We start from the raw sequence: 57,671 nt of genomic DNA, 5'->3' as shown, positions 1-57,671 counted from the left end.
GATCCTCTTGAGCAAGGTGCTCGCAAAGCACTTAATTATGGACATACGGCCGGTCATGCCATTGAATCCTATTTGATGGAGCATGATACTAAAGATGCCGTTTTACACGGCGAAGCTGTGGCCGCTGGAATTTTAATAGAATCTTTTTTAAGTATTAAATATGCCCATTTATCTCAAACGGCATATGATGATATTAAAGAATGGTATCATGGATTGCAATTATCTTTCTCATTTGACGAGGATGAAGTAAAAGAGATGATTGAACTGATGAAATATGACAAAAAGAATAGTAACGGGCAGATAAAGTTTGTTCTACTGACTCAAATAGGAGATTTTATAACTGATCAAGTTGTTGACAAACAAGATATTATAAATGCTTTTCAAGAACTCAAAAAATAATATACCAACTTTCCTTTTGAATTTGTTTAATAGTATTTTTTATATAATTTAGTTTAACCTAAATGTTATTATGAAAAATGTAATTGTAGATTATAAAAAACTTACTCCAGACGTTCTTACTCTTCTGGTGGAACGCTATCCTGATGGTTATGGAGATGATGACATCATTTCTTTCCGCAATCATAAGAATGAACTTATAGAAGCCGTAGAAGTAAAAACTGAGGATACTAAATATCTCGTTAAGATTTCTAAACGTCTTTCTATGCAAATGGAAGCATTTGATGAAGACGACTATGATGAAAAAGACATGCACGATCCAGATGCTTTACCTGAGATGGATCCTAATCAACAAGCACCTGAAGATTCTAAGGAAGATTAAAAACTGATAGTTCTACGATATAAAAAATGCCTCTAATTTCTTAGAGGCATTTTTATTAATGACTAGTTCTAGTTACTTAATAAACTTAATGGTTTGAACCTGATCATCAATAATTACTTGTGCTAAGTACATTCCACTAGATAATTCAGATACGTTCACTTCATAATCATTTGAGTCTGCTATTAAAGTTTGAATTAACTGACCGTTCATATTCATTATCTCTATTTGAGCACTTTCTAACTGACTGTGTGATAGGAACAAATTCTTTACACTATTCTGATAATAATTCACCTGTTCCAGCGCTACATCTTCATTTGACAACAAAGAAACTGGTCTGATGCGCAGATTATTTAAGTAAGTTTCCATAGTTGAAAAAAATGTCAATCCAGCTACTAGACAAGATGATACATTAAGTGCATTTGCAGCGGTTCCAGAGTCTGGGATAAAAGTTCCTCCATTACCTGGCGGAATATTAGTTTGTCCCATGATCAAGTTATTATTATCGTCGGCAATTACAAATGTGTGTACGGAACTAGTTCCATTATTTAAATAGTCCACACTTATAAAATCAAAATTCTCTGAAGATCCAGCCTTTATAAGTGAAAAAGTCCAGTTCTGTTCTGGTCTTCCTCCACCGGTTGCTTGAAGAAATAAATCACCAGTTCCATTATCAAATAATGTTCCCGGACTGGTTGATCCATGCACCGCTGTTAAACGGTAACCTATTCCATTTAAGAATACGTCTTGTGTTACGGTATTCCCTGAAACTGTAGCATTATCAAAATCAAACTCGATAAATTGAGCCTGAGCTGTATATGAAAATAAAGATGCGATGAGCAATAAGTATAAGTGTTTCATAGTCGGTAGGTTAAATTCAAAGTTAATAAAGTAAAACTAAATAAGAAACACAAAAAAACCACCTTGAAAATTCAAAGTGGTTTTGATATAATTTAAGTTGAGTATTAACTCAAGTTTTATTTATTGAATTACAGCTTGTACTTTATCTGCAGCTTCTTGGAATTCTGTAGCACTTTGTACATCCATTCCAGAGTTGTCTATAAGTTCTTTTGCTATCTCAGCATTAGTTCCTTGTAGTCTTACGATAAGTGGAACATTCATAGCGTCACCCATGCTTTTCTTTGCGTCTATAATACCTTGTGCCACACGGTCACAACGTACGATTCCACCAAAGATGTTTACAAGAATAGCCTTCACACCTTTATCCTTAAGAATAATTTTGAATGCTTCTTCTACACGTTTAGCATCGGCAGTACCACCTACGTCTAGGAAGTTTGCAGGTTCTCCACCAGCTTGTTTAATAAGATCCATTGTTGCCATAGCAAGTCCAGCTCCATTTACCATACAACCTACGTTACCATCTAGATCTACGTAGTTCAATCCTACAGCTTTTGCTTCAACCTCAGTTGCGTTTTCTTCACGTGTATCTCTCATTGCTTCAAGATCTTTGTGACGGAATAATGCGTTTTCATCAAGTGTGATTTTACAATCTACTGCGATGATCGTGTTATTACTTGCTTTTAATACTGGATTGATTTCAAATAATGCCGAATCAGACCCTACGTATGCGTTATATAATGCGCTTACAAACTTAGTCATCTCTTTAAATGCTTTACCACTTAATCCTAAGTTAAAGGCGATGCGTCTTGCCTGGAATGCTTGTAATCCATGTGCAGGATCAACAGTTTCTGTAAAGATTAAATGCGGCGTCTCCTCTGCAACAGTCTCGATATCCATTCCACCTTCAGTAGAATACATGATCATGTTTCTTCCTTGTGCGCGATCTAGAAGTACAGACATGTAGAATTCCTCTACCTCTACTTCTCCTGGTTCATAAACGTCCTCAGCGATAAGAACTTGGTGTACACGTTTCCCTTCAGCACTAGTCTGTGGAGTTACGAGATCCATTCCTATGATTTGACCAGCGATTTCTTCAACTTGTTCAAGATTTTTGGCAAGTTTAACTCCACCACCTTTACCACGTCCACCAGCATGTACTTGCGCCTTTATAACGTGCCATCCAGTACCAGTTTCTTCAGTTAATTCTTTTGCAGCTTTTACAGCCTCGGCAGCAGTAGTTGCTACTTTACCACGTTGAATGGTTACACCATAACTAGCTAGTATTTCTTTTCCTTGATATTCGTGAAGATTCATAAATGTTCTTTAAGGTTCTATTTTTAAGTGTAGCAAAAATAAGAAAGTGAATCTTCAATTTGAAATAAATAAACTTTTTTTAAGAACAGGTTGTTAGTATTTCAATTTGGTAATTTGATAATGTGCTAATTAGTTAATTATCAATGGTTGAAAAAGGATTGGATTTTTAAATATAAGATTGAGTTTGAGAAAAGTTATCGTTTTTCAACCTTTCCGACCAATAGTCGCGTTGCTCTTATTGCCCACCTTTCCTTTTCTAAGGAAAGGAGCTTTTACATTTTAGAATTCCAGAAACCCAGCAACCCAGAAACCCAACAACCTAATCACCCAAAAACCCAGAAACCTAATCACCCAACAACTTAGAAACTCATAAATCTTCCGTGAATATCCATCCCATGAGCTCCGCTCCGTATTTTCAATTGAATTATCATTTAATTGTGATAGCCTTCAAAGGAAGGAGCTTTTACATTCTAGAATTCCAAAAACCCAGCAACCCAACAACCCAACAACCCAAAAACCTAATCACCCAACAACCTAGAAACTCATAAATCTTTCGTGAACATCCATCCCATGAGCTACGCTCGGTATCTTCAATTAAATTATCATTTAATTTCGATAGCCTTCAAAGGAAAGGAGCTTGTACATTCTAGAATTCCAAAAACCCAGCCACCCATAAACCCAACAACCCAAAAACCCAACAACCCAACAACCTAATCACCCAACAACCCAGAAACAAAAAAACTTTACCATTTCCTTCACAATTATTCCTATTAGTCTATTAATTTTGTAGGCTTAATTTTTTAAGCATGCAATCACAAGATTTAATGAACATTGCACAGGAACACGGTAGTCCTGTCTATGTGTATGACGCGCATCGTATCGTGTCGCAGTATGAACGTTTGACGTCCGCTTTCGCGCAAGCGAAATCACTACGTATTCACTACGCAGTAAAAGCACTGTCTAACTTATCTATCTTGAAGCTGTTTAAACAGTTAGGCGCTGGACTCGATACCGTGAGTCTACAGGAAGTACAGTTAGGACTAGCTGCTGGCGTGGAGCCGCACAAGATCATTTACACGCCTAATGGTGTGTCGCTGGAAGAGATTGAAAAGGTCGCCGCTATGGGCGTGCAAATCAATATAGACAACCTGTCTATTCTCGAGCAATTTGGTTCCAAGCATCCTACCATTCCTGTATGTGTACGTATTAATCCGCATGTGATGGCTGGTGGAAATGCAAATATTTCTGTAGGTCACATAGATTCTAAATTTGGTATTTCTATTCATCAAATACCGCACTTATTGCGCATAGTGGAGAACACTAACATGACCGTTAACGGTGTGCACATGCATACTGGTAGCGACATACTTGACATAGGCGTGTTTCTTTATGCGACTGAGATCCTTTTTGAAACGGCAGCAAAGTTTAAGGACCTGGAGTTCATCGATTTTGGGAGTGGTTTTAAAGTACCTTATAAAGAAGGCGACGTTTCTACAGACATAGAAGATCTAGGCGAGCAACTGAGCGAGCGATTCAATGAGTTCTGTAAGGAATATGGTCGTGATATCACGCTAGCATTTGAACCAGGGAAATTCCTAGTGAGCGAAGCTGGATATTTCCTTGCCAAAGTCAACGTGGTGAAACAAACCACGTCAACCGTTTTTGCAGGAATAGATAGCGGCTTCAATCACCTGATACGACCTATGTTATATGGTTCCTACCATGGGATTAAAAACATCTCAAATGAGACTGGCCGCAATCGTTTTTACAGCGTGGTAGGTTATATATGTGAGACTGACACCTTTGCCCAGAACCGTCAAATAAGCGAAATCACAGAAGGCGACATTCTCGCTTTCTCAAATGCTGGAGCATACTGCTTCTCTATGGCGAGTAATTATAACTCACGCTATCGCCCTGCCGAAGTGCTGTGGCATAACGGAACAGCACACCTTATAAGAGAACGCGAGACCATGAAAGATATCTTAAAACATCAGGTTCCTGTAGAACTGGAACTCGTGTAATTAGTTTCTTAACTGAATTTCCGCACTTGCTTGTGCTGAGTTTATCGAAGTGATGCGGAATCTGATATTATAATGACAAAGATTTTAAAAAGCTCAACCGTAGGTTGGGCTTTTTTTTTGCCCCATAGTCCTGCAGCCATTACTCCAACTGGGAAAATAACAGCGGCATGATTTTAAAAAACTTGTATTGCCGCACATGCTGCATAATCTCTTCTCCTTACCACTACTCCATTTTATACCGCTTACGCGAAAAGATAATTCTAAAACCTCATTGCGAGGAGCAATAGCTGCGTAGCAAACTGTTTTGTTACAAACGACAAGTACTTTGCCCTAATTTATTACCAACATTTATCGAATGGAGAAACTAACAGCGATGTGTTTCATGAATAGTTCTTCTCATCGCAAAGGATCAACCAGCTATAGCAATTATAAATTACAAGTCTCCCAACCTACTCAATTGGCTGGAACGGCAAAGGTGTAAAACCTCTTGATCTTTAGTCTTCTTGTACTTGTTCAAGTAACGCCAGCCGCTAGGAAACTTGCAAGAACATCGCATAAAGCGAATAAGACGTTTTAAAGGCTTAATGCGAGGCTGTGATTTATCCAAAATTTCATAACTTCACTACATCTATTTATAAACCAAAAGGACACAGCGTACCGGCTAAAACGCCTCACTCGCCTTATACCTTTGCCGTTAGGCAACATTAGATGAAACAGTATATCGACAAAATATCAGAATTAATTAAACCAAAAGGAATTCGATACGAAATTCATTCTTTTGATTCTGGTGCATTTATGGTTGATATTTGGATAAATAATGATTTTTACTGTATTCAACTTTTCGAAAACGAATTTGGAATTAGTCAAGTAACTGAAGAAATTGATTTTAGCACAATTCCTGACAAAACATATACTGAATGGGAAAGCTTCAAAACAGAATTAGAAAAAGTGATTAATGAATAAACCTGATTTCCTATTCTTACTACTTGGAGCAAGTTACGCTTCTTTCAAATTTGCTAAAGAATTTGTGAAAAATGACTTAAAATCTGAATTCAAATATGATTTAGAATTAAATATTTCTCACGACAATCCTGAATTAAAACAATTTGACATTTATCCAGAGGATAACGGTAAAAAATACTTTGACTTAACTGACAAAGAAGTAGTCGAAATTCTATGTAGAAATGATAAAGTTCCTGTTTGGATTGATATTGCAGTTTCTAAATCTGACAGAAAGAAAACAACATTTAAACTTTTATGTGCAGGTAGATATTCTAATGATAAAAATGAATTTTATTATGCAGATGGAGGCTCAGGACCTTTTGGAATTAAAAGTCCAAACCATCCTATTGGATATAAAGAAGGAACAAAATTTAAACTGAAAAAGAAATAACGATTGCCTAACAACGTATAAAATTAATTGCTAGTTCAAGCCTACTTACGAAAATCCTAGCGGATTTTCTATTCGGTTTGTATTTGCTAAATTCGTTGCTTAACCACGCAACTAATCTTATACAAAACCGTTGTACAACATTTGACCAAAAATGCCGATTAGACGAAATACAGACCAAAAAAGTAAGACTCTGACTGAATTTTACACCGAAGTAAAAAATGAATCTAATGTCGTTTCAAAAGGTATTGGAACATTAATGCTGAATTGGATTGAAAGAATTAACTCGGAATTTATAGAAACGGAAATTTGGGGATTAACTTCTCATTACCATCTGATTTTACAAACCGAAAATGATTACACGTCTAAAACTTATGTGATTCTGACAACTGGAATGGACGAATATCATATTGAATATCTGATTCCAAAAGAATCGGAACCTTGGGAAAACGCATATGTGAAAGGAGCAACTAAATCTTTAGAAACCGCAATGAAAATGTTAAAATCTGCAATGTTGAATTCTAAAGGTTGGAGTGAATCGTCTGAATTAAAAATTGATTAAAAACTGGTGGTAACAACGTGTATAATTAATGGCTAGTACTCGCCTACTTACGAAAATCCTCGCGGATTTTCTATTCGGTTTTTATTTGCTAAATTAGGTGCTTAAACACCCCACTAATCATACACAAGACCGTTGCCCACAATTATGAAAAAGAGCAGTTTAATAATTTTTACCGTAGTTTTTTACCTCATTAGTTGTGGAACAAAACCACTATCGGAAAAGTTTGTAGAAATTGAAAAAACTGACTTAATGTATGGCGGAATGATAAAATCCGCAAATCCATTCCAAATTGAAGGCGACAATGGGAAAAGATATATTCGAGAAAAAGGTGGTGTTGGCGGAATAAACCTAAAAACGCCTGAATTAGAAAAACTATATGGAGCGGAACAAATGGTAACCGACAGCACAAAAGCCAAACTGATAATCGATTTTCCTTTAGATAGAATAATAGGTTACGAAATTGAAAATGAAAATGGATTTAAAAGGAAAGACTTGGTGTTGGAATTGAGCAAAGCCTATTCTGCGATTTACGCTGATAAAGAAAAGTACGGAATTTGTTGTGACGAACTTGAAGATTTAGAATTAAAAATGGTAGTTGTTTACGAAGTAAATGGGAAAATTTATTTAGAATCAAAAGTAGAATCGAAAAAATAACTGTGGGCAACAATGTATATAAAAAATAGCGAAAGTCATTGCTAATACAAAGGTTCGGGCATTTTTTCGAGGTCGCCAAATTTTTAAATTTGACGATTCCCAATAAAAAAATAAATAGTAAAATTTAAAAATTCGGCTTGTGTTCAACCGAATGGTTCGTGCGTTTTTTTCGCCCTACTATTCTTATACAATTCCGTTGTAAGCAATTTGAGAAATGGGAATACTATCAAGCCTTTTTAGAAAAAAATCAAGCAAAGTGAGTTTAATACTTGATGAGAAAGGACTAAACTCAATAGGTGGAAAGGCAAAATCTGAAATTGAGATGCCTGAATTAGAAACAAGTCCAATAGTTTATTTTGGGTTTATTTCTAAAAATGAAAGTTACATGCCATCAATTGATTTCGATTTACATTTAATTTGCCCAATATTTATTGACCTTCAATCACCTGTCTTTTTTGACTACTCTGACCCCAAAAAACCAAAACTAATAAGAGAAAATGTTTCTTCAAACTTCAATCAAATATTTGAAGACATTCCTTATGATGCTTATATTGAATTTAAACAAATGAATTTCAGTTTTGATAACATTTCACCTGTCAAAATAAAGGTTGGAAATCAAGAAATTGAAATGGTTCCAGGAGAATTTGGTCATACTGGAATACCGAATTGGATTCACAAAGAAGAATGGCTGAATTGTCCAATTACTGGAAATAAAATGGAGTTTCTATTTCAATTAGGAGATATTGATGATTGCGAAACTGTAAAAGGAAAAGAAATTTTGGATAAAGAATCATTTGACCAATACTTACATTTTGGACACGGATACTTATATGTGTTTTATGAACCAAAATCTAAAGTTATTGGATATTTGAATCAGCTATAAAAACTACTCATAACAAAGAACCGTGGTTAAAAACAACGCTGCCTCTTCATTAATTTGAGACATTATTATTCTAGGCTCATAGATTTATTTGATTGATGCTGGAGCTTTTTTAAAATCATAAAAATCTACAAATAACCACTTACACCCTATTAAAATTAGGGTACAAACCTATTTATAAATACTTTTATGTAAAACTACCCTATAAATTATAGCCTTTACCCTTCAATAAGTCAATAAAAAATCACAACTTCGGTTTTTATTTAAAATATCGTAAAAATGATTGTAGGGATTCCAAAAGAAATTAAGAATAATGAAAGCAGAGTGAGCATGACACCTGCTGGGGTTTATGAAATGGTGAAGAACAACCATACCGTTTACGTGCAATCCATGGCTGGAGAAGGAAGTGGTTTCTTTGATAATGATTACGTGAGCGCTGGAGCTACCATTTTAAATACCATTGAAGAAGTTTATGCAACGAGCGAAATGATCGTTAAGGTAAAGGAACCCATTGCATCAGAATATGATCTAGTAAAAGAAGGACAAATACTTTTTACTTATTTCCATTTTGCTTCTAGCGAGCCACTAACTAAGGCTATGATTAAGGCTAAAGCTATATGTATTGCTTATGAAACCGTAGAAGATGCCGAAGGTACGTTGCCACTACTTACACCTATGTCTGAAGTTGCAGGAAGACTGGCCATACAGCAAGGTGCTAAATATTTAGAAAAACCTGTAAAAGGTAGAGGTGTTTTACTAGGTGGTGTTCCTGGCGTTGCTCCAGGAAAAGTATTGGTTTTAGGTGCTGGCGTAGTAGGAATTCAAGCAGCCAAAATGGCGGCAGGACTTGGTGCTCACGTCACCATTATGGATATTAACATGAAACGCCTGCGTTATGTAAATGACGTCATGCCACCACATGTAGTTACAGAATTCTCTAACGAGTTCAACATTAGAAAGCACATTAAAACACACGATCTCATCATAGGTGGCGTATTGCTTAAAGGTGCCAAAGCTCCAAATTTAATAACGCGCGATATGCTCAAAGAAATGCGTCCAGGAACAGTAATTGTAGATGTAGCCGTAGATCAAGGTGGTTGTGTAGAAACTACCCGACCTACTACTCATGAAGATCCTATCTATATCATTGATGACGTAGTGCATTATACAGTAGCAAATATGCCTGGTGCGGTTCCTTACACTTCTACAGTAGCACTAACTAATGTAACTTTGCCTTATGCGCTGCAACTAGCTAATCAAGGCTGGAAAAAAGCAACTGAAAATAATGCTAGCCTACATACAGGACTTAACATCATATCTGGTAAAGTAGTTTATGAGGAAATAAATGAAGCCTTTGGCTGGTAAAACAAGGTGTTAACTTATTAAAATGGTAGGTTTCATGTTTATATAAATTAAAAACCTTATAATTCCTGGCTCATAGATTCAATAGTTCGATTATTGAATCCATTAGAAAACATAAAACATATTGCAACTAGCTTCACATCATCCAAGAACCCAATGTTACAAATGCATGCGACCAGTAAGCACTTGTATTTGTGAGCACATCGCTCCTATCCAGACTAGGACTCATTTTGTTATCCTTATGCATCCTAAGGAGTATAAAAAACAAAAGAATGGTACGGGACACATGACGCAATTGCAACTTGAAAATTCAGAGATTATCGTAGGTGTAGATTTTACGCATAACGATCGAGTGAATGAAATCCTGAATCAAGAAAACAGTTCTTCTTTCTTATTGTATCCAGGAAAAGGAAGCTTCAACCTGTCGGTGCGTAGTAGCTCAGAGAAGAACTCATTTATGGGGAATGCCCCAAACCTATTTATACTAGACGGAACCTGGCCATGCGCTCGTAAAATGCTTAAGCTGAGTCTTAACTTGCAACAACTTCAACGGGTGAGCTTTGATAACACGATTAAGTCAAAGTTCATCATTAAGCAACAACCAGAAGCACTCTGCTTGAGTACCATTGAATCTGTCCATACGGTCCTAAATTTGCTTCAAGATGGTAATTTTGAGGACTGTGAGAATACAAAATTTCTTGTTCCTTTTGAAAAAATGATTGAATATCAACTGGAATATATGAGCAACCCAAATAGTGATAAGTTTTGTTCCTCTATAAATGACTCAATTACTCCTAAGGATAGATATAAAAAGAATTCACAGCGAAGTACTATTCTTGAGAAATAATAGATACAATACTGAATTGATATTTGAGCCATTTATAAAATAGAAGAACGGTTTTATAATAGACTACAGTTTATGGGATCGCAGGATGATGATTAATTACGCTTTCGCGAAAGCGATAAATGACTAACATACAGGTAATTGAACTATACAACTCTTATCTTAAACTTTAAAAATATAATATAGTTGTATCTTTTTTTCACAATTTAAAAATCTTGAATAATGAAAAGATATTTGCTCTCAATCCTACTTTTAGGATCTTTATTATTTACCTCTTGTGGTTCTGGAATTCCTATTGAATACCTAGAGATAGAACCAGCTCAAAACACCTATACCAAGACCATTCTAGAAAATGAAATTAACGGTGTAGAAGTGGAACACGTAGCACTTAATGGAGCACATGCACTTGAGAACAAGGCTGTAGATGGTTATAAATTTATTTATCTTTTTGTAAAGGGAAATGGAACGGTAAATGCCGCTGGTAAGGATTATGAGATCGTCCCAGAGACCATATTGTTACCTAACGCTATTCCTACTATTACAGTGAATACAACAGTAAATGATACCTTACATTACCTTAAAATATCGAGTAAATTAACTACTCAAGATCTTAAGGATCTAGAAACCTTTCCAGCAGAAAACACGCAGCAGGTTTATTATGCAAAGTTTACCGATTGTAAATCTTACACAGAACCTATTAAAAGTCCTAATACGGTAAGTCGCACGATATTGCCTAATCAATATATTCCTAGAATAGCAATGGGAACCGTACAAACCACAGGTCCTGATGCGGTAGGTGCTCATGAACACCCTATGCTAGAACAACTCTTTCTAGGCTTAACTAATAATAATTGCACTGTCTATGCAGACGATGCTCAGGTGGATTTCCCAGAGTACTCTGTACTTCATATTCCGCTAGGATCGAGTCATTCAGTGTCTGTAGAAAAAGATGAAGTGATGTATTATGTATGGATGGATTTTTTCAAGGATAAAAAGGGAGAAGAATGGTTAAAAACTCATAATCAAGATGAAGATCATGATGATGATGAAGATGAGGATCATAAAGAAGCAGAATAGAAAACTAAATCATTTTATAGAATTCTTTAAATGCTCCTATCATCTCAAAGAAGATTATAGGAGCATTTTTTTAATTGTAATTATAAGGCACAGATGAATTCCTTAAAACAGCTTAAAAGTCGGCAATTTTAAATAATTTCACGGCTCAATAAAAACGCAACGCAATGGATTTTAATGTAGGAGATCAAGTGGACTTAATTATAGTCAATGAAACACCTCTAGGTTACACAGTAATGATAGATGGAGTTCATGAAGGACTGCTTTATAGAAATGAAGTTTACGTAGAACTAGAAGATAATTCAAAGCACACTGGCTATATTAAAAACATAAGAGAAGATGGAAAAATAGATGTTTCTCTGAGACCTCAAGGTTTTCTCAATGTAATCGATAGTGACGTGGATAAAGTGATGTCTTTATTAAATGAGAGTCCTTATGGTTACTTGCTCTTAACAGATAAAAGTCCACCAGATCATATACGCTATCACCTCAACATGAGTAAAAAGGCTTATAAGAAAGCCCTAGGAAGTCTCTACAAGCAAAAACTCATTACCATTTCTGAAGATAAGGTGGAGCTTGTGGATAAAAAATAATTCAATTTATAGTTTGTTGAAAGCTTAGAACTACTGTAAATTTTCTTTCAATTCTACTTAAATGGGAATTCAGAAATTCTTTTATCAAATTACTACAAAGCCTAAAGATATGTTTCTGTTAGATGCGGCAGGAGCATTATTAACGGCTATTTTATTATCACTTGTTATTGCACCGTTAGAATCTACTTTTGGAATGCCAAAAAACGTTTTGTACATCTTGTCTGGTTTGGCATTTGCTCTATTCAGTTATTCAATAAGTTGTTACTTATTGAATAAACAGAACTACAAGTCTTTGTTACTTATATTGATAATAAGCAACTCAATGTATATTATTCTTTCAGCAGGAATGATAATTCTATATTCAACTCAACTTACGTTACTGGGGCTTTTCTATTTTATAACAGAAATTTTAGTAATTGCTGCAGTAATATTATTTGAGTTCAAAATATTTAAATTTTTAAGCAAGGATTTAAAATAGTGACAACTCTAGCCAAAAAGCCATTTTCAAAGTGGTTTTGAACACTACTTCTTAGCCACAGGACTTATAATCTGCACGTTTGAGAAGGCGATGGCTCCTTTAATGACTCCAGCGATGACTTCTTGCAATGCTTCAATAATTTGTAGTTTCAACTCACTGCGGTGATAAATTAAGCTCACCTCGCGCGCTGGTGATGGATCTTCAAAGAATCGTAAATTTTCTTTTTTACGGTCGCTTAAATCCATGGTGTTTAAATAAGGTAATAGCGTCATGCCCAAACCTTCATCGGCCAGTTTTATTAATGTTTCAAAACTACCGCTTTCAAGCATAAAGTGTTCATCTTTAGTATCGCGCGTACCACGACATAAATTAAGCACACTATCTTTAAAGCAATGTCCATCCTCGAGTAATAGTAACTCGTCTGAATTAATATCGGCTATTTTAATTTTGGATTTTTCTTTACCACCATTTCTAGGATCATAAGCTACAAATGGCTCATAATAAAGAATGCGTTCTTTAATGGTCTCATTATTTAAAGGCGTTGCGGCAATTGCGGCATCTATACTTCCATCCTGCAACGCATCTATAATATTATCAGTCGTGAGTTCTTCTATGCGCAATTTTACCTTAGGATATTTATTCACAAAGTTGCGCAGGAACATAGGTAATAACGTAGGCATAACTGTAGGGATCACTCCTATTTTAAACTCGCCACCTATAAATCCTTTTTCTTGATCTACTATATCTTGAATGCGCTCACTTTCGTTCACAATATTACGAGCTTGATTCACGATTTTCTTACCGGTTTCAGTGAGCTCGATCGGCTTTTTAGACCGATCAAAAATCTGAATATCTAACTCATCCTCAAGCTTTTGAATCTGCATACTTAACGTAGGTTGGGTTACAAAAACTTTGTCGGCTGCTTTGGTAAAATTTTGATATTGGGCAACCGCAAGAACATATTTAAGTTGAGTTATTGTCATGATAGATATTTTCTACAAAAATAACAAACTCTATGTGATTTCTCTATTGTAAAAACTTCCTTTTTTCTAGTCTATTTGTCACCTAGGTTGTAAATTTATTGTGGCATAAATTGATGAGTATACGCTTCCGCGAAAGCGTATAAATAACACTGAACTACCTTAATAATAGCGCTATGCTCGAACCACTTACTAAAGTCATTGCTTATACTTTCACATTCATGATTACCGCAGTCGCGATTTGTGTAGCACTTGTTCTGTATATAGGCAGCGTGCCTGGTCAAACGAGTACCGCTCAAGTTGCTATCATAGATGGCGGCGCGGCAAAACCTGAGTTTACAGACCTACAACAGCAAGGTGAAAAGTTATTTAAAGCAAACTGTGCTGCCTGCCACAAACTTTTTAAGCGCGCTATTGGACCTGGATTGTTAGGAGTTACGGAAAGATACGAAAGAGAATGGTTGTATTCTTGGATTAAAAATTCTCAAGCGCTCATCGCAAGTGGCGATGCAGACGCTGTAAAAATCTACAACGAGTACAATCAATCTAACATGAATTCCTTCCCACAATTGTCTAATGAAGATATAGATGCTATACTTGCATATACAGACGCTTATAAATAGATGAAACACGGAATTACCGCCTGCGAATGGTGCCTCACAGAATGTGTAAACGATCTACTGCAATGTAATAAATGTGGTGGACCGATTGCGGTTCTTGAACCATGGGTATTGCAATGTGGATGGTGTACGGCATCTAACCGTCGCGATCTTACTACAAATTGTAAAAGTTGTGGTGGCGAGTTGCCTCACATTCCTGGAACACCACGTTTGCCAGAACCACCAGTGGCGCCTCGATTTCTAGCGCCTGGTTATGAGAATAAAGTACGCTATTGGAAAAATGCCTCTTTTCTAGTAGGTGCTGGGTTTTGTATTTTTTTGATTCCTGGGATATGCCTTTGGCCTATGTTGCTTTTTCCGCTTATTGGGTTTTTTATTTTAAGATGGAGCCTCAAAAACTCAAAGCAAAAATTAAACGCACTCAAATCTGGAATTCCTACACGTGGAACTATTCTTAATGTATTTATAGATACCAGCCAGCATATCAATAATAGGAATCCGGTCCGTATCGATTATGAATTTGACACACCACAAGGAAAACATACCGATTTTGTAAACGTATGGGATGAGACTAACTTGCGCAGGCCTGAAGGTGAACATCTATGGATCGTCTTTAATCCTCAAAATCCCGATGAAAATAACATATGGCCGCCTTTGAGTTAGTATTCAGTTCCTAGTAGGCAGTCGGCACTAAATGTTTAAAAAAAAGAATCTTATAAAAACATTATCGGTTTGTTTATTCACATTTCTCTATGTGACTTAATTAATCGCCCACTAAAACTGATAACTGATAAATTAACATTTCCACAACTCATGATTAATGTAGGTACATCTATTTTTAACATTCCAAATAAAATTTATGAAAATCACCGCATTTGCAGGAAGCAATAGTTCTACATCCATTAATAAGCAACTGGTAAGTTATACGGCGAGTCTTTTTAATGAGCTCGATACTCAAGTGCTAGATCTTAATGATTTTGAATTACCTCTTTACAGTGTTGATATTGAAAATAAAAATGGCGTACCGCAAACTGCCGTAGACTTTTCAAATATTTTAAAAGAAAGTGATTTATTAATCATTTCACTTGCAGAGCATAATGGAGCTTATGCTGCTGTGTTCAAAAATCTCTTTGACTGGTTATCTCGAGTTGAAGGAACTAAAGGTTTTCATAACAAGCCTATCTTCCTTATGGCAACTTCACCAGGTGCCCGTGGTGGCTCAAGTGTACTAGAAATTGCAAACAACAGACTCCAATTTAACGATGGAAACATTCTAGACAGCTACAGTTTACCTAGCTTTTCAACTAATTTTAATAAAGAATCTGGAATAACTGATGTAGCTTTAAAAGCCGAATTAGCTTCCAAAATTCAAAACATAAAATCACAACTTAAATATTAATATTATGGCAACAATAACAATAGGCGGAAACGAAATCACGACTAATGGTTCACTTCCAGAAGTAGGATCTCAAGCTCCAGACTTTAAACTTAAAAAAGCAGACCTTTCTGAGGCTTCTTTAAATGATTATAAAGGGAAAAGAGTCATTCTTAACATCTTCCCTAGTATAGACACAGACGTTTGTGCAACATCAGTAAAGAATTTTAATAAAAGAGCGACTGAGCTTAATAATACTGCTGTACTTTGTATTTCTAGAGATACACCATTTGCTCAAAAACGTTTTGTAAGCGATGAAGGACTTGATAACGTTGAGAACTTAAGTGATGTGATTGACGGAACTTTTGGAAACGATTATGGATTAACCATGACTTCAGGACCATTAGCTGGTTTTCATTCAAGAGCAGTTGTCGTACTTAATGAAGAAGGAAAGGTAATTTATAATGAACAAGTTCCAGAGATTGCACAAGAACCTAACTATCTTGCAGCTCTTAAAACGCTACTATAATTGGCACTAGGAACATTTCTATATAAAAGATTAAAAGGTTGCGGCTATGCTTTTAAAGGCGCCGTGACCTTATTAAAGACTGAAGCTAGTATACAAGTACAAGCTTTTATAGCCGTAGTTATGACTATTGCTGGTTTTTACTTTGATATAACCGCTACAGAATGGATCATTCAAACCATTACTATAGGTCTCATTATGAGTCTAGAAGGAATGAATACCGCAGCTGAGGCTATTGCAGATTTTATTCATCCTGAGTTCCATGAGAAAATAGGACACATTAAAGATATTGCTGCTGGTGCAGTATTTATCACAGCCATAACCGCTGTTATCGTGGGATGCATTATTTACATTCCATATATCCAAGCGCTTTTCTAAGCTTAAACATTGAAAATCAAAAACTTAATCAATACATCTTCAAATATTGATTATTGTTAAATTCTTAGTTGACTATTAACTTAACACAATCTATTGTTAAGAGTACAATATTGTTATTTTTGTACGTTCACATTAGTGTATGGCCAAAAAGAAAACCACACCAAAATCACCTCGCAAGAAATTGACATTACCGACCGGTAAGCTCAGTCGCGTGCAGGAAGTCATTATAGGAAGCGTCCTCATGGGATTAGGAGCTATAATGATGTCTTCATTTATATCCTTTTTCTTTACATGGCGACAAGATCAGAGTATTCTTAACGATTTATCGCAACGTGATTTACCAGCTCAAAACTGGATCAGTAAAATAGGTGCTGGATTAGGAGATTTCTTTATCTATGATGGTTTCGGTATCGCCGCATTATCCATTCCTGTGTTGATAATTATCACGGGAATCTATTTATTTGCAGTAAAGAAGAATTTATTTACGCTTTCGCGAAAGCGTATCCTCAACCTATGGTTCTGGGGACTTTTACTCATGTTATGGATCTCCATGACTTTAGGGTTTTTCCATGAATCCAGTCCATTACTAGGTGGAAAAGTAGGAATGGAACTCAACGATTTCCTGCAAGATTATATAGGATTACTAGGAACAATAGTAGTAATGATAGTTCTAGCCATAGTGTACATGGTATTGCGTTTAAATATTACTCCAGAAAAAGTAAGCGCATACTTCTCTAAAAAAGCAACTGAGGTTAAAGATAGTTTTGAACCAGATCTCGTACCATCAGACGAGGAGAAAGATTGGGAAACGGCAACAATAGAAGGAAAAGCTGTGGTTGAAGAAATTCCAGTAACGCCCACTCCACTGCAAAAAGAAGAACTAGAAATCACTGTTCCAGAACCAGAGCCTATTCCAGAACCAGTTTTAAAGACCATTCCTAAAACTACCGAAGACGACGTAGATGTAGAAATAAACGCCGTCATAGATGAAGATGCCGATATTAATAGCAAGGCAGAAAAAATAGTTGAGGATTTTGGAGAGTTTGACCCTACACTGGAGTTAAGCAATTTTAAATTTCCGCCACTGGAGTTATTGAAGGATTACTCTGCTGGAAAAACGATTACGATTAACGAAGAAGAATTACAAGCTAACAAATTAAAGATTGTTGAAACGCTTAGTAATTATAAAATTGGAATTGCAAAGATTACAGCAACTATAGGACCTACAGTTACTTTATATGAAATCGTTCCTGAGGCTGGTGTGCGTATCTCCAAAATTAAAAACCTAGAAGATGATATCGCGCTTTCTCTTGCCGCACTAGGAATACGTATTATCGCTCCTATTCCAGGAAAAGGTACCATAGGAATTGAAGTGCCTAATCAGAATCCGTCTATAGTTTCTATGCGATCTGTGATTGCTTCTCCTAAGTTTCAAAAGGCCGAAATGGAATTGCCTATCGCATTTGGAAAAACGATTAGTAATGAAACGTTTGTAGTAGATCTTGCAAAAATGCCGCACCTTTTAATGGCTGGTGCCACTGGACAGGGAAAATCTGTAGGACTTAATGCGGTGCTTACTTCTCTACTCTATTCTAAGCATCCGGCTGAGGTGAAGTTTGTACTTGTGGATCCTAAGAAAGTAGAACTGACTTTATTCAATAAAATAGAACGTCATTACCTCGCAAAACTTCCTGATAGCGGCGAGGCAATTATTACTGATAATTCGTTAGTAATAAACACATTAAACAGTCTTTGTATAGAAATGGATCAGCGTTATGACATCCTTAAAGAAGCGATGTGTCGTAACATTAAAGAGTATAATGCAAAGTTTAAGGCACGTAAATTAAATCCAGCAAACGGTCATAAATTCCTGCCTTACATTGTTTTGGTCGTTGATGAATTTGCAGATTTAATCATGACGGCTGGTAAAGAAGTAGAAACTCCTATTGCAAGACTAGCACAACTTGCTCGTGCGATAGGAATTCATTTAATCATCGCTACGCAGCGTCCATCGGTAAATGTAATTACAGGTATGATTAAAGCAAATTTCCCAGCTCGTGTTTCTTTTAGAGTTCAACAAAAAGTTGATTCTCGTACTATTCTAGACAGCGGTGGAGCAGATCAGTTGATAGGTCGTGGAGATATGCTATACACCTCTGGAAATGAGATTATAAGAATTCAATGTGCCTTTGTAGACACTCCAGAAGTCGAGAAAATCACAGACTTTATTGGGTCACAAAAAGCTTATCCAGACGCTTATTTACTTCCTGAGTATGTAGGTGAAGAAGGTGGCACAAGTATTGATAATAACATAGACGAAAGAGATAGTAAGTTCAGAGAAGCTGCCGAAGTGCTCGTTATTGCACAACAAGGTAGTGCCTCATTATTGCAACGTAAACTGAAATTAGGTTACAATAGAGCTGGTCGTATCATTGATCAACTTGAAGCCGCTGGAATAGTAGGTGGTTTTGAAGGTAGCAAAGCACGACAAGTTTTAATTCCAGATCTTGCTTCTCTAGAGGTATTTTTAAACGAAGAAAAAAACAAAGGTTAAGACCATGAAGAATATTTTCCTAATAGTACTATTAAGCATCGCATCCATAGGTTATGCACAAGATGTTAAAGCAGATAAATTGCTTAAAGAAGTTGCTTCAAAATTTAAGAGCTACGATAATGTCATTTTTAATTATAAAGGAAACTTACAGAATGCTAAGTCTCAATTAAACATGGACGTACAAGGTGAAGCTACTTTAAGTGGTGAAAACTATAACGTAGAATTTATGGGAAGTACTTACATCTATAATGGTTCTAAACTCTATGTGGTGAATCGTGAAGATGAACAAGTTACCATTTCCACACAAACAGACTCTGATGAAGGACTTATTTCTCCTACTAACATTTTAACCTTTTATGAAAAAGGATATCGTGCAGAATGGGATATAGAGCAAAATGTACGTGGACGTAAAATCCAGTATATTAAGTTGACTCCTATCAAATCAAACTCAGAATACAAACAAGTTCTCTTAGGCATAGATATCAATACTAAGCATATCTATAATGCTATAGTCACTGAGAATAGTGGTACAAAAGCTACTTTCACTTTATTATCATTGAAGACAAATCAGCCTTTGGCAAAAAAGTGTTTCAACTTTGACCCTAAGGATTATGATGGTTGGGATATCGAGAACTTAGACTAGTTTGAAAATACTGGATAGATACATATTGACATCATTTATAAAGACGTTTTTAAGCGTCTTTATTGTTCTTATGTTTATACTTATCCTACAAGCCATCTGGCTTTACATTAAAGATCTTGCTGGAAAAGATTTAGATATGATTACCATAGCTAAATTTATGATGTACACCATTCCAGTAATTGTACCGCTTGCATTACCATTGAGTATTATTCTAGCATCTATTATGGTTTTCGGTAACATGGCCGAGAATTATGAATTTGCTGCTATGAAGTCTAACGGGATTTCCCTACAACGATCTATGCGTACTTTGATAGTAGTGGTTTGCGGTTTAGGTATTACATCTTTCTTTTTTGCAAATACTGTAATTCCTTGGGGACATTTTAAACAAGGTAATTTGCGGCGCAATATTGTAAATAGTAAACCTGCCATGGCGATAGGTGTAGGTACTTTTAACCAGATAGGTGATATCAATATTAAGGTAGGTCAAAAAACTGGTGATCGTGGTCAATTTTTACATGATGTGATCATTCATAAAAAAAACGTAAAACGTAATGGTAACTATACCGTTATAAAATCAGAAAAAGGAGAACTCAAAAGTTCCCTTAAATCAAATATCATTCAGCTCGTACTAAGCAATGGAAATTATTACGATGATTTATTTCCTGAAGACGCTCAAAAAAGAAGAAGTTCACCGTTTGCTCGTAGCTATTTTAAAACCTATACTCTTAATGTAGATGTTTCGGGAATTAATAATGTAAATCTAGATGAAGCTAGTGTTACTGATAATCACCGCATGCTTAAAATACATGAGCTACAAACAAGTATTGATTCATTTGCTACAAAGTTCAACAGTAATTTAAAGCTATATCACGAGACTCAATATAAAAGATGGGCACCAGAGGTTCTTAAAGAAAGAATTACTGATACAATTGTTAAAAGCGAAATTGCAGGAAACTTTATAAGTGAACTCAAGATTTATGACCAGCGACGTACCATTGAATCGACATTAACTAAAGTGAAACAGCAACGTGCGGCACTTGAAAATCGTGTATTTCAATTAAGCGAAGATTTAAAACGTATTGCCAAACACGAGATAGAAGTTCAAAAGAAGTTTGTTCTAGGAGCAGCATGTATTATACTCTTCTTTATAGGTGCACCGCTTGGCGCAATTATAAGAAAAGGTGGAATGGGATTACCACTTGTTATTGCTACGCTCTTTTTCTTAACCTTTCACTTTATCAATATTTTTGCTGAGAAAGCTGCGGTAGAAGGTGCTTTCCCAACTTGGTTAGGTGCATGGATGGGAACACTTATTATTTTTCCTATCGGCATCCTACTCACCTATCGCGCAACCACAGATCAAGGATTTTTTGATTTAGGTGGAGCTTTAGAATCAATAACTTCTAAGTTTAAAAAAAAGCCAAAGCATCCTAGCTCAGCGGCTTAATTCTTATCTTTGTGCAAAAGATAAAGACCATGACTACCGCTACTGAAAGAACTACTTCTATAAAACTAGACTCTATTGAAGATGCTATTGAAGACATCAAAAATGGAAAAGTAATTATAGTAGTAGATGATGAGAATCGTGAGAACGAAGGTGATTTCTTAGCATCGGCGCAATCAGTAACTCCAGAAATGATCAACTTCATGGCAACACATGGACGTGGATTGATTTGTATGCCTATCACAGAATCTCGTTGTAAAGAGCTTGAACTCGATATGATGGTAGTAAATAATTCTGATCCTATGGAAACTGCTTTTACCGTTTCTGTGGATTTAAGAGGTCATGGAGTTACTACAGGAATAAGTGCCGCAGATCGTTCTAAGACTATTCAAGCAATGATAAATAAAGAAACTCGTGGTCATGACTTGAGCAAACCTGGACACATTTTTCCATTAAGAGCTCGTGATGGTGGTGTTTTGAGAAGAACCGGTCATACAGAGGCTGCGATAGATTTTGCACGACTTGCAGGACATGAACCTGCTGGTGTTATCGTTGAAATCATGAATGGTGATGGAACCATGGCTAGACTTCCACAATTAGTAGATGTGGCAAAACGATTTGACTTAAAATTAGTTTCTATAGAAGATTTAGTCGCTTATCGCATGAAAAACGATAGCCTTATTGAAAAAAAGGAAGACTTTACATTGCAGACACGTTTTGGTGAATATAGATTAAGAGCGTATCAACAAACCACAAATCAGCAAATACATCTAGCGTTAACTCTAGGTGACTGGCAAGATGGCGATGAAATTTTAACACGCATGAATTCTACGCAAGTTAATAACGACTTGTTCAGCACGCTCACCTCTGAGGCTGATAGAAAAATAGACGCAATGTTTGAGCGATTAAATCAAGAAGGAAAAGGTGCTATCGTTTTTATCAATCAGCAATTCCAACCTGAGAATATGTTGAGTCGCTTAGAACAACTTAAAAATTTACAAGAAAATGGCGAAATCAAAGCGCCACGTAAGAATCTTGATAATAGAGATTATGGTATAGGAGCTCAAATACTTCATGACTTAAAAATCTCAAAACTTAAATTACTTACTAATAGCGAACAAAGCAAACGTATAGGAATGATAGGCTATGGTCTTGAAATTACTGAAACAATCAGCTACTAGATATGTTTACTAAAACCACAGAACAAGATTCCTTATATGATGGATTAGAACACATGTCCTCTACGGAGTTATTATCTTCTATAAATAAGGAAGATCAAAAAGTTGCTACAGCGGTGGAAAAGGTGATACCGCAAATTGAGTCACTTGTTCATGTGATTGTAGAAAAAATGAAATCTGGTGGTCGTCTATTTTACATAGGAGCTGGAACTAGTGGTCGATTGGGAATACTAGATGCCAGTGAATGTCCACCTACTTTTGGTGTTCCCCATGATAAAATCATAGGATTAATTGCTGGTGGAGACACCGCGATACGCATGGCCGTTGAAAATGCTGAGGATGATAAGAACCAAGCCATCGTTGATTTAAATAAATATAACATCACTCATAACGATGTAGTCATAGGTATAGCTGCAAGTGGCACTACACCTTATGTACTAGGTGGATTAAAAGCGTGTAATGCTAAAAAGATTGTTACGGGTTCTATAACTTGTAATGCCGGCAATCCCATAGCTCTTGAGGCTAATTATCCTATCACTCCTATAGTAGGACCAGAATTTGTGACTGGAAGCAGTCGTATGAAAGCTGGTACTGCCCAAAAAATGATCCTTAACATGATAAGCACCACCGTCATGATTCAATTAGGTCATGTAAAAGGTAATAAAATGGTGGATATGCAATTGAGCAATGACAAACTAGTAGATCGCGGCACTCGCATGATCATGCAGCAAACCGGACTTAATTATGAAAATGCTAACCGCGCATTGAAAGAATATGGAAGTGTGCGTGACGCAGTTAACCACATTGGAAATTGTTAATGGAACAGCAACAACCATCTACAGATAAAGACGTATTACGCAAAGGAATCACCAGACTTATGATGGCTATTCCTTTTCTCTTTGCAGGACCAGTTTTAATTTATTTAGGAGCTGGAAGTGATCACCCCATTATTTTCTTAATGCCTGGAATCGCTTTCTGCGGTCTTGCCATTCTATTTATTTTTCAAGGAATCAATACCATATTAGATTCTATGTTTAAAACTGACAAGAGAAGATAATAAGAACATTGAATCTTTCGTTAGATTAATGATAATTAAAATACGCTTTCGCGAAAGCGTGACACCAACCGTCTACCATGAAAAAAAGCACTCTACTCCTAGCGTTTATCGCGGTCTATGCATTATTAAATTCGTGTAAAGAAACTACCTCAAAAACTTCTGCTACAGCAATAGAACAAGTAACTGGTCAAGTTGAAGAATACAATGGCGATGCTGGACAATTGAATATCATGGGGTATTTTGTCGAACCTGAACTCGATGGAACAATAGATAATGATGGTAACATAGAACTAAATTTACCTACTGATTTTGACAAAATTTCTCAAAAAGCATTTGAAGAATACAATGCGCTTGCTGAGTCTGGCTATGAATTAAGCCCGATAGGAATTGAGGATGTATTCCTATCCCTAGAAAATGTAGAAATTAAAGGAGATGATGTAAAAGTGGCTCTTGCTGGTAAGTACTATGGATTTGAAATTTTTAATAATAATAGTGAAAAAGTAGGTCGTGTTTTCCCTGCATCATCTCGTGAGTTTATTATGAACATTATGAATGGAGATAAAAATCCACCGGTAGAAGGATACTATTACATGATACTATATAGTAATGGAAATACTACCATTACAGGAATCAACAAAGAACCACTAACTATTGATGAGAATGGTGAAGTAAATCTCTATACACAAACTTCATATGATGTCAACATATCTAAAGGTTGGAATATCATCAAGTACGCAGTAAGTGATACTATTGAAGATGATAATATGGAAATTCAAATAAAAGAATCTGCGTTTACGAGTGTAAAAAGAGATGATTTTAACTCAAATTGGTTGTATTTCCCGCTGTAAAAGGCCTAACATCGATAAAGTACATTAATAAATGTTAAAATCATTTTTATAACTTACTGTAAAACAGATCGTTGAAAATTCTTACGCAAATAAACGTTATTAAACACTTTATGGCGAAAATAAATTTATTATGCGAGTTTTTCATGGTGTAATTCCTAGTTTTACAATCTAAAGATATTGACATGAAAAAAATAATTACTTTATTTGCTATTATGATAGCTTTTGCAGCTTGTACTACAGAGGATGCAAACGTTGCTGATTATGAGGCACAGGTTATAGACAGAATGACTGACACTGATTTTATCAAGTTTATGGAAACTATCGCTATTGATAGAGGTGCACTTCCATACGAGTTAAGTCCTGATGATTCAGTTTATCCTTTTCCTATCGAGTCTATAATCGCTGTAGGTGAAGAAAAAAATCTTATAGTAAACCCTTCTAACGGAGTATGTGTTGAAAAATCATTAAGAGTAGGTGATGAACTGGTTGCAGAATTTGAAATTGAAAAATTTGCTGACAACAATGGCGTTGGTAACGGAGCTGGTAATGGTAATCAAAAATTAAGTTTTAAATACACTGCTCAACCAGGTTGGTACATATATTCTATTTCAATGAACATTGAAGAAAATTGTGATTCTACTCCATTATATAATGGTGAGCCAGATATTTGCGCATTCAACATTAGAAATTGCTTCTCTGGAAGACGTACTGGTGTAACTTATACATTTGCTGATAATTGTATACCTGAGTGTTCTTGTACTGCTGCTTATGTGGTAGTGTACAACCTAGATGCAAATGGATGTGTTGATCAGTGTGTAGGTGTATGGGTAGATGGAGACCAACTTGCTGGTAGTGCCACTGCAACTTCTAACAGTTTTTGTAAAAGTGATTGTGGAGACGCTCAAGATAACTAGAGTTTTTACTTAATATATTTAAAAGCGCTCTTTTAAGAGCGCTTTTTTTATGCTTCATAATTAAACAATTCTTCGCATCTAACGTTAGGATAAAGATGGCATCATTTTAGTAACTTTGTTTCCCTAATATTCCTTTATTGAAAAATCTTTTTTTTATAGTTTTAATTACTTTTATCTCGAGTTTTTCTATGGCACAAAATGAGCCAGTAGTAAACGATTCTATCATATATGTGAAAGGTGGTTATCAACTCACAGGATTAGATAAGTATCCCGATGCAGTTGTATATTCAAAATCTGATGCGCAGCTGGTTTACATTGAACATCAAGGTATTAAGATGTGGTGTGATCAAGCTATTTTCTACAAAGAAAAAAACTTTCTTAAAGCTTTAGGAAATGTAAGAATGAATCAAGGTGATACCGTAACCATGAATTCTAAGTATGCTGAGTATAATGGGAACACACAATTAGCATTTGCAGCTGGAAAAGTTAACATGCGCAGTCCTAACACAACTCTGGTTACAGATACACTTTACTTTGACCGCAATAAACAAGAAGCTTATTATCGCAGTGGAGGAACTGTAAGAGACACGGCGAGTGTTTTAAAGAGTCGTGTAGGTCGATTTTTTATGCAAGAAAAGAAATATCAATTTATTGATGATGTGGTCATTACAAATCCTGATTATACCATCGATTCTGAGCAAGTAAATTTCTATACAGAAACTGGTCATGCTTACCTCTATGGACCATCTACTATAACAGGAACCACTAGTACCGTATATTGTGAACGTGGATTCTATGATACTCGTAATGACTACGGGCATTTTGTGAAAAAATCACGAATAGATTATAACAATCGTACTGTCACAGGTGATAGTTTATATTTTGATAGAAATACAAATTTTGCAAGTGCTACAAACAATATTATAGTCACTGACACGATTAATAAATCCATCATTAAAGGACACTATGCAGAGGTGTATCGTGATAAAGACTCTGTATTTATTACTAAACGAGCTGTTGCTATCTCACTTCAAGAAGCTGACTCTGTTTACATACATGCAGATACACTCATGATAACTGGTCCCGAAGATAATCGAGTAATAAGAGGCTTTAGAGACGTGCGATTATTTAAAAGTGATTTAAGTGGTCGTTGCGATTCTATTCACACGAGGCAATCTACAGGATTAACTAAAATGATTAAAAATCCAGTGTTGTGGAGTGGTAAAAGCCAAATCACAGGAGATTCTATTCACCTACAAAGCAATGTAAAAACAGAACAGCTGGATTCCCTAAGAGTATTTTATAACGCGTTTATAGTTGATAAGGACACCATTAATGATGGTTACAATCAGATTAAAGGAAAGGAATTGATTGGTTTATTTAAAGAAAATGCACTACATAAAGTGAAAATCAATAAAAATGTTGAGAATCTACTTTATGTTAAAAATGATGATAACGAATTAATCGGAATCAATAAAGGAACCAGTAGTAAATTAAATATTACATTTAGTAATGGTGATGTTTCAATAATAACTCCTATAGGCAATCCTAAAGATGAAACTATCCCAACAGATGAGCTCCCAGCAAACGCAAGAACTCTAAGAGGATTTCAATGGCGTGGCGATGAACAGATAAATAGTGTGGATCAATTATTTATGGGTAAAAAGCCACCAGTTTTGACTAAAATCAAGGGATTGCCACTTCCTAAAATAGAAGAACCCTTTTTTGATGAAAACAACTCGGGAGAATTAAACGAAAATTCTAAGTTGAAACAAGAGAATTTGATTAATAGAAAAAATGATCAAGCTCCTCAATCTACAAAAAATTAAGATTGAAAAAAGATTTCTTTACATACCAGGCTCCTACTACTCCATTCTCACCAGCACTTGAGATTTCTCATGCTCGTGGGAATTACATATATGATATTAATGATAATGAATACCTAGATTGTGTTGCTGGAGTAAGTGCGCTGCCTCTAGGACATTGTCATCCTACAATAACTCAAGCTATAAAAGATCAGGTAGATTTATACATGCACGTGATGGTGTATGGAGAATATGCTCAAAAACCGGCCATAGAACTCTGTAAGAAGATAGCTAGTCACATGCCAGCGCCTCTAGAAATGACTTATCTAGTAAATAGCGGTACTGAGGCTATGGAAGCTGCACTTAAACTTGCCCGAAGAGTCACTGGAAAAAGCGAAATCATTTCCATGAAAAATGCTTATCATGGTAATACGATGGGATCACTCAGCTTAATGGACTATGAGGAACGTAAGGCACCATTCAGACCACTCTTACCTGACATTAAGCATATCAAATTTAATTGCATGGCTCAATTGAATTTAATCACCACTAATACTGCTGGGGTAGTTATAGAGAGTATTCAAGGTGGCGCTGGGTTTATCTTACCCAGTAATCGATGGATGAAAGCCTTGCGCAAAAAATGTGATGAAGTAAACGCATTACTCATCGTAGATGAAATCCAGCCAGGTATGGGACGTACGGGAACGATGTTCTATTTCACACAGCACGACATCATTCCAGACGTTGTAGTGACAGGAAAAGGACTTGCAGGTGGTTTGCCTATAGGTGCACTCACGGCAAGAGCAGTACATCTCAAGCAGTTTCAAGAATCACCTATGTTAGGCCACATCACCACATTTGGTGGAAATCCTGTGATTGCTGCTGCGGCACTAGCTACCTTGACTGAATTGGAGAATAATAATTTGATAGGAGCCGTTAAGGTTAAGGAATTACGCTTTCGCGAAAGCTTACTCCACAAAAACATTACAGAAATAAGAGGCACTGGATTAATGCTAGCTGCTTTACTACCCGACGATCGCTATACGGCTCAAATCGTAGATCGCTGTCGTGAAAAAGGAGTTATATTCTTCTTATTATTATATGAGAAAAGAGCTATAAGAATAACTCCACCGCTAACAATAACTCTTGAAGAAATACAAAAAGCTTGCGAAATTTTAAAAGAAGTTATTGAAGAATTTTATGACTAAAATGCAGGTATTACAGCTGTTTATAAAATGTTTATAATAGAATGAGAAGGATAATGAAAAGAATGGCAAATATTTTGAACTTAGTAAGTGAAGAATTTCTAAAGACTACCTATGCACTTTGAACTTAATAACGACGACTCTATGAGTATTAAAAAGTTTGAATCTATGTTGAAGTCAAACGAAGTTGGTTTTTTTGACAGTGAAGAATTTGAACAAATAATTGAACATTATCTAGAAGAAGGAAAGATGATCATGGCTCGTAAAGCCATACGATTAGGGCTATCACAACATCCAGCTTCAATCGAAATACGATTATTACAGGCAGAGGTTTTTGTGTTTGATAATGATTTTGATAAAGCTCATGAAATTCTTAATGATCTTTATGAATTACAACCTCATAATGCCGAGATCTATATTCAGAAAGCAAATATCTATTCTAAAACTGACGAGCATATCAAGGCTGTAGACCTTTTACAACAAGCGCTCGACCTCACACCAGACCAAGCAGATGTTTATAATCTTATAGGAATGGAATATCTTTTCATTGAAGATTATAGTAAGGCAAAGTTGAATTTCATCAAGTGTCTTGAACTTGACGACACAGATTACTCTGCACTTTATAATATTATATATTGTTTTGACTTTTTAAAAGAACATAAAGGAGCTATTGATTTTTTAAATCATTTTTTAAATAGCAATCCTTATAGTGAAGTCGCTTGGCATCAAGTTGGGAAACAATACTTTGATCTTAAAATGTACGAGAAGGCGCTCGCAGCCTTTGAGTTTGCAATCATATCTGACGAGCTATTTGTAGGTGCATACCTGGAGAAAGGTAAAGTACTTGAGAAATTAGGTAAGTATAATGAAGCCATTGAAAATTATCAAATTACATTAGAACTAGATGACCCTACCTCTTTTGCATATTTAAGATTAGGGAAATGCTACCAAAAACTAGGTGCAAATGATCTTGCTATCAAGTATTTTAAAAAGACCGTTAAAGAAGATCCACTACTAGATAAAGGTTGGATTGCAATTGTGGATTTTTATTTGAAGCAACTTAATTATCAAAAAGCATTAAAATATATTGAAAAAGCTACTGAAATAGATAGTGAAAATGCACTGTACTGGATCAAGTATGCAAATCTTAACAAGCGTTTAAACTTCTTTGAAGAAGCTGAGCATGGTTACCGTAGAGCAATTGAGTTAGGCAATTATGAACTTGAAACCTGGTTACAACGTTCTGACATTCTACTACTATTAGGAGAAACAGAAGCGGTTATTTCAAATTTACAGCATGGTCTAGAATTCTATCCAGAAGATCCTGAAATGGAGTATCGCCTTGCTGGAGCATTTTATAAAACTGGCCAAACTACTAAAGGACGTTTTCATTTACAGAACGCATTTAGAAATGATCCAGAATTTGTAATCATTCTAGAGGAGCTCTTTGAAGATGTACTTATTTTAGAGGAAGTACAATCCATTATATCTTAATATATCATGTTATTCTTCTCTAAAAAGTACTACCTAACTGATTATTTAGAAGGGTTCATAGATATTCACAATCATATATTACCTGCAATAGATGATGGAGCAAAGGATCTTGAGACGTCTCTACATATGATTGATTTGTACAAAGAACTAGGCTTTAAAAGTTGCATAGCCACTCCTCATACCATGGAAGACTATTATGGTAACGATGTGGATAAAATCAGAAATTGCTATCAAAATTTCAAAAATGAGAAAACATCATTTGTTACAGGCGCTGCCTCTGAATATATGATGGATGGTAATTTTGAAAACCTAATAGATACGGATCATTTACTATTTTTAAAAGAACGAATACTGTTAACAGAGTTCTCCTATTTTCAAAGGCCTCATTATGTAGAAGAAGTTGTTTTTAAAATGCTTCAAAAAGACATCTCTCCTATCCTGGCTCATCCCGAGCGATATAGATATATAAAATCTATAGAAGAGTTTCAAGATCTAAAAGATCGAGGATTTACCTTTCAATTAAACATGCTTTCCTTATCTGGTCGTTATGGTAAAGATGCTTTAAACAAAGCAAAGCTACTGCTACAGAACAATCTCTACGACTTTATAGCTACAGATGCTCATAAACCAGAGCACCTGAGTAAAATTAAAGAGATCAAGCTAGATAAGAAAATAACAGAATCAATTCAACCAGTTATTTTAAATACGATTGCTACTTTTTCCTAAAGCCCCATTTTCTCTTTGAACTTACCAAATAGTGTTTGTTTCTTATCGGCTGCATAGGTATAACCATATTTGTTCCCATAACCAAAGTTGGTAAGTTTTACGCTGTTAATGACCATAGCCACATTGTTAAGTTTTCCTTCTTCAACAGTATCAGCGACGAAGTCTAAAAGCGCTGTATCAGTATAATTTGCACGAGATACATAAACTGTAACGTCTGCATATTTATTAATAAGGAATGTATCAGTTACAACGATAGTAGGAGCTGAATCTACAATTACCAGATCATACTGCTCTTTAGCTTCCTCAAAAAGATTTTGGGTCCTATCTTGCATCCACAACTCGGCTGGATTAGGTGGAATCGCTCCAGACAAAATCATAGATAAATTATTATTGTCACCTACGGTCACGACTAAATCCTTCAGCTGTAATGAGCCATTGGTCAAGAATTCGGTGACTCCTTTAGTTTTTTTAGAGTGCGATTTAAAAAATCTATGTAATTGTGGGTTTCGTATATCACCACCTATAAGCAACACCTTCTTACCACTATAAGCAAATGTGTTTGCTAAGTTAAAAGCTATCATGGTTTTACCTTCACCTTTTACAGTTGAACTCACAAGAACCACAGGAGTTTTATTATGTGAAATCGTAGATATCTTGTATTGTAAATTAGTTCTGATGATTCTAAAAGATTCAGCAAGCACACTTCTATCATTAGACTCAATCATGCCATTATCATCGCTATCGAGTCTAGGTATTTCACCTAGAATAGATAATTGAGGTAATTTTTTCTCTAAATCTTTGCGTGATTCGATTTTGTTATAGAATAATTGTTTTAGATAAACCAGCCCTAAAGGAATTGCAATAGCTAGGATAAGAGCTGCTAAATAAATAAGCTTAGGTTTAGGTGAAACTGGTGTTTTGGAAAAATAAGCGGAGTCTACAATCTTTGCTTTTGGAGCAGTTACAGCTAACGAAATTGCAGTAGTCTCTTGTTTCTGACGAAGTAATAAATAAATCGCTTCATAAATCTCTCTATTTCTTTGAACGGTTCTATTCGTCTTTTCATTAATAGGCACTCTCGAAATGGAGGAATTGATGTTACCTAACTTTAATTGAATACTACTTTTCTCAAACTTCAAATTTGTCAAATAATTATTAAGTGTATTATTGATACCTTTTTTTAAAGCAGCTAATTCGACAGTGAGATCTTTAATCACTGGATTATCACTTGTTGAAGTTTTACTTAATTTTTGGAATCTTATAAGTTGTTTATTGTATTCTTCAATTTGGCTATTTACCTGAACATCTTTTAATCCCAACCCAGAGGTAGTAACGCTGTTTCTTAAATCATTAGACATAAAGTCCTTTAACGAACTTGCAATAGCTAACTGCGTTTCAACATTTAATAATGCAGTTTCTAATTGATTAATTTTAGTTAAATCAATAGATGTTTCAAGGTTAATATCAGTAACATTATTCTTATTCTTAAAGGACTGAATGTTTATTTCTGCAGTATCTAAATCTTTAGAAATATCACTCAAACGTTCTTGAATGAATTTTGCTGTATTTAAAGCTACAATATTCTTATCGTTAATGGCATCCATATTATACTCAACAATCAAGCGGTTAAGTAAGTCAACCGCTCGATCACCTACTTCGTCAGTAATAGTTAGATTAACTACACTACCTCTTCTTCCAGCTGTTTCAACAGTTAGTTTTGAATGATAGTTTTGTAATACAATTTCCTTAGGTCGGACTGTAACTTTTAAAATAGCGTCTTCAGAGTTAGATGACTTACTTATAACACCTTCATTTAACGTTGGTAGAAATGGGAAAAAGTTATTATTGACAGTTAGTAATTCATTGTATTTTCTTTGCACCCATTTTTCTTCTTCGTTCAATCTAAACTCAAAAACAGAGTCGTTTTTACTTTTAACAAAAAAATGCAGTGTCTGCATTGGTTCTTCTAAAGAATCATTGTAGACTGGAATGAGATTAATGAAACCTTGATCATAAATATCACTTTCCTTGACATTACCTTTACGTGAATAATTAACCGTCAAATTGTAGTGGTCAATTACATTATTTAAAAGCCTCTTAGATTTAAGGATTTCAATTTCATTTTCAACACTATTAAAGTTATTTCCAATTCCTATATCTCCTAGAACCCCAGTTTCTGACAATCCGCCACCATATGGAGTATCTTTAATAATAATAGATGCTGTAGATTGATATTGCTTTGTTGCGTATCTTAAGAAGACATACGCAGAACCCAAACAAATCAAAGCCGATAGAAAGAGCCAAGGCCAAGCTTTAAGATATGGTTTTACTTGTTCCCTTAGCGATTCTTCCTGAATGTTGGAATTAGTATTATTCATCTGTTATTATATCGAGTTAAATTCTCAGAAAAGATTTAATTAAAAAAAGAGTCCACATTAAGAATAAAATCCTATTTAAAAATAGTAAATCCATAAAATCTCTACATATCAATGACTTAGTTTCTAGTCAATAATATGGCAATGGATATAAGGAATGAAGCAATGGAAATAACTGTTCCTGCATAACGATTATATCCACTGGATTGAATCTGAGGACCATTAGGCTCTACAATTACGGTGTCATTTTGTTTCAAATAATAGTAAGGAGAATATATAAAATTTGCGTTAGTTATATCCACCCTAGTTGATTTTTGAATTCCATCATAATCTCTTAAAACGATTATATTTTCCCTCTTACCATAAATTGTTAAATCTCCTGCTAAACCTATTGCTTGTAATAGTGTAATTCTATTGTCATTTATTTTATAAGTGCCAGGTCTATTAACTTCTCCAATAATGGTAACTTTATAATTCATTATACGAACATCTACCTGAGCATCAGTAACGTATTTAAATATTTGAGTTTGTAATTTTTTTTGAAATTCAATTCTTGTTAATCCGGATGTATTTACCACACCTAACAAAGGGAAATTGATATTACCTTCACTATCGACCAAATAAGTTTGTAATGCTCCTTGACCTGCCACATTAACACCATTATTAGTTGCTTGGCTTATAACTTGATTAAATGATTGCACACTTTCCATGTCTGCACTTGTGACAAATATTCTAAGAATATCATCTTTAACAATATAATTCTCAAAATCACTTGATGTATTTGCTGATAAATTGGAATCTACATCTTGTAAATAAATAATCTTCTTTTTAGATACACAAGAGGTAGTTGTAAGAATAGTTAAAACAAGCAGTATAATTATGCTTAAAATGCGATTATTTTTCATTTTGCAAATATAGTATTTTACGTACTTACTTCAACATCTTTATCTAAGACTTCATAAACACTATTTTGACTAATAAATTCTGGCATTAACTTCTTTAAATGTGCAACAACATTAGTATTATTCTGTTGTTCAGCAGCGGCAGCTATTTCAATAATAAAATTATTAACATCCTCTAATTCCATAGCTTTATCCCGAGCAACCATAATCTTTTTATGATGTGTAGGTAAAGTAGTCGACTTATCATTTAATAACTCTTCAAATAGCTTCTCACCAGGTCTTAGACCTATAACCTTAATGTCTATTTGTTTGTAAGGTTCTAGACCAGATAATTTAATCATTTTCTCTGCTAAATCCATGATTCTCACAGGCTTACCCATATCAAAAACGAAAACTTCACCACCTTGCCCCATTGTTCCTGCTTGCAAAACTAGCTGACAAGCTTCAGGAATAGTCATAAAATACCTAATAATGTCTTGATGAGTAACCGTCACAGGACCACCAGCTGCTATTTGTTTCTTAAAGTGAGGTATAACAGATCCGTTAGAACCTAAAACGTTACCAAATCTTGTTGTTATAAAACATGTATTCGTTTCCTTAGCTTGTAAGGCTTGAACATAAATTTCAGCAGCACGTTTAGAAGCACCCATTACGTTAGTAGGATTTACTGCTTTATCAGTTGAAACCATCACAAATCGATCTATACCGTACTCTGCACTTAAATTTGCGAGATTCATAGTTCCTATGATATTTACAAAGACAGCTTCAGATGGATTATTCTCAATAAGAGGTACATGTTTGTAAGCAGCAGCGTGAAACACCATTGAAATTTTTTCACTTTCAAAAAGCTTTCTCATTCTTTTCAAATTCCGAACATCTCCTAAAACAAATTCAAAATCGATTTGATTAAACTCACCACGCAACTCTAATTCTAATTCATGTAATGGAGACTCTGCTTGATCAAGTACTAATAGTTTGGTTGGTTTATATTGAGCTACTTGCCTTACTATCTCACTACCTATAGAACCTGCTCCACCTGTGACTAAGATTACTCTATCATTAATATATTTGTTAATTAAAGAATCATCAAGAACAATAGGATTTCGTTCCAACAAATCTTCAATTTGAATTTCTTTGATATTACCTTGGATACTTTGAGAATCGTTCCATTCTTTAATAACGGGCGCATTAAATATTTGAATACCATGATTCAGACATTCATCTACGACATTATTTTTTTGCTTTTGGCTAATCGTATTTCCTACTATAACAACTCCATCAATATCATAAGGTTTGAGAGTTCCATAAACATTACTGGAATATTTAAAAATGGGCTTCCCTAATATTTTAATCTTGGAATGAGCCTTAGTGAAAGAAATAAAACCAGCTAATATAAAGTCTTGATTTCTAGAAATTGTCATTGCCTCAGCTACAGATATTGTATCATCATTAACTCCTAATAGTAATACTCTTTTCTTCTCTTTTGTATTAAGGTTGATAAAAAGGTAGTAAACAGATTTAACTGAAACTCTGAACAATAGCATCAATCCAAATGTTATAGCTGAAAATATTGCCAAGAAAGGCATTAAAAATAATTTTTGCCCAATAAGGAAATAGCTCGTATAATTTATGATCACCAAAGTTAATCCCGATGTAAAGCAGGCCAGTGCTATTTTTAAAATATCCACCGTAGTACTATGCCTTATTAATCCCGCATAAGTACTAAATATAAAGAAGAATGAAAATTGAACAAGAAATATAACACCACCTTGCTGAGTAATTGATAGTGATGGATATAATGAAACCATCAAATCTTTAATTAAAAAATAAGTAATTAGAAAAGAAATAATTACTAGGAATGAGTCTATAGCAACTACGGCCCATCTAGGTAGATAAGATATATTTCTAAATTTTAAATCATTATCTCCGTTTAACAGAACATGTGACAATCTTTTTTTAAAATAATCCCAGGTCATTTGTAGCTTATGAATTAGTTAAAAAAGGGTAATGCCACCATTACCCTTTTTTTTATTATCAATTTACGTGTGAATTCAAAATATAATTCTGAAAGGATTCCACCAACTAATTTAATATTATTTTTTCAACTGAAACTTTCTCTACTTGTTGAACTCTCAACAAATATACACCCATATTTAATTTATCTAGACCTGTTAAAATTACATCTCTTGCATTAGAATCATAATATCGACGTAATAATAATTGTCCTGATAAATTACGTAATTCTACGGTCGTTGGCAGATTTGCTTCTAAACCTTCTATTCTCACATGACCACTATTTGAAGGGTTAGGGTAAATTGAAATATTATTTTCAAATAACTCAGTTTCATTACTCAAGGTAGTTTGTGAAAAGATTATTGAAAGTCTGTCGCCTGCAATACTACTTGTCATAGAATCATCAAATGAAAGGCTAACAGTAGTTTGACTGTTGTTATTAATCAGATGATATTGACCTGTAAATGCATCATATAAATATGAGTTAAGACTGTTTAAACCCGATAAAGCAACAACAAAATCATATTGACCAGTTTTCATGTTACTAATATTCATTGGTATTATAGTACCATCACTTGGCAATAAACGATTTTCAATTACCAATTTATCGCTTCCATTGAGGATCGAAATACTCTCATCTAAATTATCGAGCTTAATAAGATCAAACCCATCAATAGCATCGTTTGCATTTGAATCAAAATTCACTTTAAAACCGTCAAGTGCTATTGATCCAGTATTGAATAAATCAAGGGACAAGGTAGCTTGAGGTAAACTATAAGTAGCTGTAACATTAGATCCGGTTACTTTGAAAGACTCTTTAAAAGTTACACTAGGAGCATCCATGTCTGCATCATCAGCTATTTGAAGAAACATAGACTGTCCTGGTTGTAAATTACCTGTCACCTCTGTGTCTGTTGGCGTACTTGAAGATGTAGCAAAATCATAGGCTCTATATGCTCCACGAGTTCCTGCTTGAGGATTCCAAACATACATAAAATTAGGATTGATATCCTCTGTTCCAGGATTCATCAAGTCCGTGTCATCCATCATAGCCTGAATACTTACTTTAGATTGGTAAGGATTACCTACAAACACAAATTCACCTGTCGATAAAGAACTATCAAACGTCTGTGTAGCATCGGTTAATCTTAATGTTCCTTTAGTGACTAACTTAGTATCATTAGGCGTATCTACAATCGTCATATCGATAGAACGATCTCCTCTTATGAAGAGTCTATAAGGTTCTCCTGCTTGTAAACTAGCTACTGGATCATTAGTAGCTGACAATGTAGTCCAAGCTTGAGCGTCATCATTACTAAAACCAAAAATGGACGGATTATTAGTTATCGTTGTGTCGAATCCTCCAGATGTCCCACCCGTAATGTGAGTTCCTTCTCCAGCTTCATAACCAGCATCCCCTGGATTCAAACCACCTTGTTGCCAGTTATCAAAAATAGTTCCAGCCATATCAACTGATGAACTCACAAATCTAAAGGCTCTTTGCGCAGGATAGAATTGCTCTATAGTGACGTTACCTACTAGATCTCCATTAACTACTGGTCCTACAACCGCAGTTTTTCCATTTGAACTTTTAAATGTGATATTTTCATTGGTTGTAAAGTCTCCAGTATTAAGTGTTAAAATACCTTCCAAATTTAACAATGCTTGTAAATCAATCCCATTTGTGTTATCAACTAATATATTTTCTAAATCAAACTCATTACCAGCAATCACTTGCTCTGAGTTCCCAATGAAGCTTATCGTTGCATCACCTCCTATCAATACTCCATCATTTACAATATTCTTAGTAATGCTTAAAGTATTCATTCCTAAATTTAAACTTGCGCCTAATGCTATTGTTACATTTCTAGCAGATAAAGATCCTGTTATGGCAATTGAACCATTATTAATGAAGATATCATCAGTAACAAATGAATTACCTACTGGATCACTTGGTGACCATGTGCCATTTTCATATACATAATTAACAGGTTCTGGGTTCCCAGGTGTCATATCAGCCACGTCTGCTTGAGAAATAGACCAATTAACTGCTACCCAAGTATCAGAAGGAACATCAAATGTTGTATTCCTAACGGCTCTACTATCTTCATATTCCCATGCTTCTCCACTACCATCTGTCCCTATTTCACCATAAATATCAAAAAGAGTTCCAGATCCTGGAGTACCTGCGTATAATGCATAGGTATCATCTCCATTCCCACTTACTGCTCCACTAATTGCGTCTGGAGCAAATCCATAAGCATTAGTAAAGTTAGTTCCATTTCCAGCAATAACGTAATAAGAACCAGGATTCAAAACACCAGCAAGTTGCTCGTTCTGAGAAGTAGTATTTGAATTTGCAAATCGAGCTAGAAAAACTTGGGTAGTAGAAAAGTCAATTGCTGTTGTTCCATTATTATAAATTTCTACAAACCTAGCATTGGCGTTATCACTTGGGTCAGCAACTTCCGTAATGATTAAGGTAGGCGCAGGAATAGGATCCATAACAGTATAGGAAAATTCTGCCGTAGTTGCAGCAGCTGGCATAGCATTACTATCTGTAGCAACTATTTGATAATATACGGTTGTACCATCACTTTGCGCAGGAATTGTAGCACTATAATCATTACCTGAATTTGACATCGTTATAGGTGTCTCAGTTAATACGCCAGAAGAAAAACCATATTGTAAGATAACGCTCGCAATTCCATCACTATCAGTTATAGTCGCTATTACATCAACAGTGTCTGTTGATAGTACTGTTTGGTCTGGACTTTGGATAATAGCCGAAATTGTAGGTGCAGGATTACCACCAGTCGACACTACAAAAGTTGTCAAATCAAGAGGTGTTATTCCCGAACCATTAGTTGTCCAGTTTGACACATTAGATATGGCTGTAAATAAATTAGATTTATTATCCATCCTAGTTCCGGAATATTCTCCATCATCATTTCCGAAAAGAACAATCGCCGTAAAGCCTCCAGGAATAGTACCAATATCGCCACTATCCTCTCCTACCGCAAACAGATATCGATCAACCTGACCAACTGAAGGTCCTTGATATGCAATTAATCCATCTCCAGCATTACCAGGAGCAAAAGATGCACTAGCAACAGAAAAGTCACTACCATTATCATTATAAGATATTACAGTCCCAGCAGTTACTGCAGTAGACGCAGTATATAAGATATGACCTTCGTTTAAGGAAATTGTAAAATCGTTATCAGCTTCTTCATCTGTAAAATATATTTCAGTTCCTGAATCTATATCAACTAAAGTCACAAATGAGAAACCATCAGATGGAGTGTCATAAGCCGTTATAGCAATATCTCCAACATTTAAAACTGTTTGAGCATTTGCCGTAAATGCTGCAAAACTTAATAAAACTAGTAATATTTTTTTCATTTCTTATTTTTTAGAATTACAAAAATAGTCCTTTTAAATAGTTAAAATTGTTATAGTTATATTAAGCTAGTATTAAATATAAAATCCAGTACTCTTGAGTAGAATACTGGATTAAAAAAGTACTTAACTTTAAAACTATTATTTAACTAACAGTTTTTTAGTAATCGATTCTTTTCCGTTTGAAATACTTACCAGGTAAGAGCCTGAATTCAATTTTGGCATATCAATTTCTATTTCGCTACTGGTTATACGTGAAGCAATTTCCTGCCCTAACATATTATAAATAGCGATTTCAAAAGTTTCTCCCAAAGGATTATAAACATTCCAATTTTCATTAAGGACTGGATTAGGGTATATGGAAATCGCTTTCGCGAAAGCGGTATCATCAACACCTAAGGTAGTATTATCAAACATAATCATAAAACGATCTGCACTCATGCTTACTGGGATTGAAGCATCTACAGTGAATGCGTATGATCCGAGATTAGTGTCATGCTCTATATTCAGATAGTTATCAATCAATTTAATATGATATAAAGCAAGTCCATTTTTAATAAAATCAAAGCTGTAGTTAGTCTGTCTGTATGTGGTAAGATGCACTGGCAGTAGCATGCCGTTTGAAGGCATAGCATTACGCAACAGGCTGTATTGAGCTCCTGCTGTAGTGAAAGAAAGGCTTTCATCCAGATTAGAAAGTTTTATAGCGTCCATAGAGTCAATGCTATCTGCATAAGCTGCGTCAAAATCAACTCGAGTACCGTCGATCACGTTACCTGAATTATCTTTAAGTGTTAAATTAAGGCGATCTATATTGTTAGGGTGATGGAATACATTTGTTCTAGTAGTCTCGAGTGTTTTAGTATTTTCTGTAAAAAACACTGAGGCACCAGTGGTTACTGTTGAATTGTTTTGTACAAATGAGCTTTGCCAAGGCTCCATAAATTGGTCTGCATCACTTCCTGTTACGTTATTCTCACCATTCATTACTGGATCGCTACTTAAGGTTACGGTTACATATGCTCCACGAGAGTTTACCGTCGGATCCCAAACATAGTAGAAATTAGGATTCACGTCAGTACTTTGAGCAAGTACTTGAGACATGTCTACATAAGCAGCATATGGATTTGCTATCATGTTAAAAGCATTTGCCGCATCGTTGAGTTTATTAACTGTTGAGCTAGAATCATAAGTTACATCTCCTGTTACCACACTTCCTGTAGCAGACAGTGTTGTATTATTTGCTGCTTGAGTGTTAGAAAACAAGTCTCTAGAGCGATCTCCTCTTATAAATGTTCTTAAAGGAAGTCCTATTTCAAAGTTAGTTGCATTTGTATTTGCAACTGCTTCCCATCTAGGGCTTCCAGTTACTGGATTGTTTAAATATTTAAACATACTAGGATTATTTGAACCTGATTGATCAAAACCTAATGAAGCATCACCACCAGTTATTTGAGTTCCTTGCGCGAGAAATGTTGAACCATTAGATTGCAATGATTCATAAATGGTTTGTCCATTTACTGGACTAGCTAGAAATCTAAATGCTCTATTTCCATCATTACGTGCAGGAATCAATTTATTTGAAACAACTGTATTACCGGTGATGGAAGCTGTAGGACCTAATGGTCCTATTACAGCAGAACGTGAAGTATTTGATCTTAATTTTAAGTCATAACCGTTGAGATTTAAATTACCGCTGTCTATTTTTAAATAACCGCTAAGAAATTTATCACTGTTTAATGCTAGTACTGGTTGATCTATGACAACATGGTCTGGTGTTCCAGGTAAAGAAACTATAGAATCAGTGCCCCATTCTGGACCTGTAGTAGTCATGGCATTACTGTTATATATTAAAACTGAATTTGCTAAAAAACGAAGAGGTAATTTATTAAAACCATTTCCTGAAAACTTAATAGAACTCGTTATCAATGGTCTATTTGCGTAAAAATCACCTGTGACTTCCACATTTGGATTAATAGTAAGTGAAGCTCCACTTGTCGCATTATTAGTTCTGGAGATTCCTCCATTTTCAAACAGTAATTTTCCAGAAGTGTTTATAGTGGTAGGTGCGTTAACATCTACGCTTATTCCTGCCCAATTCCCAAAGGTCAAATCATTTGAGCCAAAGTTTGAAATAGATATTCCAGTAATGGCAAGAGTACCTCCAGGGGCAATAACTATAGGTCCTGTGGTAGTAGGGAATCCTGTAACTTCCAGTCTCGAATAGGTACCTGCAGGAATAGTTCCTGAGCTATAGGTGGCATAAGTAGCATTTGTATTAGTAACTTTAGAAGGATTAGATCCTGCACGATTGATATCTACAGACCCAAAATATTCTGTGAAAACAGGATTGTTATCGTTATTAGGCGATCGGTCTGCAGGAACCTCAGCAAAGGTTCCTCCATTGTAACCCATCCACATCGTAAAACGTATCATTTCTGGATTTCCTATATCTGCTTTGGCAAGAACAAATTGTCTATGATTTGAACCCGTTTGTGCAGTAAAAAATTGTGTAATTGTGTTCCAATCTGTTCCATTCCACTCACGTCGTTCATTATAATTCTCTTCCAGTCTTATGGCATAATTTGCATTAAACGGTAATGTAGGAGTTACGTTTGCAAAATTAGTCCCTACATTACTACCAGTGGAATCACCATCAGGATCTGTGTCTATGAAAATATTAAAACTATCGCTAGTGCCAAAATTACCAGCCGTATTCACGACACTCAAATATAGATTTGTCTCATCATAAGCTACACTATAAGTAATAGTAGGTAATTCAGATGAGTTATAACTTTCCTTATTTGTAAAATCAGTAGTATTTCCTGTTAGTGTAACAGTTCTAAAAGATTGAGATAAAGCAATTGCTGGTATGAATAGCAGCAAAAAAAAGTATATTCTTTTCATAATCCTAGTATTAATAAAATTAGGACTACAAAGATAAGATAGTCTTAAGAAAATAAAGAAGCGATAGAATCTTTAATTCGCTCGCGGTCAGCATCTGTGAGGTTTGAACCTGATGGTAAGCAAAGTCCTTTTTCAAATAATTCTTCACATACTCCATTTCCATAATATGGGAAATCTTTGTAAAGCGGCTGCATGTGCATAGGTTTCCATAATGGTCTGGATTCTATGTTATCTTTTTCAAGAGCTAACCTAATGTCTTCTCTAGTAATTCCTCCAGTTTGAGATGGTTCAACTAGAATAGCACTGAGCCAGTGATTAGAATAATAGTCATCAGTTTTTTCTACCTGTACTTCTACTCCATCTATATCTTTAAAAAGATTTTGATAAAAGGCGTTCATTCCTCTTCTTAGAGCGATATGCTTGTCGAGTACCTGCATTTGACCACGGCCTATTCCTGCACTTATATTACTCATGCGGTAATTATAACCTACTTCACTATGTTGATAATGTGGAGCATTATCTCTGGCTTGAGTTGCAAGGAATACCGTTTTATTTTTAATCTCTTGGCTAGGACATACCATAGCACCACCACCACTAGTAGTAATAATTTTGTTACCGTTAAAACTTAAGATTCCGTAATCTCCAAAGTTTCCGCATTTCACTCCTTTGTACGTGCTACCTAGCGCCTCGGCACTGTCTTCTATGACAGGTATGTTTTTCGCTTTCGCGAAAGCGTGAATCTCATCCACCTTATAAGGCATACCATAAAGATGCACGGCAAGAATAGCTTTGGGCTTTTTACCCTTTGCCATACGATCTTCTACAGCTTCCATCAAAGCCTTAGGACACATGTTCCAGGTTTGTGTTTCACTATCCACAAGAATAGGCGTCGCTCCTAAATATAAAATAGGATTTGCACTACCACAAAAGGTAAAACTCTGACATATCACCTCATCGCCTGGACCTACGCCTGCTTGAATAAGAGCTAGGTGAATAGCTGCTGTTCCACTTGAAAGTACTGCCACTTCTTTATTCTCACCTTGATAAGACTTTAAATCTGCTTCAAAACCATTAACGTTAGGTCCTAATGGAGCCACCCAGTTTGTTGCAAAGGCTTCATTTACAAAGTCCTGTTCTGTTCCACCCATGTGAGGTGATGATAGCCAAATTTTATCTTGTGACATGCGATTGATTTAAGTTGCAAATATACTTACTTCCATAAGGATGTAACGGTTTGAAATATGATTTTGAGATCATAAAAAAAGCTACGCTTTTCTAAATACTCAAGATTCATTTTTACTTTATCTGGGAATAATACTTGATCATTATAGGCTTGAGCATCTTCCTGTTGAGCAAGCAAATATTCTTCATTTCTATATTTAATGGCCGCAAGACTGGTAAGTCCAGGTTTTAACTGGAGTACTTTGCGCTTTTCGCCAGAAAGTAAGTCATAGTATCCTGGTACATCTGGACGTGGACCTACAAAGGACATATCACCTTTAATGATGTTTATTAGTTGAGGTAACTCATCGATTTTAAATTTGCGCAACCATTTACCTATTGCTGTTACTTTACCATTGTTCATGGTGCGTAATTTTAATATTTGAAAAGGATTACCGTTTTGACCTATGCGAGTTTGAACAAAAATCCCAGAAGATTGTGTAGAAATAGCTGCAAATAATGTAGCGATTATCAGGAATGGAAGAATTACTAACAAAATTAATAATCCCATAATAAAATCAAAGGTGATTTTAATCATGAAATTTTATAGGTTTTGCAGGAATACCTACAGCAGTACATTTAGCAGGCAAGCTTTTAGAAACAACAGCTCCAGCACCTACAATAGTGCTTTCGCCTATTTCTAATTGGTTAATGATTTTTGCCCCAGTTCCAACATAAACGGCTTTATGTATTACAACTTCTCCTGAAATATTTACACTAGGCATAAATGAAGCATAAGAATTGATCAGAGTATCGTGGCCTACTGTACAGGATAGGTTTAAAGTAACAAAATCCTTAAGTACAATATCACAAGTAATTATCACTCCTGCGCATATTACACAACCATTACCTATCACAACATTATCGTTGCCTATAATAGCAAGAGGATCTATAATACTAGGGAATTTAAGGTTAGGATTACTTTTTAATTTAGTATTTAATAATTCCTTTATTGCTGGAATACCTATTCCCATTACTACATTCATAGGATTATTTACTGCAAATAAATCATCAACGGTTCCTAAAAATGGCACCCCATTAATTAATCCAGAAAGCTCAGGATTATCATCATAAAAACCTAATAACTCGTAACTAGGTTTTATCTGATTCAAACGATCAATTATAAATTTAACTTCTCTACCGAAGCCACCAGCTCCAACAATTACTATTTGTTCCATAATTAATTTCCTTTAAATCTAGTCATAGTAGCCTGACCTGCAGCGCTAATTCCCTCTGACACAAATACTTTTTTAATAGTTTTAAAAATAATCTTCAAATCCAGTATAACTGATTGATGATCTACATACCAAACATCAAGTTTAAACTTCTCTTCCCAGCTTATCGCATTACGTCCATTTACCTGTGCCCATCCTGTTATACCAGGAATTACCTCGTGACGTCGTGCTTGTTCCTTTGAATATAATTCCAAATATGCTGGTAGTAATGGTCTAGGCCCTACTATACTCATATCTCCTTTAATAACATTCAGTAATTGTGGCAGTTCATCAAGTGATGTTTTACGCACTATACTACCTATTCTAGTAAGTCTCTTTTCATCACTAAGCAATTTACCTTGAGCATCTTTCTTATCGTTCATGGTTTTAAACTTGATGATTTTAAAAAGTTGACCAGATTTTCCTGGTCGTATTTGAAAAAAGAATGGTGATCCAGAATTTGCGATTGCAAGAAAAAGAAGAACTATTATAAAAACAGGGAACAAGATCATAAATGCTATTAAAGCAGTTATTCTATCTAGTAATGGTTTTAATAAATTTCTATACATTATTTTAACACCGTTTTCATGTAATCTAAATAGCGTGAAGCAAGTACTGATCTATCAAAGTTTGCTATAGCATGATCGTAACCATTTTGTCCCATTTTTAAGAGCATTTCTGGATTCCCTAATGCTTGTCTTATTCCCGCAGCAATAGCCTCTGGATTTTCTGGTTCCACATAAATCCCACAATTTGCTTGTTCCACTAACTCTCTACTTACACCATCTATAGCAAGCAATGTAGGTTTTTTACAGGACATGTAATCAAATGTTTTATTTGAATAAATTGTTTTAAAAGTATCTACCTTTTTAAGTACCGAAGCACCCATATTTGAAGCGAGAATATATTTAAATACTTCAGCTTTGGCCACTGGATCTCTAAAAATAACATTATCTAATCCACGTTTATTTTTCTCCTCAATAAGAGATTCTTTGCGCATACCAGATCCTATTAATTGAAAAACCACATTTGTATCTTTAAGCAACTCTGCAGCATCCAGCAATTGAATCAAATGGTTTGCTACTCCATGGGCACCTACATAAGTTATCACAAATTTATTCTCTAGTCCTATAGACTTTTTAAAATCAAGTGCATTAAAATCTTTTTCTACAGCTGCGGCTAAAGAGAAGTCTGCAGCGTTAGGTATAAATAGAATTTTCTTCTCTGGAACTCCTTTTTCAATAAGCTTAGTTCGGAATGCTGGAGTAAGCACATTTATCAATTTTGCTTTTTTATACATAAAAGCTTCAAACCAATATGCAAATTTGATAATAGGTTTACTTTTTAAAACTCCAGTATCTATAGCACTTTCTGGCCATAAATCTCTTACCTCAAACACAAAAGGCAATCTCTTAAAAACAGATAAAATATAAGCAGTAATTCCCACAAATAAAGGTGGCGATGTTACTAATATCACATCATGTTTACCATTTACTTTAAAAAGACCTGCATATACACTGCTAAATACAAAAGAAAAGTAAGCCCATAATCTACCTAAAAAACTAGAGTTATAACTTTCAGACACGTGGCAGCGCACTACATCTACTTTATTATAGAAGTTTTCATCTTTTAAAGTGAATTTACCCTTATATCTTTCTTCTTTTTTTCCCGTTGCATAGTGAACCATTCCTGCTAGGACAGTTACTTCATGTCCTTGAGCTGTCCAAGCTTTAGTCATTTCATTAAAACGAGAACCACCGCCGTCGTTTTTCTCTAGAAAATATTGATGAATAAGTAAAATTCTCATTTATGGTTTGATGCTTATTTGTGTATGTATAACACTATTTTTAGTTGTAAAAGACACGGCGATAGATTCTTCTTTAATTCCATAATAGCTAGAATACCACTTTTTTTCTATGACAGGAGTCAACACATTATCCTTCTCGTCTCTAGCTACAAAAGTAACTTTTTCTATAAGGAGCGGATTAACATTCCAGTGCTGCGTCATTTTTTTATTTGATTTGCTTGTAACTGAATCATCAACTGTCCATTCATGAACTCCTGGTTTCTTAAGAACTTTTCTAACGTGCTCTATCGTTCCTATATGTCTAAAGGCATTTATTTTACCTTCAAAATTGTAGTAATCTGGTTTACCTAAGAGGGCACTTGCCCTTTTTACCCAATAGTACCATATGAAACGACCACCTTTTTTCATTTGATCTTTCCCGTCTATGGTTACCGTGTTGTGACCTTTAGTTCCCATGAAGTGATCGAGATATTTTTGCTCAGTATTATACTTATAGCTACCGCAATCCCACAAATAATTTTCTCCATCGATCCACAAATCTAAATGTAAATTATCTGCCTGTGCAGGTCTGTCTTGATACGCACCGCAGCGTATAAAAGTTTTTGAACGCTGTTCATTAATGATATAATAGCCACCAGTTTTAAATTGGGCCATTTCTGGCTGGTTGCGAGTTACTAATTCAGGATCTTCCATTCCATACCAGGCAAAACTCTCAGATGGTAAAACTGCGGTACCACTAAGCGCCATTCTAAGATCATCTAGCTGGCTCGTGTAATCACGATAATCTAGATCTGTGAATTTGAAAAACAGAGCGCCATCATTACTACCATAATTGGGTAACGTACCAGATTTCTCATCCAGACAAGCATCTAAAAAGTCTAATGATACTTGTGCTTTTTTATAAATACTATCACTGAATCGCAAACCATTTAATTCATTAAGTCTTATTCCCCAAGTAAGCAATTGTACTACTACTCTATGGTAATTCATGGAATACTGTAGAAAGGTTCCATCTTCATAGATTTGATAATCGACCTCTTGCTCAAACCATTTAAGACCATCCTTACTCCAACTTTTAGTTTCGGGAATAAATGGAAACAATAGACCTGATAAGTATAGCATTAACGACTCCGTAATCGCATGATTATTGCGCACGGCGATTCTCGAGAAATGGATATTATTTCTTACATGATGTAACTGCCAGTAAATGGAATTCATTATTTTTTCAAATAGCGACTCAGTTAAAGCTGGACTGTTTTTATAAAAGTGAATGGCATACGTCCAGTTCAATATTCTCAAACTTATCTCCTGACTGCACTTGTACTGTGGACCTAGATTTATAGGATTCTTATCTATAAAATCTTCAATTTCTCCTAGTATATAAACTGACTGATCCTGACCGCTGTGGTAGTCGTATCTCAAGATATCGTAGATGTAAGAAAAACGCGCCTTTTCCCATATAAATTTGATATCTCCAGCTTCCTTAGATAAATCTGCTATTTGCGACCAGTGTTTACTGTTATCATATTGAAATCCGTTAGTAGGGTTAACAGACCATTGCGTTTCTCTATCTAATTGAAACTGCTGGCTATTGAAGAAAGTGATGTTGTTGTTTACGCTTTCGCGAAAGCGTGCTTCTAAATCTACATTCAAGTTTTTATCCAGTTTAATATCTTCTCTAGAGGCTATAAGAAATGGAATCTTAGCATCTTTCCATTCTTGCAACGTGATGAAACTCTTATGTGCTGGTGCTGCAGGAAATTTTTTAATAAACAATCCTGTTTTCACCTGAAATAAGTGCCAAATACGGAAACCGACATAACGCCAGCCCATATTTTTAATAAAGTCGATGATAAGTAGAAATTTATTCCACATCTACCCAGCTTCCAGTTTTTAAACTTTCTATTGCAGCAAATGATGCTCGAGTCGTATTAACTAAAGAGTCTATCTCAATTAAGGCGTCTCCACCTTTATTAACGTGATCTACCATTAATTTAAATTGATTCTTATGACCTTTATCCATTTTAGTTTTCAATCCACTAAAACCTTTAAAACCATATGCTTTGAGTTTTCTCCAATTGTCTAAAACTAGAGTGCGTTCCTGACTATAGATTTCAACACGTTCCTTTGAATAGGCTTTACTACCGTTTGCAAAGTAATTAATAACTCCTGTGGATCCATTTTCAAATTTCAATAGTAAGGTTGCGTTATCTGTGTTTTCCTCTGGGTTAATACCCATCGCGTTCATACATACAGATGTTACTTTGCTTCCTGTATAGAATGCAATTAGATCAATAAAGTGGCAGGCTTCTCCTATGATACGTCCACCACCGACTTTAAGGTCATGAACCCAAACATCTGCCGGAATGGCTCCTGCGTTCATAGTTGCAATTACATTAATAGGTGTATCTCCATATCCTATCGCTTCTTTCATTTTAACGGCATGTGGAGAAAATCTACGATTGAATCCTACCGTTAAAGAAGCGTTTGATTCCTTATATACTTCAATAATATCGTTTAATTCCTCATTATTCAAGGCTAGTGGCTTTTCTACAAAAACGTTTTTACCTGCCTTGAGTGATTTAATCACCATAGGAGCATGTAAGTTGTGTCTGGTAGTGATCATTACCGTACTAACGTTTGAGTCCTTGAGTACTTCATCAAAATCTGTCGTACTGTTTGCTATTTCAAACTTTTTTGCCAATGTAGTTCCAGATAATCCTCCAGAGCTGATGATGTATTGCAGGTCTGCATGAGTGTCCTTCATGGCTGGAAGCATGGTCATTTTAGTAAAATTCCCTGCTCCTACGACAGCTATTCCAGCTTTACTTGAATTTGCTTTATGAGATGCTATTTTTATAGTATTGCTATAAGTAGCGTTAGTATAATTAAGGATGGAAGCGATAGATTTAGAACTACCTATTTCACCATAGATTTTTTGAAAATCGTTAAGTTCCACGACCTCTGTAATCATAGGATCTACTTCTATGAAGTTTTTTGAGATCGAATTAAGGATGGTTTCAAAGTTGCGCTTCTCAGTCCATCTTACAAATGGTAATGGATAATCCTGACCTCTGTTTTCGTAATTTTCATCATAACGACCTGGACCATATGAACAAGATACCTGAAAAGTTAATTCTTTTTGATAAAACTCTGCTCTACTTATATCTAAACCTATGACACCTACGAGTATTATTCTACCTCGCTGTCTAGACATTTGTGCAGCTTGAGAAATAACATCGTTAGACTTAGTAGAGGCAGTGATTATAACACCATCAGCTCCTACTCCATCTGTGAGTTGCATTACTGTTTTTACAGGATCTTCTCCTTGAGCTGGATTAATAGTTGTTATTCCCCATTTTTTTGCAAGGTCTAACTTAGATTGATCAAAGTCTATTCCTATAACGTTACATCCATTAGCTTTTAAGAGCTGTGCTGTCATTAAACCTATCAGTCCTAGACCTGTAACTACAATTGTTTCTCCAAGTGTAGGCTCACATAATCTTATTCCTTGAAGACCTATACTTCCTATTACTGTAAAAGCAGCTTGCTCATCAGTCACATTTTCTGGAATAGCAGCGACTAAATTTTTAGGAATACAAACAAACTCTGCATGACCACCATTAGACGCTACGCGGTCACCTACTTTAAATTCTGAAACGCCTTCTCCTACTCCTATCACTTTACCTACATTACAGTAGCCTAGAGGTAATGGTTCTCCTAATTTATTAAAAACCGTTTCTAGAGTAGGCATTAACCCATCGGTTTTTATTTTATCAAGCACCATTTTCACCTTATCGGGTTGCTGTCTAGCTTTAGATATCAAATTAGATTTACCGAATTCTACAAGCATGCGCTCCGTTCCAAGTGAAACAAGAGATTTAGTAGTTTGAATAAGTACCTGTCCACGTTTAACCTGTGGTGCAGGCAATTCTTCTAGTATCGTTTCTCCTGTTTTAAAGGATTGTATGATTTGTTTCATGTAATGATTGATTTATATAATTCTATCAAACGCATAGCACCATTTTCGACATTATCAGCAGCGTTCAACACTTCTTTTGTAGATTTTATTTTATTGGCAACGATTGAGATGTGATCCTGTAACTTTCCTCGGTTATAAAGATATGTCCCTTTAGGTCTATTTACAACCTGAGTTGCCATTGTTATCTTATTCAAGTACAACGATTCTTTAACTGAAAGTGAATCACCATCAGTAGTAGTATTTCTAATCGAGACATCACAAGAATCTAAAACTTTATAAAAAGAATGAGGCCCTTTTAATATTAATACATTTTCTGAGATTATTGTGTTGTCATTTGCAAATTTACTGCTATAAACACCTGAAGGATCAGAGAATACTAAAGCTACATTAGGTAATTCTTCAAAGCATTTTAAAACCTCATAAATACCATAGATTTCTATTCCGTTTTTATCAAAACTTAAATTATAAGCATTGGTACAAAAAAGAACTTCATACTTTTTTCTCAACATCTCTATGCCTGACTCAAATTTCTTTGGAATTTTTTCCTTTTCTAATAAAGGTGGAATAAATGAAGAAAACAATCTTGAATTCTTGTTGCCGATTATCGCTTTATTAAAACTAAATTTATTCAATACCACTGGATAGCTAGCAAATTTAAGCGTGATTCTATTCAATAGTTTTTGATAAAATTTCTTGTATCGATCTAGATCTCCGTGAAAAGTGACTACGTAGGTTGCTGGTAGAAGCAAGTTTAAAATGGAGAGATAGGCTTGTACCCATTGACTAGACGTGTGCAAATGAATTATCTTAAACTTAAAAAAATAAGAAAAGGACTTTACAAATATACTTTTGTTTAATTCTTTAAATTCATAATTAAGATTCGTTTCATCCAGTTCTTGAAGTAGTCTTTGAACATGAATAGTCACTCCACCTATAGGTGGAGGAACTTTTCCTAGTATCAATATAGACTTATCCATTTTCTGATATTAAAGATTGTTTTTTCTTGAAGATATAAGGAATAAAGTACAAGAACAGAATAGCTTGAGTAGAAGTCATATAACCCAATGATTGCCCTTTAACATTCAATAATAATTGTATAGCAAACAATAGATGAAGAAAGGGCATTGCATAAATGCTTTCTTTTTTTATTACTTCCTTGAAATGATAATTAGTAAATTTTGCAAAGGCGAAATAAGCAATTACACCTAAGAAACCATAGTATAACAACACTCTCATATAACCCGAATCTGTACTCATGTAATAGGACATACGATCACCATTAGGGACAGTCCACATTCCATCTCCAATTAAAATAGTCTTTAAATCAGGTACAAAATACATTTCATAAAAAAGAGCATCAGTGGAACGAGTACTTAACGATCCAGATTCCTCATAATTATAATAGAATTCTAGCAACCATTTAGCTAAAGAGGATTGATAAAATGAATCTGGCACTAAAAGGTACAACATGAATAACAATAACACCATTGCAAGCAAACCAGCAACAATGTTTTTTATTTGAATTTTTGACAGAAAAAGGATTAGTGCAAATGCAATTCCTAAAAATATTGTTCTACCTGTAAAAAAGGAACCTACTATTATTAAAAGAAAAGCACCAATAGATAATAACGTTACAGATCTTTTTAGAAAAAATTCATAAAAAGCTATAACTATTATCATGGTATAAGCTCCTGCAGTCCAAAAGAATTGACCAGCAGATAACGAAAGAGCTCTAAATCCACTATAAGTTTCTGACCCTAACGTTTGGGTGCGTTCATCCTGAAAAGATCTAACAAATGCTTCAACCGAACTTGAGACATAGGCTCCAACAATTATTAGAGATTGTAGAACAAACGCATAAATTAAATACTTATGAGCTTTTCCTTTGGCATCTTCCTCATCCAAAGAGGCGTAGAAGATTACAATAGTTGAGAATATAAACAATTGATTGAGTAAGGATTTAATAATACTCAGTTCCATCGTTTGATTAATGAGCGCTATGAAGAAGCTAAAAACTATAATACCAAGTATATAGATATAAGTGGTATTAACATATTTGTAGGTTAATAGTTTAAATACATTTCTAATGGATCTAGGACGAGTTACTACAATTATTATAAATGCGAGAACCGTTGAATTATATGTAAATCCAATGGCAAACCCAAATACTATTAGAAATACCAAGACCGTATTCCATAAATCCTTAATCATATTTTATCTAACTCAAGTGGAACATTGCTTAATTAAAGTACTTTAATATAAGTTCACTACCTAGTTTGCGAAATTAGATATTTCAAATTTGAGAACAGCTTAAATGTATTATTAATTCCTATAACACTAGCAATACTATTAAGTACTCTTGCACGGGTAGAATTTTTTTCTCCCTGCATACGTTGTTCATAGAGTGCTGCGGTTTCTTTGGCTTTATTATCATTTTTTTTCTGAGAAATAAGCGACATATCTTCATCACTAAACTTTTCAGTATTTGCAACTCTTATGGTCATTTTAATAAATTCCTCATTATGACCTGAACTCATTATAGAACCTGGTGTAATTCTATATTTCAACACAGGAATTTTGAGATTATTTACAATTAATCCTCTATTGACCATTTTAGACCACAAATAATAATCCTCAAAAAAACAATTTATTTCCTCATCATAACCGCCTAACTCTATTGCTACATCCTTTTTAAATATGACCGTTGGATGCTTGAATGCGTTTCCCTTATTGAGAAGAACTTTTTTAATAACACTAGAACCTATATAAGGAATATCATAAGCGAGTTCTTTACCATCTTTATCCATTCTTATAATTCCACCACCTAGAAGTACAGTTTCAGGATTTTTAAGCAGGTATTCTATTTGTTTCTCAAACCTAGTTGGTAGACAAACGTCGTCAGCATCCATTCTTGCGATGTAAACACCTTTTGCGAGTTGGATTCCTTTATTTAGAGTTTTGGACAAGCCAATATTCTCATGCTTTACATAAACAATTCTCGAGTCATCATAAGACAAAATTATCTCTTCAGAATTATCTGTGGAACCATCATTCAAAATGATTAACTCAAACTCTTTATAGGTTTGACTTAATACACTATCAATAGCTTCTTTTAGATATTCTCCACCATTATAAACTGGTATGACAACTGATAAAATGTCTGGTTGAGGATTCATAATTAACCGTTAATAAATTGATCTACTTTTTGTTTTAATTTATCAGCATATGGTTTATGAGCCTCTGCATTTTTAGGTGGATTCTTGAAGTCAAAATTCATAGGATTAGTATGTTTAGATCCAGTGATTAAATTAAGAAGACCTTTAAAAATATTAACTTTACTCGGTTTTGCTTTATAGATATTCATCCAGTCCAAAATACCTTCAAAACGTGAATTATCTAACGACTTTTCAAAACCACCATCTAGAAATAATACCGGTGTTCCTAGTGCTAAGCAAGGTAAAGCAGCGTGAATTCTGGAAGTTACTACAAGCTTTGCTTTAGCATACTTGTGTAACATTTCTTCAGCTTTATCTTTACGCTCTTGTTTAGTAGTTCCTTGCATATTTTGCTCTACAAACGTTGCATTATCTAAAACCTCTTTAGGAAACAAATCTTGCATAATATGCTTGCGTTCAAATAAATCTATTTTACCTGTAAAGAGATCAAAGATTCTTAAAGGGTTTTTATAGATCTGAACTAAGCCTCGACGCATTCCTAACCTGTAGAGAGCATCAACAAAAATGATTTCTTCAGTAGTTTCTTCACTATGATATTTTTTATCTAGTGTTAAGGTTAAACAGGAAGAAAAATAAGCGTCCACACCTTCTGCCTCTAAGAGTCTTTGAGTATATTTATCTCTACAACCTATAGGCTCATGCTTTTTAAAATACGCTATTACCTCTGGTCGTATCATACGATCTTTAATGGAAGAGTTAATATGCATGGCTACAAATAAAGGCTTAATATTTTCTGGCGGCGGAAAATTTTCTGGAATTGCCATGTACCAGCCATTCATAACTAACTTTACTTCACCTTCATCTTTAACTCTATAAGGATGATCTCTATCAACCCATACATCTACATTAGGTAAATACTGTTTTGCAGCTAAGCTCTGAACGTCATCTCCAAAATTGTAACTCTCATCATAGTCGTACAAACCATGCTTAATTTTATTTGAACTCATTTTATATGATTTTAAATTTTCTAGAGTAATAAAGTCTATATACCATATCAAATAGACTGATCACAGCTGCTATAACAGCAAAATACATTATTGATTCTATTCCAGCTGACAAATATAATACAAGACATAGGATAAAGAGGAGTGCCACCTTTGCAATTATCCCAGCGTTAAATATTTTTACTTTTCCTAATACTAGTAATCCTGGTGCTCCTAACTGATATGAGACTCCATCAAACAACAACGTGACTGATAATATATAAATGATATACTTAGCCTCCATGAGGCTTTCATTTGCTATTGTTAAAATAATCCAAGGAGCCACAAACCAAAGTACTGCAATCATCACTAATGCAATCAAAACAGTTAAGGTTATGGTTTTACGTAAAACAGAAAAATCATTATTTTGAGCCACTCGAGGATATATGGTTTGACTCAATATCATAAATGGAGATTTCAAAGGCTTAATTATTTTTTCAGCAAGGTCATAAACGGCTATTTGCTCGTCTCCTAAAACAATTCCTATTAATAATCTGACAGATTTCTCATTCAATACAGCTGCAATCCTAGTAGAAAAATACACTAAACCTTCATTAAATATTGTGACAAGCTCGATATAAGTCTGTTTCACAAACCTAAAATCAAACCATTTGAATAGTACAAAAAGACTTATGAGTCCTGCAACAATTTGGCCTAATCCGTTAAATAAAGGAACATAAATATAATGTTCTATTTCTGTAATAGAAAAGAAGATTAAGACTGTAAACAGAACTCTAATTATAGTATTAATTATAGTAATGTATTTCATGTCTTCCATACCTTGAAAGAAAAATAACATGTTTAAAAAAGCCCCTATACAAATGGTAAACGTGTAAGCATACAATTCAAAATTTTCTCGAAAAGCAAAGTAAACAATTAAAAAGTATGCTATCGCAGATACGAGCATCAATAAGAATTTAACGTAATAGATACCACTTAATATCTTCCTTATTTTATTGGTATCCTCTCTGTTTTTAGAAATACTCTGTACTCCAGATAAGTTGAAGCCAAAATTCACTAAAACTGCAAAATACTCTACAATTACCACCGCGAGTATGGCTTTACCATAATAAGTTTTACCTAATAGATTAATTAGGTAATAATATGTAACTAACGGTAACGCAAGGTTTACAATTTGATCTATGGTGAGATAGCCAAAGTTTTGTACTAATTTCTTATCTAATTTAATCACAACTTTTTGCTATCTAATTAGCTTTAACTAATTCTGTACCCCACAAAAGTCCAATACTAATTTATCAGAATCTTTAGGTAAGGTTTTAAATTCATTATGTGCAACTAGGTAAACTACTATATCCGCTTTCGCGAAAGCGGTTTTATAATCAGTTAATTTGAACACATTATGATCTTCAATATTAGGCTCTACAATGTAATACTGTTCATCCTGTGCGTCTTGCAGCACCTTTTGAGCGATATATTTTGCTGGAGATTCTCTTAAATCATCAATGTTAGGTTTAAAAGCAAGACCCATAATCGCGATACTCGGTTTGCGGCCGTGTTTTAATTGGAAATCAAGTTTTGCAGTCTTTACTTTCTCTGCACACCAGAATGATTTATAGTTATTAATTTCTCGAGCTTTACCTATGATTTGAGATTCCATAGGGAAGTCTGCGGTGATAAAATAAGGATCAACTGCAATACAGTGTCCACCTACTCCACAACCAGGTTGAAGAATTGTAACTCGTGGATGTTTATTTGCAAGGTTTATCAAGTCCCATACATTAATATCGGCCTTATCACAGATAAGCGATAATTCATTAGCAAATGCTATCTGTACATCTCTTGATGAATTCTCTACTAGCTTACACATCTCTGCAGTACGTGCATTAGTGGCGTGCAAATCACCTTTTACATATTGAGAATAAAATGCTAGAGCTTTTTGAGTACTTGCCTCGTCTACTCCACCTATAACTCGGTCATTATGAACTAGCTCATGCATGACGTTTCCAGGAAGCACACGCTCTGGGCAGTATGCGATATAGATTTGACCTTTTAATTCTGGCCGTTCTGTAAAAATAAGATTCATCATCTTCTCAGTAGTTCCTACTGGAGATGTGGATTCTATAATGTATAGATCACCTTTTTTAAGTAATGGTAATACTCCTTTTGTAGCGGCTTCAACAAATGAAATATCTGGCTCATTTTTATCCTTAAATGGTGTAGGAACAACGATAAGATAATTATTTGCCTCTACAGCTGTTGTGGACGCTTTTAAGTAACCTTTCTCAACAGCACTTGCAACGGCCTGATCTAAAGAAGGTTCAACGATATGGATTTTACCAGCGTTAATGGTATCTACCACTTTTTGATTAATATCTACACCGTGAACATGAACATCATTTGACGCGATTAATGCGGCTGTAGGCAGACCTATGTAGCCTAGTCCTATCATTACAACTTCTGGTTGGTGACTCATTATATATTCTTTATAGTATTAACAATGCGTGCGCAAGCTTCTCCATCTCCATAAGGATTATGCAACTCACTCATTTTATCAAATCTTTCTTTATTGCTTATTAAATCTAGTGTTTCTTGAACGATTTTATCTTTATCTGTTCCTACTAGAATTACTGTTCCAGCTTCTACTGCTTCGGGTCTTTCTGTGGTATCACGCATAACGAGAACAGGTTTTCCTAAACTTGGAGCTTCCTCTTGTACTCCACCACTGTCTGTGATAATAATAGTACTGCGACTCATCATCCATATAAAATCTTGATATGCAAGTGGATCTATAAGAATAATGTTATCTACATCTTTAAGAATGCGATTCACTGGTTCCTGCACTTTAGGATTTAAATGTACTGGGTAAACTATTTTAAAATCTGGTCGTGCTATCGCAATTTCCTTTAAAGCCTGGCAAATATTTTCAAATCCTTGCCCATGATTCTCTCTACGGTGTCCTGTAACTAGAATCATTTTATGATCACCTAAAATCTCTGTCATTTCATTAACAAAAGTTGTAGGCTTCTCCTCTACTTTTTTAACACTATCAAGTAATGCATCTATAACAGTATTACCTGTCACGATTATAGAACTTTCTGGCACGTTTTCTTTAA

Annotated in this window: 54 protein-coding genes (2 of these 54 cut by a window edge); 32 read left to right on the top strand and 22 right to left on the bottom strand. The window is 34.9% G+C overall.

Annotated elements, in window-relative coordinates; all coding sequences use genetic code 11:
• Positions 1 to 399, top strand: the final stretch of a protein-coding gene (gene aroB, locus ACSHWW_RS09325) for a 3-dehydroquinate synthase (RefSeq protein ID WP_435682175.1). The gene continues 669 nt to the left of window position 1, outside the view; the window shows 399 of its 1,068 coding nt (coding positions 670-1,068); its start codon lies off the left edge, out of view; its stop codon occupies positions 397 to 399.
• Between the two features lie 70 nt (positions 400 to 469).
• A complete protein-coding gene (locus ACSHWW_RS09320) occupies positions 470 to 778 on the top strand; it encodes a hypothetical protein (protein WP_435682174.1) in 309 nt (102 codons plus the stop codon).
• Positions 779 to 850: 72 nt separating this feature from the next.
• Here ACSHWW_RS09320 and ACSHWW_RS09315 read toward each other — a convergent pair whose 3' ends face one another.
• Positions 851 to 1,636, bottom strand: a complete 786-nt coding sequence (locus ACSHWW_RS09315) for a T9SS type A sorting domain-containing protein (protein ID WP_435682173.1) — start codon at positions 1,634 to 1,636, stop codon at positions 851 to 853.
• Positions 1,637 to 1,756: 120 nt separating this feature from the next.
• The gene (gene sucC / locus ACSHWW_RS09310) at positions 1,757 to 2,950 is read right to left on the bottom strand and encodes an ADP-forming succinate--CoA ligase subunit beta (protein WP_435682172.1); all 1,194 of its coding nucleotides are present in this window, start codon (positions 2,948 to 2,950) and stop codon (positions 1,757 to 1,759) included.
• An 806-nt stretch (positions 2,951 to 3,756) separates the two neighbouring features.
• On the opposite strand from sucC, the gene lysA reads away from it, so the two are divergent.
• From lysA to ACSHWW_RS09250, 12 genes are all read left to right on the top strand, one after another.
• Complete coding sequence (gene lysA / locus ACSHWW_RS09305) at positions 3,757 to 4,971, top strand: diaminopimelate decarboxylase (protein WP_435682171.1); 1,215 nt, start codon at positions 3,757 to 3,759, stop codon at positions 4,969 to 4,971.
• Between the two features lie 355 nt (positions 4,972 to 5,326).
• The gene (locus tag ACSHWW_RS09300; protein WP_435682170.1) at positions 5,327 to 5,452 is read left to right on the top strand and encodes a hypothetical protein; all 126 of its coding nucleotides are present in this window, start codon (positions 5,327 to 5,329) and stop codon (positions 5,450 to 5,452) included.
• A gap of 227 nt (positions 5,453 to 5,679) precedes the next feature.
• Complete coding sequence (locus tag ACSHWW_RS09295; RefSeq protein ID WP_435682169.1) at positions 5,680 to 5,934, top strand: hypothetical protein; 255 nt, start codon at positions 5,680 to 5,682, stop codon at positions 5,932 to 5,934.
• Positions 5,927 to 6,364, top strand: a complete 438-nt coding sequence (locus ACSHWW_RS09290) for a hypothetical protein (RefSeq protein ID WP_435682168.1) — start codon at positions 5,927 to 5,929, stop codon at positions 6,362 to 6,364. Before ACSHWW_RS09295 ends, ACSHWW_RS09290 begins: the two co-directional genes overlap by 8 nt.
• Positions 6,365 to 6,515: 151 nt before the next feature.
• Positions 6,516 to 6,923: a hypothetical protein gene (locus ACSHWW_RS09285; RefSeq protein WP_435682167.1), complete on the top strand. Its 408-nt coding sequence runs from the start codon at positions 6,516 to 6,518 to the stop codon at positions 6,921 to 6,923.
• Positions 6,924 to 7,067: 144 nt separating this feature from the next.
• A complete protein-coding gene (locus ACSHWW_RS09280; protein ID WP_435682166.1) occupies positions 7,068 to 7,577 on the top strand; it encodes a hypothetical protein in 510 nt (169 codons plus the stop codon).
• Positions 7,578 to 7,791: 214 nt separating this feature from the next.
• Positions 7,792 to 8,460: a hypothetical protein gene (locus tag ACSHWW_RS09275; RefSeq protein WP_435682165.1), complete on the top strand. Its 669-nt coding sequence runs from the start codon at positions 7,792 to 7,794 to the stop codon at positions 8,458 to 8,460.
• 276 nt (positions 8,461 to 8,736) lie between these two features.
• Positions 8,737 to 9,822, top strand: a complete 1,086-nt coding sequence (gene ald, locus ACSHWW_RS09270; protein ID WP_435682164.1) for an alanine dehydrogenase — start codon at positions 8,737 to 8,739, stop codon at positions 9,820 to 9,822.
• A gap of 121 nt (positions 9,823 to 9,943) precedes the next feature.
• Positions 9,944 to 10,666: a tRNA-uridine aminocarboxypropyltransferase gene (locus ACSHWW_RS09265; protein WP_435682163.1), complete on the top strand. Its 723-nt coding sequence runs from the start codon at positions 9,944 to 9,946 to the stop codon at positions 10,664 to 10,666.
• Between the two features lie 219 nt (positions 10,667 to 10,885).
• A complete protein-coding gene (locus tag ACSHWW_RS09260; RefSeq protein WP_435682162.1) occupies positions 10,886 to 11,740 on the top strand; it encodes a hypothetical protein in 855 nt (284 codons plus the stop codon).
• Between the two features lie 164 nt (positions 11,741 to 11,904).
• The gene (locus ACSHWW_RS09255) at positions 11,905 to 12,330 is read left to right on the top strand and encodes a DNA-binding protein (RefSeq protein WP_435682161.1); all 426 of its coding nucleotides are present in this window, start codon (positions 11,905 to 11,907) and stop codon (positions 12,328 to 12,330) included.
• A 61-nt stretch (positions 12,331 to 12,391) separates the two neighbouring features.
• Positions 12,392 to 12,808, top strand: a complete 417-nt coding sequence (locus ACSHWW_RS09250; protein WP_435682160.1) for a hypothetical protein — start codon at positions 12,392 to 12,394, stop codon at positions 12,806 to 12,808.
• 44 nt (positions 12,809 to 12,852) lie between these two features.
• Here the strand turns inward: ACSHWW_RS09250 and ACSHWW_RS09245 are convergent, their stop codons facing one another.
• A complete protein-coding gene (locus tag ACSHWW_RS09245; protein ID WP_435682159.1) occupies positions 12,853 to 13,791 on the bottom strand; it encodes a LysR substrate-binding domain-containing protein in 939 nt (312 codons plus the stop codon).
• Between the two features lie 173 nt (positions 13,792 to 13,964).
• Here ACSHWW_RS09245 and ACSHWW_RS09240 point away from each other — a divergent pair, with 173 nt between their 5' ends.
• The 18 genes from ACSHWW_RS09240 (at position 13,965) to ACSHWW_RS09155 (ending at position 30,555) form a co-directional block, all read left to right on the top strand.
• Positions 13,965 to 14,411 (top strand): c-type cytochrome, encoded by a 447-nt coding sequence (locus ACSHWW_RS09240; protein WP_435682158.1) that lies wholly within the window; start codon positions 13,965 to 13,967, stop codon positions 14,409 to 14,411.
• The gene (locus tag ACSHWW_RS09235) at positions 14,412 to 15,071 is read left to right on the top strand and encodes a hypothetical protein (protein ID WP_435682157.1); all 660 of its coding nucleotides are present in this window, start codon (positions 14,412 to 14,414) and stop codon (positions 15,069 to 15,071) included.
• 31 nt (positions 15,072 to 15,102) lie between these two features.
• Positions 15,103 to 15,171 carry an SVM family protein gene (locus ACSHWW_RS09230; RefSeq protein WP_435682258.1) on the top strand — a complete coding sequence of 23 codons (69 nt, stop codon included), beginning with the start codon at positions 15,103 to 15,105 and terminating at the stop codon, positions 15,169 to 15,171.
• Positions 15,172 to 15,267: 96 nt separating this feature from the next.
• Complete coding sequence (locus ACSHWW_RS09225; RefSeq protein WP_435682156.1) at positions 15,268 to 15,807, top strand: NADPH-dependent FMN reductase; 540 nt, start codon at positions 15,268 to 15,270, stop codon at positions 15,805 to 15,807.
• A 4-nt stretch (positions 15,808 to 15,811) separates the two neighbouring features.
• Positions 15,812 to 16,312: a thiol peroxidase gene (gene tpx / locus ACSHWW_RS09220; RefSeq protein ID WP_435682155.1), complete on the top strand. Its 501-nt coding sequence runs from the start codon at positions 15,812 to 15,814 to the stop codon at positions 16,310 to 16,312.
• A complete protein-coding gene (locus ACSHWW_RS09215; RefSeq protein WP_435682154.1) occupies positions 16,313 to 16,687 on the top strand; it encodes a diacylglycerol kinase in 375 nt (124 codons plus the stop codon).
• Positions 16,688 to 16,826: 139 nt separating this feature from the next.
• A complete protein-coding gene (locus ACSHWW_RS09210) occupies positions 16,827 to 19,241 on the top strand; it encodes a DNA translocase FtsK (RefSeq protein WP_435682153.1) in 2,415 nt (804 codons plus the stop codon).
• Between the two features lie 4 nt (positions 19,242 to 19,245).
• On the top strand, positions 19,246 to 19,884 hold the full coding sequence (locus ACSHWW_RS09205; RefSeq protein ID WP_435682152.1) for a LolA family protein: 639 nt from the start codon (positions 19,246 to 19,248) through the stop codon (positions 19,882 to 19,884).
• Between the two features lies 1 nt (position 19,885).
• Complete coding sequence (locus tag ACSHWW_RS09200; RefSeq protein WP_435682151.1) at positions 19,886 to 21,331, top strand: LptF/LptG family permease; 1,446 nt, start codon at positions 19,886 to 19,888, stop codon at positions 21,329 to 21,331.
• A 29-nt stretch (positions 21,332 to 21,360) separates the two neighbouring features.
• The gene (gene ribB / locus ACSHWW_RS09195) at positions 21,361 to 22,509 is read left to right on the top strand and encodes a 3,4-dihydroxy-2-butanone-4-phosphate synthase (protein ID WP_435682257.1); all 1,149 of its coding nucleotides are present in this window, start codon (positions 21,361 to 21,363) and stop codon (positions 22,507 to 22,509) included.
• Between the two features lie 2 nt (positions 22,510 to 22,511).
• Positions 22,512 to 23,324 carry an N-acetylmuramic acid 6-phosphate etherase gene (gene murQ / locus ACSHWW_RS09190; protein ID WP_435682150.1) on the top strand — a complete coding sequence of 271 codons (813 nt, stop codon included), beginning with the start codon at positions 22,512 to 22,514 and terminating at the stop codon, positions 23,322 to 23,324.
• Positions 23,324 to 23,563, top strand: coding sequence for a DUF6095 family protein (locus tag ACSHWW_RS09185; RefSeq protein ID WP_435682149.1), 240 nt, complete (start codon positions 23,324 to 23,326; stop codon positions 23,561 to 23,563). The genes murQ and ACSHWW_RS09185 overlap by 1 nt, the downstream gene beginning before the upstream one ends.
• A gap of 77 nt (positions 23,564 to 23,640) precedes the next feature.
• Entirely contained in the window at positions 23,641 to 24,411 is a 771-nt protein-coding gene (locus ACSHWW_RS09180; protein ID WP_435682148.1) for a hypothetical protein, read from the top strand.
• A gap of 182 nt (positions 24,412 to 24,593) precedes the next feature.
• Positions 24,594 to 25,325 carry a hypothetical protein gene (locus ACSHWW_RS09175; RefSeq protein ID WP_435682147.1) on the top strand — a complete coding sequence of 244 codons (732 nt, stop codon included), beginning with the start codon at positions 24,594 to 24,596 and terminating at the stop codon, positions 25,323 to 25,325.
• A 137-nt stretch (positions 25,326 to 25,462) separates the two neighbouring features.
• A complete protein-coding gene (locus ACSHWW_RS09170; RefSeq protein ID WP_435682146.1) occupies positions 25,463 to 27,154 on the top strand; it encodes an OstA-like protein in 1,692 nt (563 codons plus the stop codon).
• A 2-nt stretch (positions 27,155 to 27,156) separates the two neighbouring features.
• A complete protein-coding gene (locus ACSHWW_RS09165) occupies positions 27,157 to 28,338 on the top strand; it encodes an aspartate aminotransferase family protein (RefSeq protein ID WP_435682145.1) in 1,182 nt (393 codons plus the stop codon).
• A 111-nt stretch (positions 28,339 to 28,449) separates the two neighbouring features.
• Complete coding sequence (locus ACSHWW_RS09160) at positions 28,450 to 29,829, top strand: tetratricopeptide repeat protein (protein ID WP_435682144.1); 1,380 nt, start codon at positions 28,450 to 28,452, stop codon at positions 29,827 to 29,829.
• A gap of 6 nt (positions 29,830 to 29,835) precedes the next feature.
• Complete coding sequence (locus tag ACSHWW_RS09155; RefSeq protein ID WP_435682143.1) at positions 29,836 to 30,555, top strand: tyrosine-protein phosphatase; 720 nt, start codon at positions 29,836 to 29,838, stop codon at positions 30,553 to 30,555.
• Here ACSHWW_RS09155 and ACSHWW_RS09150 read toward each other — a convergent pair.
• From ACSHWW_RS09150 to wecB, 19 genes are all read right to left on the bottom strand, one after another.
• A complete protein-coding gene (locus ACSHWW_RS09150) occupies positions 30,552 to 32,933 on the bottom strand; it encodes a GumC family protein (protein WP_435682142.1) in 2,382 nt (793 codons plus the stop codon). The two genes, ACSHWW_RS09155 and ACSHWW_RS09150, sit on opposite strands and share 4 nt — an antisense overlap.
• A gap of 116 nt (positions 32,934 to 33,049) precedes the next feature.
• Positions 33,050 to 33,835: a polysaccharide biosynthesis/export family protein gene (locus ACSHWW_RS09145; RefSeq protein WP_435682141.1), complete on the bottom strand. Its 786-nt coding sequence runs from the start codon at positions 33,833 to 33,835 to the stop codon at positions 33,050 to 33,052.
• Positions 33,836 to 33,852: 17 nt separating this feature from the next.
• Entirely contained in the window at positions 33,853 to 35,808 is a 1,956-nt protein-coding gene (locus tag ACSHWW_RS09140) for a polysaccharide biosynthesis protein (RefSeq protein ID WP_435682140.1), read from the bottom strand.
• Positions 35,809 to 35,914: 106 nt separating this feature from the next.
• Positions 35,915 to 39,250: a lamin tail domain-containing protein gene (locus ACSHWW_RS09135; protein WP_435682139.1), complete on the bottom strand. Its 3,336-nt coding sequence runs from the start codon at positions 39,248 to 39,250 to the stop codon at positions 35,915 to 35,917.
• A gap of 138 nt (positions 39,251 to 39,388) precedes the next feature.
• On the bottom strand, positions 39,389 to 42,154 hold the full coding sequence (locus ACSHWW_RS09130) for a T9SS type A sorting domain-containing protein (RefSeq protein WP_435682138.1): 2,766 nt from the start codon (positions 42,152 to 42,154) through the stop codon (positions 39,389 to 39,391).
• A gap of 44 nt (positions 42,155 to 42,198) precedes the next feature.
• Positions 42,199 to 43,338: a DegT/DnrJ/EryC1/StrS family aminotransferase gene (locus ACSHWW_RS09125; protein WP_435682137.1), complete on the bottom strand. Its 1,140-nt coding sequence runs from the start codon at positions 43,336 to 43,338 to the stop codon at positions 42,199 to 42,201.
• A 26-nt stretch (positions 43,339 to 43,364) separates the two neighbouring features.
• Positions 43,365 to 43,913, bottom strand: coding sequence for a sugar transferase (locus ACSHWW_RS09120; protein ID WP_435682136.1), 549 nt, complete (start codon positions 43,911 to 43,913; stop codon positions 43,365 to 43,367).
• Entirely contained in the window at positions 43,906 to 44,553 is a 648-nt protein-coding gene (locus ACSHWW_RS09115; protein ID WP_435682135.1) for an acetyltransferase, read from the bottom strand. Before ACSHWW_RS09115 ends, ACSHWW_RS09120 begins: the two co-directional genes overlap by 8 nt.
• 2 nt (positions 44,554 to 44,555) lie before the next feature.
• Entirely contained in the window at positions 44,556 to 45,158 is a 603-nt protein-coding gene (locus ACSHWW_RS09110) for a sugar transferase (protein ID WP_435682134.1), read from the bottom strand.
• Positions 45,158 to 46,396: a glycosyltransferase family 4 protein gene (locus ACSHWW_RS09105; protein ID WP_435682133.1), complete on the bottom strand. Its 1,239-nt coding sequence runs from the start codon at positions 46,394 to 46,396 to the stop codon at positions 45,158 to 45,160. The genes ACSHWW_RS09110 and ACSHWW_RS09105 overlap by 1 nt, the downstream gene beginning before the upstream one ends.
• A complete protein-coding gene (locus ACSHWW_RS09100; protein ID WP_435682132.1) occupies positions 46,397 to 48,271 on the bottom strand; it encodes an alginate lyase family protein in 1,875 nt (624 codons plus the stop codon). It abuts the gene before it with no gap.
• On the bottom strand, positions 48,261 to 50,378 hold the full coding sequence (locus ACSHWW_RS09095) for a bi-domain-containing oxidoreductase (RefSeq protein WP_435682131.1): 2,118 nt from the start codon (positions 50,376 to 50,378) through the stop codon (positions 48,261 to 48,263). The genes ACSHWW_RS09100 and ACSHWW_RS09095 overlap by 11 nt, the downstream gene beginning before the upstream one ends.
• Complete coding sequence (locus ACSHWW_RS09090) at positions 50,375 to 51,355, bottom strand: hypothetical protein (protein WP_435682130.1); 981 nt, start codon at positions 51,353 to 51,355, stop codon at positions 50,375 to 50,377. Before ACSHWW_RS09090 ends, ACSHWW_RS09095 begins: the two co-directional genes overlap by 4 nt.
• Positions 51,348 to 52,358: a hypothetical protein gene (locus tag ACSHWW_RS09085; RefSeq protein ID WP_435682129.1), complete on the bottom strand. Its 1,011-nt coding sequence runs from the start codon at positions 52,356 to 52,358 to the stop codon at positions 51,348 to 51,350. Before ACSHWW_RS09085 ends, ACSHWW_RS09090 begins: the two co-directional genes overlap by 8 nt.
• A 287-nt stretch (positions 52,359 to 52,645) precedes the next feature.
• The gene (locus ACSHWW_RS09080; protein ID WP_435682128.1) at positions 52,646 to 53,554 is read right to left on the bottom strand and encodes a glycosyltransferase; all 909 of its coding nucleotides are present in this window, start codon (positions 53,552 to 53,554) and stop codon (positions 52,646 to 52,648) included.
• A gap of 2 nt (positions 53,555 to 53,556) precedes the next feature.
• The gene (locus ACSHWW_RS09075; protein WP_435682127.1) at positions 53,557 to 54,561 is read right to left on the bottom strand and encodes a polysaccharide pyruvyl transferase family protein; all 1,005 of its coding nucleotides are present in this window, start codon (positions 54,559 to 54,561) and stop codon (positions 53,557 to 53,559) included.
• A gap of 1 nt (position 54,562) precedes the next feature.
• Entirely contained in the window at positions 54,563 to 55,789 is a 1,227-nt protein-coding gene (locus ACSHWW_RS09070) for an oligosaccharide flippase family protein (protein WP_435682126.1), read from the bottom strand.
• Between the two features lie 27 nt (positions 55,790 to 55,816).
• Positions 55,817 to 57,031 (bottom strand): UDP-N-acetyl-D-mannosamine dehydrogenase, encoded by a 1,215-nt coding sequence (gene wecC / locus ACSHWW_RS09065; RefSeq protein ID WP_435682125.1) that lies wholly within the window; start codon positions 57,029 to 57,031, stop codon positions 55,817 to 55,819.
• A protein-coding gene (gene wecB, locus ACSHWW_RS09060; RefSeq protein WP_435682124.1) for a non-hydrolyzing UDP-N-acetylglucosamine 2-epimerase crosses the window boundary here: on the bottom strand, positions 57,031 to 57,671 show its 3' portion. 475 nt of this gene lie beyond the right edge of the window; the window shows 641 of its 1,116 coding nt (coding positions 476-1,116); the start codon falls outside the window, past its right edge; its stop codon occupies positions 57,031 to 57,033. Before wecB ends, wecC begins: the two co-directional genes overlap by 1 nt.

It is taken from the genome of Nonlabens sp., from assembly GCF_051251825.1.
Lineage (GTDB): Bacteria > Bacteroidota > Bacteroidia > Flavobacteriales > Flavobacteriaceae > Nonlabens.
The sequence above is the reverse complement of the archived record's forward strand: the minus strand, read 5'-3'. Positions and strand labels throughout refer to the sequence as shown.

Excerpts from the sequence above, each read along its gene's own strand:
- ACSHWW_RS09080 (WP_435682128.1), bottom strand. The coding sequence starts at position 53,554 with ATGAATCCTCAACCAGACATTTTATCAGTTGTCATACCAGTTTATAAT.
- ACSHWW_RS09150 (WP_435682142.1), bottom strand. The coding sequence starts at position 32,933 with ATGAATAATACTAATTCCAACATTCAGGAAGAATCGCTAAGGGAACAA.
- ACSHWW_RS09125 (WP_435682137.1), bottom strand. The coding sequence starts at position 43,338 with ATGTCACAAGATAAAATTTGGCTATCATCACCTCACATGGGTGGAACA.
- sucC (WP_435682172.1), bottom strand. The coding sequence starts at position 2,950 with ATGAATCTTCACGAATATCAAGGAAAAGAAATACTAGCTAGTTATGGT.
- ACSHWW_RS09250 (WP_435682160.1), top strand. The coding sequence starts at position 12,392 with ATGGGAATTCAGAAATTCTTTTATCAAATTACTACAAAGCCTAAAGAT.
- ACSHWW_RS09210 (WP_435682153.1), top strand. The coding sequence starts at position 16,827 with ATGGCCAAAAAGAAAACCACACCAAAATCACCTCGCAAGAAATTGACA.
- ACSHWW_RS09295 (WP_435682169.1), top strand. The coding sequence starts at position 5,680 with ATGAAACAGTATATCGACAAAATATCAGAATTAATTAAACCAAAAGGA.
- ACSHWW_RS09285 (WP_435682167.1), top strand. The coding sequence starts at position 6,516 with ATGCCGATTAGACGAAATACAGACCAAAAAAGTAAGACTCTGACTGAA.
- ACSHWW_RS09105 (WP_435682133.1), bottom strand. The coding sequence starts at position 46,396 with ATGAGAATTTTACTTATTCATCAATATTTTCTAGAGAAAAACGACGGC.
- ACSHWW_RS09155 (WP_435682143.1), top strand. The coding sequence starts at position 29,836 with ATGTTATTCTTCTCTAAAAAGTACTACCTAACTGATTATTTAGAAGGG.
- ACSHWW_RS09115 (WP_435682135.1), bottom strand. The coding sequence starts at position 44,553 with ATGGAACAAATAGTAATTGTTGGAGCTGGTGGCTTCGGTAGAGAAGTT.
- ACSHWW_RS09315 (WP_435682173.1), bottom strand. The coding sequence starts at position 1,636 with ATGAAACACTTATACTTATTGCTCATCGCATCTTTATTTTCATATACA.
- ACSHWW_RS09255 (WP_435682161.1), top strand. The coding sequence starts at position 11,905 with ATGGATTTTAATGTAGGAGATCAAGTGGACTTAATTATAGTCAATGAA.
- ACSHWW_RS09130 (WP_435682138.1), bottom strand. The coding sequence starts at position 42,154 with ATGAAAAGAATATACTTTTTTTTGCTGCTATTCATACCAGCAATTGCT.
- ACSHWW_RS09275 (WP_435682165.1), top strand. The coding sequence starts at position 7,792 with ATGGGAATACTATCAAGCCTTTTTAGAAAAAAATCAAGCAAAGTGAGT.
- ACSHWW_RS09180 (WP_435682148.1), top strand. The coding sequence starts at position 23,641 with ATGAAAAAAAGCACTCTACTCCTAGCGTTTATCGCGGTCTATGCATTA.
- ACSHWW_RS09320 (WP_435682174.1), top strand. The coding sequence starts at position 470 with ATGAAAAATGTAATTGTAGATTATAAAAAACTTACTCCAGACGTTCTT.
- ACSHWW_RS09245 (WP_435682159.1), bottom strand. The coding sequence starts at position 13,791 with ATGACAATAACTCAACTTAAATATGTTCTTGCGGTTGCCCAATATCAA.
- ACSHWW_RS09205 (WP_435682152.1), top strand. The coding sequence starts at position 19,246 with ATGAAGAATATTTTCCTAATAGTACTATTAAGCATCGCATCCATAGGT.
- ACSHWW_RS09110 (WP_435682134.1), bottom strand. The coding sequence starts at position 45,158 with ATGTATAGAAATTTATTAAAACCATTACTAGATAGAATAACTGCTTTA.
- lysA (WP_435682171.1), top strand. The coding sequence starts at position 3,757 with ATGCAATCACAAGATTTAATGAACATTGCACAGGAACACGGTAGTCCT.
- ACSHWW_RS09290 (WP_435682168.1), top strand. The coding sequence starts at position 5,927 with ATGAATAAACCTGATTTCCTATTCTTACTACTTGGAGCAAGTTACGCT.
- tpx (WP_435682155.1), top strand. The coding sequence starts at position 15,812 with ATGGCAACAATAACAATAGGCGGAAACGAAATCACGACTAATGGTTCA.
- wecC (WP_435682125.1), bottom strand. The coding sequence starts at position 57,031 with ATGAGTCACCAACCAGAAGTTGTAATGATAGGACTAGGCTACATAGGT.
- ACSHWW_RS09100 (WP_435682132.1), bottom strand. The coding sequence starts at position 48,271 with ATGTGGAATAAATTTCTACTTATCATCGACTTTATTAAAAATATGGGC.
- ACSHWW_RS09300 (WP_435682170.1), top strand. The coding sequence starts at position 5,327 with ATGGAGAAACTAACAGCGATGTGTTTCATGAATAGTTCTTCTCATCGC.
- ACSHWW_RS09095 (WP_435682131.1), bottom strand. The coding sequence starts at position 50,378 with ATGAAACAAATCATACAATCCTTTAAAACAGGAGAAACGATACTAGAA.
- ACSHWW_RS09160 (WP_435682144.1), top strand. The coding sequence starts at position 28,450 with ATGCACTTTGAACTTAATAACGACGACTCTATGAGTATTAAAAAGTTT.
- ACSHWW_RS09075 (WP_435682127.1), bottom strand. The coding sequence starts at position 54,561 with ATGAGTTCAAATAAAATTAAGCATGGTTTGTACGACTATGATGAGAGT.
- murQ (WP_435682150.1), top strand. The coding sequence starts at position 22,512 with ATGTTTACTAAAACCACAGAACAAGATTCCTTATATGATGGATTAGAA.
- ACSHWW_RS09280 (WP_435682166.1), top strand. The coding sequence starts at position 7,068 with ATGAAAAAGAGCAGTTTAATAATTTTTACCGTAGTTTTTTACCTCATT.
- ACSHWW_RS09260 (WP_435682162.1), top strand. The coding sequence starts at position 10,886 with ATGAAAAGATATTTGCTCTCAATCCTACTTTTAGGATCTTTATTATTT.
- ACSHWW_RS09135 (WP_435682139.1), bottom strand. The coding sequence starts at position 39,250 with ATGAAAAAAATATTACTAGTTTTATTAAGTTTTGCAGCATTTACGGCA.
- ribB (WP_435682257.1), top strand. The coding sequence starts at position 21,361 with ATGACTACCGCTACTGAAAGAACTACTTCTATAAAACTAGACTCTATT.
- ACSHWW_RS09225 (WP_435682156.1), top strand. The coding sequence starts at position 15,268 with ATGAAAATCACCGCATTTGCAGGAAGCAATAGTTCTACATCCATTAAT.
- ACSHWW_RS09140 (WP_435682140.1), bottom strand. The coding sequence starts at position 35,808 with ATGACCTGGGATTATTTTAAAAAAAGATTGTCACATGTTCTGTTAAAC.
- ald (WP_435682164.1), top strand. The coding sequence starts at position 8,737 with ATGATTGTAGGGATTCCAAAAGAAATTAAGAATAATGAAAGCAGAGTG.
- ACSHWW_RS09185 (WP_435682149.1), top strand. The coding sequence starts at position 23,324 with ATGGAACAGCAACAACCATCTACAGATAAAGACGTATTACGCAAAGGA.
- ACSHWW_RS09120 (WP_435682136.1), bottom strand. The coding sequence starts at position 43,913 with ATGATTAAAATCACCTTTGATTTTATTATGGGATTATTAATTTTGTTA.
- ACSHWW_RS09090 (WP_435682130.1), bottom strand. The coding sequence starts at position 51,355 with ATGGATAAGTCTATATTGATACTAGGAAAAGTTCCTCCACCTATAGGT.
- ACSHWW_RS09240 (WP_435682158.1), top strand. The coding sequence starts at position 13,965 with ATGCTCGAACCACTTACTAAAGTCATTGCTTATACTTTCACATTCATG.
- ACSHWW_RS09175 (WP_435682147.1), top strand. The coding sequence starts at position 24,594 with ATGAAAAAAATAATTACTTTATTTGCTATTATGATAGCTTTTGCAGCT.
- ACSHWW_RS09235 (WP_435682157.1), top strand. The coding sequence starts at position 14,412 with ATGAAACACGGAATTACCGCCTGCGAATGGTGCCTCACAGAATGTGTA.
- ACSHWW_RS09085 (WP_435682129.1), bottom strand. The coding sequence starts at position 52,358 with ATGGAACTGAGTATTATTAAATCCTTACTCAATCAATTGTTTATATTC.
- ACSHWW_RS09145 (WP_435682141.1), bottom strand. The coding sequence starts at position 33,835 with ATGAAAAATAATCGCATTTTAAGCATAATTATACTGCTTGTTTTAACT.